The organism is Rhizobium laguerreae (genome assembly GCF_019778565.1).
Classification (GTDB): Bacteria; Pseudomonadota; Alphaproteobacteria; order Rhizobiales; family Rhizobiaceae; genus Rhizobium; species Rhizobium laguerreae.
This window is the reverse complement of sequence record NZ_JAAXQT010000004.1, coordinates 230685-287107: the sequence shown is the minus strand read 5'-3', so window position 1 is coordinate 287107 and position 56423 is coordinate 230685. Positions and strand designations below refer to the sequence as shown.

Sequence of the window (56423 nt, the reverse complement as noted above, 5' to 3'; positions counted from 1 at the left end):
GCCGTAGATCCAGAGGATCGCGTCCAGTTCGCGCCGGTGGAAGGTCACCGGAAGCGGGTCCTTGCTTTGTTTGTATTCCCTGAGATCGACGACGACTGAGGAACTATTGTCGACGGATCGGCTTTCGCCGTGTCGCAAATCCGGCTGATCTGTCATCAGTCTCCCGAGGCCTCCGCTTGTGACAGGAGGGTGACAGTTTGCCCGAGCCACCGCAAATTGCAAGAGTGCCAGCCGTCACATTCAGCCGCACGACAACACCGCACGTCTCTCGCCCAAGGACGCTGTAGCACTTTGAGTCAGTGCTTCATGCCTTCCGAAAGCTGAGTTCGATTTTCAGAAAGCATGATGCGCAGGACAGGTCAACGCTTTCTCCGCAGCGCCGCATTTCAGTCAAAACAGCGCCTCATTTGCAGGAGATTTATGAATTCCGGTTTGGCGCCAGCGCGCCAAAGGGCCCGGCGGAGCGTATCGACCTTAACCCCAGCCCCGAATACGCTCGGCCGGGCCGCCCGGAACTTCGTCCGTAACCGGACGAAGTGTCAGATATTTTTACCAGCCATCACTACGGTCGCGCCAAGGATCGCAGCCGGATCGCCGTCTGCGGTCGCCGATTGCAGCAGTATGGCGCAGCCCTCGAGCTGCGGCCGCTGCAGGACGCTGGCAGGCAGCGTCAGACTGGTTGCCTTGCCGTCCCACATGCCGACGGTTTCGACATTGGTGACGCTGTGCAGATAAGAAATCTTCTTGCCGCTGTTCTCGCCTTTTTCGACGTCGATCGTCTTTTCCTTATCGAAATAGACCATCACGACATTGGCTTTGCCCTGTCCCGCGCCGATCTTGATCTCCAGCTCGTCGCCCCGCATCGCGGCGCTGATTGGAACGGTCAGCCCATTGCCCTCGCTGCTATAGGTATCGATCTTGCTGTTGATGCCATTCAGATCGGCGCCGGCCAAATGGTCGCGTCCGTTGACGATGGCTTGCGGCGTGTAGACGTTGCTGCGGCCCATCGTCTTGGCATAACCATACTGCCGCTCGGTATTTTCCTTGGAGCTCAACGTATCGGCCCAGCCGAGATAGTTCCAGTAATCGACATGATAGGCGAGCGCGATGACATCGCCCTGGTTCACCAGCTTGCGAAAAGCGGCATCAGCGGGAGGACAGGAGGAGCAGCCCTGCGACGTGAAGAGTTCGACGACACCTTTCGGCGTGCCGTCTTCGGCCTGCAGCGGGCCCGAGAGAACAACGCCGGCGATTAGCGGAATCAAAAAACGGGGGGACATTCACCTGCACCTCTTTTTCAGCGCCGACGGCATGTTTGAACCGGCGGCCCTGACATATGAACGTACGAATAATCCTTCCGGGTCCAAACGAAAAGTCACGAACGGGTGAGACGAAGCTCGACAGGAACTTGCGCAAAACAAATCATCGTGAGCCCGTCCAAATACTACCGTCGCACCAAAGAAAAGCCGCCGGAGATTGCTCTCCGGCGGCTATTATCAAACAAGTCTCTTAAAAATCAGGCAGCGAGATCGCGCAGAACCGTCTGCAGGATGCCGCCATTGTTGAGGTAGATCACCTCGTCGAGCGTATCGACGCGCGACAGCAGCGGAACCTCCTTCACGGCGCCGTCGCCATAGGTGATCCTGGCGATCTTCTTCTCGCGCGGCTTGATCTTTTCCAGGCCTTCGATGGTGACGAGTTCATCGCCCTTGAGGCCGAGGCTCTGCCAGGTCGTGCCCTCTTCGAAGACGAAGGGGATGATGCCCATGCCGACCAGGTTCGAACGATGGATGCGCTCGAAGGACTGAGCGATCACTGCCTTGACGCCGAGCAGGTTGGTGCCCTTGGCAGCCCAGTCGCGCGAGGAGCCGTTGCCGTATTCGACACCGGCGAAGATGACGAGCGGCACGCTTTCCTGCTTGTACTGCATCGCCGCGTCGTAGATCGAGGTCTCTTCCTTCGACGGGTAATGGATGGTGTAGCCACCTTCCTTGCCATTTGGGCCGAGCATGTGGTTGCGGATGCGGATATTGGCGAAGGTGCCGCGCATCATCACTTCATGGTTGCCGCGGCGCGTGCCGTACTGGTTGAAGTCGGCAACGGCGACGTCATGGCCGATGAGGTAGGCGCCGGCCGGCGAAGCCGCTTTGATCGAACCGGCCGGCGAGATGTGGTCGGTGGTGATCTTGTCACCGAACAGGCCAAGGACGCGGGCGCCCTTGATGTCGGAGACGCCGGTCCCCTTTTTGCCCATGCCGACGAAGTAGGGCGGGTTCTGCACATAGGTCGAATCATCGTCCCAGGCATAGGTCTGACCCGGCGGGACCTGGACGGCCTGCCAGTTGACGTCACCCTTGAAGACGTCGGCATATTTGCTTTCGTAGAGTTCGCGGGTCACATATTTCAGGATGAATTCCTGGACTTCCTTCGAAGTCGGCCAGATGTCCTTGAGATAAACAGGATTGCCGCTCTGGTCCTCGCCGATCGGCTCCTTGGTCAGATCCATCTGCACCGTACCGGCAAGCGCATAAGCGACGACGAGCGGCGGAGATGCGAGGTAGTTCGCCTGCACGTCGGGCGAGATGCGGCCTTCGAAGTTACGGTTGCCGGAGAGAACGCCGGAAACGATAAGGCCCTTGTCGTTGATCGTCTTCGAGATCGGCGCCGGCAGCGGGCCGGAATTGCCGATGCAGGTGGTGCAGCCGAAGCCGACGAGGTTGAAGCCAAGCTTGTCGAGATCGGCCTGCAGGCCCGACTTGGCGAGATATTCGCCGACGACTTGGCTTCCCGGTGCCAGCGAGGTCTTCACCCACGGCTTCGTCTTCAGGCCCTTGGCAACGGCGTTGCGGGCAAGAAGGCCGGCGGCGATCAGCACTGACGGGTTGGAAGTGTTGGTGCACGACGTGATGGCAGCGATCGCCACGTCGCCGTGGCCGAGATCGAAGTCGGTGCCTTCAACCGCATAGCGGTTATTCAACTGGCCGGGCTTCTTGTAGTCGGCATCCATGGAGCCGGCAAAACCGGTCGCGATGTTCTCAAGCGAAATGCGGCCTTCCGGACGCTTCGGGCCGGCCATCGACGGCACGACGTCGCTAAGATCGAGTTCCAGCGTATCGGTGAAGACGAGCTCGGAGCCGTCGCCTTCGCGCCACATCCCTTGCGCCTTCGAATAGGCTTCGACGAGGGCGATCCGGTCATGTGTGCGGCCGGACATGGTAAGGTAGTTGATGGTTTCGCCGTCGACCGGGAAGAAGCCGCAGGTGGCGCCATATTCCGGGCCCATGTTGCCGATCGTCGCGCGGTCGGCGAGCGGCATGTTGTCCATGCCCGGACCGAAAAATTCGACGAACTTCGAAACGACGCCCTTCTTGCGCAGCATCTGCACGACGGTGAGAACGAGGTCGGTCGCCGTGACGCCTTCCTTGAGCTTGCCGGTCAGCTTGAAGCCGATGACTTCGGGCAGCAGCATCGAGACCGGCTGGCCGAGCATCGCAGCTTCCGCTTCGATACCGCCCACACCCCAGCCGAGAACGCCGAGACCGTTGATCATCGTCGTGTGGCTGTCGGTGCCGACGCAGGTATCCGGATAGGCGATCGTCTCGCCGTCCTCTTCCTTGGTCCAGACGGTCTGGCCGAGATATTCGAGATTGACCTGATGACAGATACCGGTGCCGGGAGGCACGACGCGGAAATTCTTGAAGGCCTGCTGGCCCCACTTCAGGAAGCGGTAGCGCTCGCCGTTGCGCTGGTATTCGAGTTCCACATTCCTGGCGAAAGCCTGCGGCGTACCGAATTCGTCGACGATGACGGAGTGGTCGATGACGAGATCGACGGGAACGAGCGGGTTGATCTTCTCAGGATCGCCGCCGAGCGACACCATCGCGTCGCGCATCGCGGCAAGATCGACGACGGCCGGAACGCCGGTGAAGTCCTGCATCAGCACGCGCGCCGGGCGATAGGCGATTTCGTTTTCGACCGCACCCTTGTTGTTCAGCCATTCGGCAACGGCCAGGATGTGCTCCTTGGTGACCGACTGGCCGTCTTCGAAGCGCAGCAGGTTTTCGAGCAGCACCTTCATCGAATAGGGAAGCTTCGACACGCCGGCCAGACCGTTTGCCTCAGCCTTGGGCAGGCTGTAATAGACATAGTCCTTCCCGTTGACGGAAAGCGTGGAACGACAATTGAAACTGTCAAGAGATTTAGACACGAGATACCCCGTTTCTGATAGCCAACACAGTCGTGCGAACGCCTATGCACTTAATGCACATCAGGATGCGGGTACGGCCATTTCCGCTGTCCGCACGTGGAACAGACGCTCCAAGTTCGGCGCAAGGATGAAATTCACGCCGACCGCTGGCGTGGTTGCAGGTCTTATAGATAATTTCCTAAAAACTTGCCATACCCGAGCACAGTCAAAATCGGACATTTTTTGACCCCGCCGCTAGCCGAAACCAAGAAAGAGCCGACGCATGCATCTCACCGCCGAAAATCTGGCTGCAAGGCGCGGTGAAGATCTTCTTTTCGTTAACATTTCCTTTCACTTGGCGGCCGGCGAGGCGCTTGTCCTCACGGGGAAAAATGGATCGGGTAAGTCCACTTTATTGCGTGTCGTCGCCGGCCTCCTCAGGCCAGAAAAAGGCACTGTCATATTTCACGGCGAAGAGAGCCCGGAAGGCAGGCCCCCCGGGGAAGTCAGCCACTACCTCGGCCATCGAAATGCGATGAAGAATGAACTTACGGTTGCAGAAAACCTCGATTTCTGGCGCGCCTTTCTCGGCAATGCAGGCTCCGCCGCCGGCCTTTCCGTCGAGGACGCCACTGATGCCGTCGGTCTTTCCGGCATCACCCACCTTCCCTTCGGTTATCTCTCCGCCGGCCAGCAGCGCCGGATAGCCTTCGCCAAACTGCTCGTCGCCCACCGGCCGATCTGGATCCTCGACGAACCGACCGCAGCCCTCGATACCAGCGCCGACCGGCTGTTTGCCGATTTGATTGGAGCGCATCTGGAAAAGGGCGGCATCGTGCTGGCGGCGACGCATCAGCCGCTGGGGTTGAGGAATGCGCAGGAACTGAAGATGACGGGCTTTGCCGGCGTGGATGCGGGGGTGTGGGGGTGATGCTTTTCGACGTAGCTACCCCGTCCACCGCACATGCAGAAAGCCGCCCCGCATGACCGCCCTCTTCCTCCGTGACCTGAAGCTCTCGATTCTCGCTGGCGGCGGCGCGCTGATAGGCGTGCTGTTCTTCCTGACCATCGTCGCCGTCATTCCCTTCGGCGTCGGTCCCGATCTCAAACTGCTGTCGCGTATCGGCCCCGCCATCGTCTGGATCGGCGCCCTGCTCGCCGCCCTTCTCGGCCTCGACCGCCTGTTCCAGGCCGAGCGCGATGACGGATCGCTCGACCTGATGCTGATGCAGGAAACGCCGCTCGTTCTCACCGTGCTGGTCAAATGCTTCGCCCATTGGACGGCCACCAGCCTGCCGCTGGTCATCGCCTCGCCGCTGCTCGGCCTCTTCATGAATATGGACGAGACGGCGATCGGCGCGACCATGCTGACGCTGCTGGTCGGCTCGCCCGCCATCACCTTCATCGGCGCCGTGGGTGCCGCCGTTGCCGTGGCGCTGCCCCGCGGCGGCCTGCTGGTTTCGATCCTCGTGCTGCCGCTGACCATCCCGGTGCTGATCTTCGGCGTCAGCGCCACCTATGCCGCAGTCGAGAATCCTGCCCCCTTCCTGCCGCCCTTCCTGATCCTCATTGCGCTGACACTCTTCTTCGCGGTCATCGGCCCGGCAGCCGCCGCCCTGGCGCTGCGAAACACAGCGGATTGATGGGCCATTCGATTGCGGGAAAAGCCGGATCAAGGTAAGGAAGCGGACATGAGCGAAACGAGCCTTGCCATCAGCAAATTCAGTGATCTCGCCAATCCGACGCGGTTTCTGGCGCTGGCGGCGCGCGCCGTTCCGTGGCTGGCTGGCATCACCACCCTCTGTTTCGCGGTCGGCCTCTATCTGAGCTTCGCCACCGAAGGCGATTACCAGCAGGGCGAGACCGTGCGCATCATGTATGTCCATGTCCCCTCGGCCTGGCTTTCGATGATGTGCTATACGATTATGAGCCTCTCGGCGATCGGTACGCTGGTCTGGCGCCATCCGCTGGCCGATGTCTCCGCCAAGGCCGCAGCCCCGCTCGGCGCCGCCTTTACCCTGCTTGCACTCGTCACCGGCTCGCTCTGGGGCAAGCCGATGTGGGGCACCTGGTGGGTCTGGGATGCGCGGCTGACCTCCGTCTTCGTTCTCTTCCTGATGTATCTCGGGCTGATTGCGCTCGGCCGTGCCATCGACGATCCGTCGAAGGCCGCGCGCGTCAGCGCCGTGCTCATCCTCGTCGGCTTCGTCAACATCCCGATCATCAAATTCTCCGTCGAGTGGTGGAATACGCTGCACCAGTCGGCAAGCGTGCTGCGCCTCGACGGCCCGGCGATTGATCCGGAATTCCTGCGGCCGCTCCTCGTCATGGCGATCGCCTTCACCCTGCTCTTCTTCACGCTGCACATCATGGCGATGAGGAACGAGATCTGGCGCCGCCGCATTGCCGCCCAGCGCCGTCTTGCCGCTCGCATGGCGAGCCGGGAGGAATAGCCGTGACGCAAGCCTTCTACGTCTACGCCTCCTATGGCTTTGCAGCCCTGGTGACGATCGCCGTCACGGCCTGGACCTGGGTCGATGGCCGCGCCCGCCGCAGGGAACTCGCCGCCCTTGAGGCTGCCGGCATTCGCCGTCGTTCGGCGCGGCCCAAGGACAGTGTGGGGGATGGCGAATGAACGACACGCCGGAAAACACCGCCGCCAAGCCGCGCGGGCTGAGCCGTTACGCATTGGCGCTGCTGCCGCTCGTCGTCTTCGGCGGCATTGCGGCCACGGCCGCAAAGATGCTCTACGACCAGGATTTCCATGGCAAGAACATCGCCGAAATTCCCTCCGCCCTGATCGGCACCAAGGCGCCGGCGCTGAACCTGCCGCCGCTCGACGGCGCCAACCTGCCGGCGCTGACCGATGTCGCAATCAAGGGCAAGCTGACCCTCGTCAACGTCTTCGCCTCATGGTGCCTCCCCTGCCGGGACGAACATCCGCTATTGAAAGAACTGGCAAAAGACGGACGGCTGAACATCGTCGCCATCAATTACAAGGACCAGAACGACAATGCCCTGCGTTTCCTCGGCGAGCTCGGCAACCCCTTTCGGGCGATCGGCATCGATCCGAACGGCAAGGCAGCGATCGACTGGGGTGTCTACGGCATTCCGGAAAGCTACCTGGTCGGGCCTGACGGCACGATCCTCTACAAGCGCGTCGGCCCCTTCGACGATATCAGCCTGAAGGAAGGGCTTTTTCCAGCGATGGAAAAGGCGCTCGGCAAGCCGGTCTCTTAATGAGGCGTCTTATCAGGACAAAGAAGCCCTACACCCCACCCTGCCAGACCTTGATCGCCTCCACCGGCCAGATCAGCATCACGACATTCAGCGTCAGGTTGTCGCGGATTATGTAGCCGGTGAAAATCTCGAAGAAGATGGCGATCGCAACCGTGAGCGCCACCGGTGCGCGCCGCGCGAAGAAGAAGCCGACGCACATGAAGACGGTGTCCATCGCCGAATTCAGAATGCTGTCGCCGTAATAATCGAGCGCGATCGTCGCCGTGCGGTAGCGGTCGATGATGAGAGGTGAATTTTCAAGCAGCTCCCAGCCGGATTCGATGACGAGCGCCAGCAGCAGCCTTGCCGCCAACGGCTTGCCGCGCAGGATGAGATGCGCGAGGCCGTAAAACAGGAAGCCGTGGATAATGTGCGACGGCGTGTACCAATCCGACAGATGCTGCGAATTGCCGCTGGTATTGACCCCGCCCTCCCACAGTTTGACAGTGCCGCAGGCGCAGATCGGCACGCGGCCCATCATATATTCGGCGGCGATCTGAATGATCAGCACCGCAAGGCAGGCGACAAACCAGAAGTTCTGGTGTCTTACGCGAGATTCTACGTCGACAGCGCTCACTTCTCGCCTTCCGTTTCCAGGTTGACGCTATGTTTCAGCACCAGCGGCATCTGCGCCAGCGTGAAGATGATGGTGATCGGCATCGTGCCCCAGACCTTGAAAGCGACCCAGGTACCGTCGGAAAAATTGCGCCAGACGACTTCGTTCAGCACGGCGAGGAAGAGAAAGAAGATGCCCCAGCGGATGGTGAGCTTACGCCAGCCCTCGGCATCGAGCTGGAAGGCGGCGTTGAAGACATAGCCGAGCAGCGACTTGCCGAAGGCCAACCCGCCGAGCAGCGCCACCCCGAAGAGCGCGTTGACGATGGTCGGCTTCATCTTGATGAAGGTCTCGTTCTGCAACCAGATCGACAGCGAGCCGAAGATGACGACGACGATGCCTGATACAAAAGGCATGATCGGCAGATGGCCGAGCACGATCTTCGAAACGATCAGCGAGATGATCGTCGCCGCCATGAAGAGGCCGGTCGCGACGAACAGCGGTCCGCCCAATTCGGAAAGAGCGGGAAAAGTTTCCACCAGCCACTGGCCGCGCAGATTGGCGAAGAAGAAGATCATCAGCGGCCCGAGTTCCAGCGCCAGTTTCAGCAGCGGATGATGCCGGTCGGCAGCAGACGGGGTGATATCGCTTTCGGTGCTCATGCGTTCTTCAAACCTGTTTTCCTGGAAACTGTTTCCGGCCGTGCCCTGCAGGCCTTCGGCGGCATATCTGTGGCATCATTGCCCAAGTCCGGCAATGGCATGGGCAAAATCCTCGGCCTCGAACGGCTCCAGATCCTCGACACCCTCGCCGACGCCGATGAAATAGACCGGCAGCTTGTGTTTGGCGGAGATGGCGACGAGAATGCCGCCGCGCGCCGTGCCGTCGAGCTTGGTCATGATCAGCCCGTTGACGCCGGCGACGTTGCGGAAGATCTCGACCTGGCTGAGCGCGTTCTGCCCCGTCGTGGCATCGAGCGTCTGCAGCACGGTATGCGGCGCGTCGGGATCGAGTTTTCCGAGCACGCGCACGATCTTCTCGAGCTCGGCCATCAGCTCTGCCTTGTTCTGCAGGCGGCCGGCGGTATCGACGATCAGCACGTCGCATTTTTTTGCCTTTGCCTGTTCGAAGGCATCATAGGCAAGGCCGGCGGCATCGGCGCCGAGCTTGGTGCCGATGAATTCGGATTTCGTCCGGTCGGCCCAGATTTTCAGCTGCTCGATCGCCGCCGCCCGGAAAGTATCGCCGGCGGCCAGCATCACCTTCAGCCCGGCGCCGGAAAGCTTTGCCGCAAGCTTGCCGATCGTCGTCGTCTTTCCCGTTCCGTTGACGCCGACGACGAGGATGACATGCGGCTTGTGCGAGAGGTCGAGCTGCAGCGGCTTGGCGACCGGCTTCAGCACCTTGGCGATTTCCGACGCCATGATCCGGGTGACATCCTCGCCGGTGACATCCTTGCCATAGCGCTCAGAAGCAAGCGTGTCGGTGACGCGCATGGCGGTCTCGACACCGAGATCGGCCTGGATCAGCAGGTCCTCGAGATCCTGCAGCGTCTCGTCATCGAGCTTGCGCTTGGTGAAGAGCGCGGTGATCTGGCCGGTCAGCTGCGAAGAGGTGCGTGCAAGGCCATTACGCAGGCGCTGGAACCAGCTGAGTTTTGGCTGCAGGACAACGGGCTCCGGCTCGACCACCTTCGGGCCGGTGGCGAAGCCTTTGGGGAGGACGGGAGATTGAGGTTTCGGTTCTGCCGCGGGGCTACCCCCCTCTGCCCTGCCGGGCATCTCCCCCACAGGTGGGGAGATTGGCTGGGAGGACGATTCCAGCCCTACATTATCCTCAGCTGGAATCTCTTCCGGCTCAGTCGGAATCTCTTCCGTAAGCTTTTCAATGACGTCTTCGAGGTCATCCGGCTGTTCCGGCGCATCGGTCTCCAAATGATCTCCCCCCTTGTGGGGGAGATGTCCCGGAGGGACAGAGGGGGGTATTCCCGCAACGATATCGACAGGCGCCTGGATTTCGGCCTGCACCTCCACTGCCGCCTCGGCTTCCAGCAATGAGAGCGGCACGACACCCAGATCGCTCAATTGGTCGGCGGCGGGCAGGATTGCGGATTCGACATCATCGTCAGCAACCGCTGCTTCGACCCCGCCCTCGTCAATATCGGCAGCCGGCCCACCGGCCGTATCCATTTCCTCGGCCAGCACCGGATCGTCAGCAACCGGCAGATCTTCGTCACGCGAACGCGGCTCCAGCTCCCTTTCCACGGCCGCAGGCACAGGTTCTTCAGCCGGCTTGCCGAAGGTGAAGACCTTTTTGATGAAACTGAGCGCCATGGGGATTCCGTGAAAGTCAGGCCGCGGCTGCGGCCGTCAATTGCATGTCGAGATGTTTGCCATTGTGGCCGGTGATCGTGACCGGCACAAGTTCGCCTGGACGAAGGCCGGGGGCAGCGACCAGCGTGAAGTTCTCCGTATGCGCCAGGCCGTTGTTTTCAACAAGCAGCCATTGCCGGGTTCCGATCATCCGATCGAGATGGGACTGATACAGCATATGTCCAGCGGCGCGTAGCCTTGCGGCGCGATCCTTGACCAGCGACCGGTCGAGCTGCGGCATGCGGGCGGCCGGTGTGCCGGGACGCGGACTGTAGGGGAAGACATGCAGATGGGCGATGCCAGCCTCTTCGGCCAGCTTCACGGCATTGTCGAACATGTCTTCGGTTTCGGTGGGAAAGCCGGCAATCATATCGGCGCCGAAGCTTATCTCGGGGCGGAGGCGGCGCGCATCCTCGATGAAACGCAACGCATCGGCGCGTAAATGCCGGCGCTTCATGCGCTTCAGGATCATGTCGTCGCCATGCTGCAGCGACAGATGCAGATGCGGCATGAAACGTGGCTCGTCGGCGATGAGATCCATCAGGTGGGCGTCGGCCTCGATGCTGTCGATCGAGGAAAGCCTGAGCCGGCGGATATCGGGGATCTGCTTCAGCAGCGTCTTCGCCAAAAGCCCGAGCGTCGGGGCGCCCGGCAGATCGCCGCCATAACTGGTGGCATCGACGCCGGTCAGCACGATCTCGCAATAACCGCCGTCGACGAGATTGCGGGCCTGATCGACGACGGCTCCCATCGGTACGGAGCGGGAATTGCCGCGGCCATAGGGAATGATGCAGAAAGTGCAGCGATGGTCGCAGCCATTCTGCACCTGGATGAAGGCGCGCACATGGCCGTCGATATGCCTGACCATCTGCGGCGCCGTCGCCTTGACGCTCATGATGTCGTTGACCCGGAGCTTCTCTTCGGCCGAAACGCCGAAATCCGGCAGGCCGCGATAGGAGGCGCTCGTCAGCTTCTCCTCGTTGCCGAGCACGGCATCGACCTCCGCCATCGCGGCGAAGGTCTGCTTTTCCGTCTGCGCGGCGCAGCCGGTGACGATGATGCGGGCATGCGGATTGTCGCGCCGTGCCCGGCGGATCGCCTGGCGGGCCTGGCGCACGGCCTCGCCGGTCACGGCACAGGTGTTGACCAGGATGGCGTTGTTGAGCCCGGCCTTCTCAGCCTGCGCCTTCATCACTTCGGATTCATATGTGTTGAGGCGGCAGCCGAAGGTAATGACCTCGATGCCGCTCACTGCGCCTCCGCCTCTCGGATACCATCGCGCGCCCAGAGACCGGTCGAAGGATCGAGCCTGCCCGACCATTCCCATTCGGCCGGGCCGGTCATGATCACATGATCGTCGTGCTCGCGCCATTCGATGGAAAGCGTGGCCGGCGGCTTGGCGCTTGCCACATTGATCGTCACCTTGCGGCCGGTGCGGCCGGTGCGCGCAGCACTGACGGCAGCAGAACAGGCAGCCGAGCCGCAGGCAAGCGTCAGCCCCGCGCCGCGCTCCCAGGTGCGCGTCGTCACCGATGTCGGCGACGTCACCTGCGCCAGCGTGATATTGGCGCGCTCGGGAAACATCGGATGGTTTTCGAGCAGCGGTCCGAAGCGGGCGAGATCATAGGACATCACGTCCCTGTCCACCCAGAAGATCGCATGCGGATTGCCCATCGACATCACTGAGGGCGAATGCAGCACCGGCTTGTCGATCGGGCCGATCTGCAACTCGATGCGGCTGGTGTCGTGGAATTCTTCCGCCAGCGGGATCCTGTCCCAATCGAACACCGGCCGGCCCATATCGACCGAGATCGTCCCGTCCTCGTGCTCGACGGCGTTGAGGATGCCGGCGACCGTCTGGAAGGTAAAGACCTTCCTGCCGGTCTCGGCGGCAAGCGCCTGCACGACGCAGCGTGTGCCGTTGCCGCAGGCCTGCGCCTTCGAGCCATCGGAATTCAGGATATCGATGAAGGCATCGGTGCCGTCGGCCTTCGGATCATGGATCGCCATGATCTGATCGAACTCAGTCTGCGGATCGGCATTGAGCGCGACCGCCGCCGCCGGCGTCACCTTGTCCGGCCGACCGCGCATGTCGACGACCAGGATCTTGTTGCCAAGCCCGTTCATCCTCGCAAATTCGACCGTTGCGCTCATGGGTACCATTCCGTCTGTCTTTCCGGTGTATATGGCGGAAATGCGAAGGAATTACCAGTGGGTGAGTGCCGGGCAGGCGTTGCGGCACGCTGACCTTCGAGGCAGCGGTTCGGCTTTTACCGCTGCGCACCGTCGGGATCGAAGGATGCAGCGTGGGCTTCGACAATCGCTGCGGTGATGACCTTTCTCAGCTCGTAGACCAGCGAACGGGACCGCTTGCGATCAAGATCCTGTGCCGCCTTCGCCAGATTCAGGCCTTCGTTCAGGACAATATGATGGGCCCGCGCCAGCGCCCAGCTCTCAATATCAGCATTTAGCATTCGATATCTCCGCCGATTCATTCGGCATCAAGGATATTCACGAATCATTTTACAGGACGCACTTAAGTAGAAAGTAGAATCATAAGCACAATAATTTGCAACTGGCGTTGACAGCGAATTCGGCCGCCGGAGTGGCAATATTTATCGGCAAAACCTGAAACGCTGGCGGATTGCGCAAGCCAATACATCACTTTGTTTGAGTATGTACTTTTGCTGCAACCGTTAGATGAAACACTGCCGACCTCTCGTCAAACGCTTCTGAGAAGTCGGTCATGCGGTCATTTGTCCGCATTGCCTTGACTTTCGCGCGGCTTTCCTGTTTATCGCGCCCAATCCGCGACGAGCCACATGACTCCGAGCCGCCGACCGGGACTTAGAGATCCCGGAGGTCAACACCCGACAGCGCGATGCGCCCTCGGGTGCTTTTTGGCTTTGCGTCTTGTTTTCGTCAAGGAAAAGCACGACGTTTCCGGGCATATCCCAACCTGCCCGAAACGTATCAAGGAAGAGCCGATGTTTGAAAACCTCCAGGACCGTCTTGGATCCATTCTGAATGGACTGACAGGCCGTGGCGCGCTTTCGGAAGCCGATGTTTCCGCAGCGCTGCGCGAGGTTCGCCGTGCGTTGCTGGAGGCCGATGTCGCGCTCGACGTCGTGCGTTCCTTCACCGACCGCGTGCGTGAAAAGGCCGTCGGCGCCGAGATCCTGAAGTCGATCAAGCCCGGCCAGATGGTCGTCAAGATCGTGCATGACGAACTGATCGAGATGCTGGGCGGCGAAGGGGTCGGCATCGATCTGCATGCACCGGCCCCCGTCGTCGTCATGATGGTCGGCCTGCAGGGCTCCGGCAAGACGACGACGTCGGCGAAGATCGCCCATCGCCTGTCGACGCGCGAGAAGAAGAAGGTGCTGATGGCGTCGCTCGACACGCGCCGTCCGGCAGCCCAGGAGCAGCTTCGCCAGCTCGGCGCGCAGGCCAATATCGACACGCTGCCGATCATATCAGGCCAGTCGCCGACCGATATCGCTGCCCGCGCCGTGCAGGCGGCCAAGCTCGGCGGCCATGACGTCGTCATCCTCGATACCGCCGGCCGCACGCATATCGACGAGCCCTTGATGGTCGAGATGGCCGACATCAAGAAGCGGTCGAACCCGCATGAAATCCTGCTGGTCGCCGACAGCCTCACCGGCCAGGACGCCGTCAACCTCGCCCGCAGTTTTGACGAACGCGTCGGCATCACCGGTCTGGTGCTGACCCGCATGGACGGCGATGGCCGCGGCGGTGCAGCCCTTTCGATGCGGGCGGTCACTGGCAAGCCGATCAAACTGATCGGCGTCGGCGAGAAGATGAGCGAGCTGGAGGAATTCCATCCTCGCCGCATCGCCGACCGCATCCTCGGCATGGGCGACATCGTCTCGCTCGTCGAGCGCGCGTCCGAAAACATCGACGCCGAGAAGGCGGCGGCCATGGCCGCCAAGATGGCCAAGGGCAAGTTCGACCTCGACGACCTGGCCGACCAGCTGCGCCAGATGCAGAAGATGGGCGGCATGGGCGGTATCATGGGCATGATGCCCGGCATGGCCGGCATGAAGGACAAGATGGCCGCAGCCGGCCTCGACGATAAGCTTTTCGGTCGCCAGATCGCCATCATCCAGTCGATGACCAAGGCCGAGCGCACCAATCCCGACCTGCTCAAGCATTCGCGCAAGAAGCGCATCGCCGCCGGCTCCGGCACCGATGCCGCCGCTATCAACAAGCTTCTGAAGATGCACCGCCAGATGGCGGACATGATGAAGATGATGGGCGGCAAAGGCAAAGGCGGCATGATGAAGCAGATGATGGGCGGCCTTGCCGGCAAGATGGGGCTCGGCGGCGGCATGGGCGGCATGGGTGGCGGCATGCCCGATCTCTCGAATATCGATCCCCGGCAGCTCGAGGCCTTGCAGAAGCAGGCGGAAGCGGCGGGGCTTGGAAAACCGGGTGGGGGTATGCCCGGTCTCGGCGGTCTGCCGGGTGGTTTGTCGGGCCTCGGCGGCGCCAAGCTGCCGGGCCTTGGCGGTGGTTTCCCGGGTTTGCCCGGATTGCCCAAGAAGAAGTGAAAGGATCGCTTGCCCCATGATTGATCCAAACGTCAAAACCCAGCTTGCGAGCTATCGTCAGTCGATCGACAATATCGATGCCGCTCTCGTGCACATGCTTGCCGAACGCTTCCGCTGCACCAAAGAGGTCGGCGTGCTGAAGGCCAAATACAATTTGCCGCCGGCCGACCCGGCGCGCGAGGAATACCAGATCGAACGCCTTCGCCAGCTGGCGAAAGCTGCCAATCTGGACCCGGATTTCGCCGAGAAGTTCCTGAACTTCGTCATCAAGGAAGTCATCCGGCATCATGAGCAGATCGCTGCGGATCACGCTGAACAGAGCACTGCAGCCCGATAACCGTACCGCTCGAGAAAGCGGTCAAGAAAAGCCCAAGGAGTAAAGAACATGGCACTGAAAATTCGTCTCGCCCGCGGTGGTTCCAAGAAGCGCCCGTACTACCACGTCGTTCTCGCCGATGCGCGCAGCCCGCGTGACGGCCGCTTCCTCGAAAACCTCGGTTCCTGGAACCCGATGCTTGCCAAGGATGATGAGAAGCGCGTTCAGCTGAACGCCGAGCGCATCAAGCACTGGATCGAACACGGCGCCCAGCCGACCGACCGCGTTCTGCGCTTCCTCGACGAGGCAGGCGTTGCCAAGCGCGAAGCCAAGAACAACCCGGTCAAGGCAAAGCCCGGCAAGCGCGCCCAGGAACGCACCGCCGAAAAGGCTCAGAAGGTCGCCGACGCTGCTGCTGCCGCCGACGCCGCGGAATAATCGCGACACTCCTTCGAGCGGGCGGCATGGCGACATGCCGCCCGTTTTCGTTTCCAATCGCACGCACTTCGTTTATGAGAAACCTGTCTTTCGGCTTCACATGAAGGAACCCATGACCAAGCTTGAAAACCCCGTTCTGATGGCGACGATCGGTGGCGCGCAAGGCCTCCGGGGCGAGGTGCGCGCCAAGGCCTATACGGCCGATCCCGGCGCGCTTGGCGACTACGGCCATCTGCACAGCATGGACGGCCGCAGCTTCGAAGTCCTCGAAATCCGCGAGATGAAGAATGTGGTCGTCGTCCGTTTCCGCGGCGTCAACGACCGCAATGCCGCCGAGGCCCTGAACGGGCTTGAACTCTATATCGAGCGGGACAATCTGCCGGACGAGGAGCTGGAGGACGACGAGTTCTACTATGCCGATCTCGAAGGGCTCGAAGCGCGCGACGACAAGGGTGTCAGCTATGGCACAGTCACCGGGGTCTTCGATTTCGGCGCCGGCGACCTGCTGGAACTCAAAGGTCCGGGCAAGCGCCCGGTGCTGATCCCCTTCTCCGAAGCCTCGGTGCTGGAGATCGACCTCGAGGCCGGCACGCTGCTGATCGATCCGCTGGCGGCGGGTCTGGTCGACGATCCCGAAGAGCTTTCGAAATTCACTCCCGACAAGCCGAAAAAGAAGAAGTAATGGCTTTCCGGGCGAGCGTGCTGACACTTTATCCGGAAATGTTTCCGGGGCATCTGGGCTTCTCGCTCGCCGGCAAGGCGATGGAGCGGGGACAATGGTCGCTGGACACGGTGCAGATTCGCGACTTCGCCACCGACAGACACCGCACCGTCGACGACACCCCGGCAGGCGGCGGCGCCGGCATGGTGCTGAAACCAGACATTCTCGCCCGCGCGATCGACAGCGCCTCAGAAAACGATACCCGCCCGCGGCTGCTGATGAGCCCGCGCGGACGGCCGCTGACGCAGGAGCGTGTGCGCGTGCTCGCGGCGGGCGACGGCGTCATCATCGTCTGCGGCCGCTTCGAGGGCGTCGACCAGCGGGTGATCGAGGCGCGCGGACTGGAAGAGGTCTCGATCGGCGACTACGTGCTGTCAGGCGGCGAGCCGGCGGCGCTGATCGTGCTCGATGCCATCATCCGCATCCTGCCTGGTGTCATGGGCAACGATCTTTCCGGCCTGCACGAAAGCTTTGAAGGCGGACTGCTGGAACATCCGCATTATACCCGGCCGCAGGAATGGGAAGGCCGGGAAATCCCCGCGATCCTCGCCTCGGGCAACCACGGCGCGATCGAGAAATGGCGGCATCAGGAAGCGGTGCGGCTGACGCAGGAGCGGCGGCCGGATCTGCTGGAAAAGGCCAAAAGCAAGAAAAACGGCTGATTTCGCAGCCCTTTTCACAAAAATGCCGTCCAAGGGATGACAAGCCCTGGCCTTTCGTGTATTGGCGCACGCGGAAATGGGGTTTATCCCCGTCTGCCAGCAAACAAAGAATGGCGAATCCGCTCCCGCCCTTGATGGGCAAAGTCCTGAGGCCAGTTCCGAAGGATCAGTGTCGAGCGCTCTGGCTGTTTCAGAAGAACCAAAGGTTAAGACGATGAACATCATTCAGCAGCTTGAGGCCGAACAGGCCGCCAAGATCGAAGCCAAGCGCACGCTTCCCGAATTTTCCCCCGGCGACACTGTCCGCGTCAACGTCAAGGTCACGGAAGGCACCCGTACCCGCGTTCAGGCCTATGAAGGCGTCTGCATCGCCCGCTCGGGCGGCGGCCTGCAGGAAAACTTCACCGTCCGCAAGATCTCCTACGGTGAAGGCGTCGAGCGCGTATTCCCGGTCTACTCGCCGATGATCGAAAGCGTCGACGTCGTTCGCCGCGGTAAGGTCCGTCGCGCCAAGCTCTATTACCTGCGCGACCGTCGCGGCAAGTCTGCCCGTATCGTTGAAGACACCGGCGTTCGCGCCCGCAAGCTCAACGACGCCGAGCGCGCCGCCATTGCCGAGGAAAAGGCACGCATCGAAGCTGAAAAGGTGGCAGCAGCTCAGGCGCTCGCCGCCGAGAGGGCAGCAGCAGAAGCTGCGGAAGCCAAGGCTGCCGCTGAAAAGGCCGCCGCAGAAGCAGCCGCCGCTGCAGCGGAACCGGCAGCAGAATAAGATCTGCGCCACGCAAAATTCTTTGCTTGGAAAGGCGGCCTTCGGGTCGCCTTTTCTATTTTTTGCTTCGGTGCGCAGCCGGCGGCCTTGCCTCAGGCCTATCTTCCGTGACAGTTTTTGCCGTTCAATTTGGGGAACCGTTCAATGTTGTTTCGCCGTACCGTTCTTGCGAGCTTCGCCGCCCTTGCTCTTGCACCCCTCGCCGCATTAGCCGCCGAACTGCCCGATCTCGGCGGCAAGAGCGTCGTCGTCGTCACCGAGAATGCCTATCCGCCGCTGCAATTCGTCGATCCGAAGTCCGGCAAGGCGATCGGCTGGGAATATGATGCGATGAACGAGATCGCCAAGCGGCTGAATTTCAAGGTCGAATACCAGAACACCAGCTGGGACGCGATGATCCAGGCGGTGTCCGACGGCCAGTACAACATCGGCATGACCGGCATCACCATCAAGGAAGACCGCAAGCAGAAGGTGGATTTCTCCGATCCCTATATGCGCTCGCAGCAGTTCATGCTGGTGCGCGGCGACGAGACGCGCTTCACCGATGCCAAGTCCTTCGGCGAATTCAAGGATGGCCTGGTCGGCGCACAGCCCGGCACCACGCCCTTCTACACCGCCGTCTATGAAGTGCTTGATGGCAACGAGCAGAACCCCCGCATCAAACTCTTCGAAACCTTCGGCGCCACCGTCCAGGCCCTGAAGGCCGGCGACGTCGACGTCGTGCTGACCGACGGCACCGCCGGCAAGGGTTATGTCGATGCCTCGAACGGCGCCTTGAAGCTGATCGGCGAACCGCTCGGCACCGAGGATTTCGGCTTCATCTTCCCGAAGGGCTCCGACCTCGTCGCCCCGGTCAATGCCGCCATCGCCGCACTCAAGGCCGACGGCACACTGGATGGGCTGAACAAGAAGTGGTTCCTCGACTACAAGATGGGCGAATGACGCCGAAAAACGACTAATGGCCCTGCGACCATCTCGCGACAGATACGTCAAGGACGACTATCCCTGGTGGCTGGTCGCCCTCGTCACGATCGGCATCGTGCTTGCCGCCGTCATCGTCGCCAACGATATCTATGCCCAGGTCTTCCGCACCGTCGTCAACGGTGTCTGCGTCACCGTCTTCGTCACGCTGGTCGCCTTCGTGCTCGCCACCGTACTCGGCCTCGGCATCTGCCTGCTCGGCATGGCCGACAGCCAGGTGTTGCGTCAGATCGCGAGATTCTACATCGAGATCATCCGCGGCATCCCTATCCTCGTGCTGCTGTTCTACGTCGCCTTCGTCGGCGCGCCGGCCCTGGTCGCAGCCTACAACTTCCTGATTTCACCGCTGGTGACATCAGGCATGGCCGAACCCATCCTGGTGCGCGACCTCTCGCTGATGTGGCGAGCGATCATCGCGCTGACGGTCGGTTATTCCTCCTTCATCGCCGAAATCTTCCGGGCCGGCTTCCAGTCGGTCGATCTCGGCCAGATCGAGGCGGCCAAGGCGCTTGGCCTGTCGCGCTACCGGCGCTTTCGCTCCGTCGTCTTCCCGCAGGCGATCCGGGTGATCTTCCCGCCGCTCTCCAACGATTTCGTCTCGATGGTGAAGGACAGCTCGCTCGTCTCCGTGCTCGGCGTCGCCGACATCACCCAGATGGGCAAGGTCTATGCCGCCGGTTCCTTCCGCTTCTTCGAGACCTATTCGATCGTCACCTATATCTATCTGATCCTGACGATCGGCCTGTCGCTGGCGCTGCGGCGGACGGAGAAATGGATGAAGTCGCGGTGACGGCACCAATAGCCGCACCACTGAGGGGTCGCAGAGCGTCTGCTGATGATTCAAATTGAAGCTGCCGCGAAAAATCGCTATATGCAGGGCCATGGAATCCAAGTTCAGATGCATTGGTGCGCATATTTTCGTGCTGCAGGACCATTATCGCCTGCCGGCGCGGTTTTTTGCGTGCGTGTCTGGTGCGCTCAACAGCCGACTTCGTTGATCGAATGACGGCCGGCGGAGCCTGATCCGCCATTTCTCGATTTTCCAAAGCTTCCAAAAAACGGACTTAACGCCATGAGCGCACCGCGTACCCTCTACGACAAGATCTGGGACGATCATCTGGTCGACGAACAGCCGGACGGCACCTGTCTTCTCTACATCGACCGCCACCTGGTCCACGAAGTCACTTCGCCGCAGGCTTTCGAAGGCCTGCGCATGACCGGCCGCAAGGTTCGCGCGCCGGAAAAGACGCTCGCGGTCGTCGACCATAACGTTCCGACCTCGCCCGACCGCCATCTCGGCATCAAGAACGAGGAAAGCCGCATCCAGGTGGAAGCGCTGGCGACCAATGCCGCCGAATTCGGTGTCGAATATTATTCGGCAAGCGACAAGCGCCAGGGCATTGTCCACATCGTCGGTCCGGAACAGGGCTTCACCCTGCCCGGCATGACCATCGTCTGCGGCGACAGCCACACCTCGACGCATGGCGCCTTCGGCGCGCTGGCGCACGGCATCGGCACCTCCGAGGTCGAGCATGTGCTGGCGACCCAGACGCTGATCCAGAAGAAGGCGAAGAACATGCTGGTGCGGGTCGACGGCGTGCTTCCGCCGCATGTTACCGCCAAGGACATCATCCTTGCCATCATCGGCGAGATCGGCACAGCCGGCGGCACCGGCCACGTCATCGAATTTGCCGGCGAAGCGATCCGCGCGCTGTCGATGGAAGGCCGTATGACCATCTGCAACATGACGATCGAAGGCGGCGCGCGCGCCGGCCTGATCGCCCCTGACGAAAAGACCTTCGAATATATCAAGGGCAAGCCGCGCGCACCGAAGGGCGAGGCGCTCGAACAGGCGATCGCCTACTGGAAGACGCTGCAGACCGACGAGGGCGCTCATTACGACCGCGTCGTCGTGCTCGACGCCGCCAGCCTGCCGCCGATCGTTTCCTGGGGCTCCTCGCCCGAGGATGTCATCTCCGTCCAGGGCATCGTTCCGAACCCGGACGACATTCCGGACGAAACCAAGCGCACCTCCAAGTGGCGCGCGCTTGACTATATGGGCCTGAAGCCGGGCACGAAGATGACCGACATCACGCTCGACCGCGTCTTCATCGGCTCCTGCACCAACGGCCGCATCGAGGATCTGCGCGAAGTCGCCAAGGTCGTTGAGGGCAAGACGGTTGCCCCGACCGTCGACGCGATGATCGTGCCGGGCTCCGGCCTCGTCAAGGAACAGGCGGAAGCCGAAGGCCTCGACAAGATCTTCAAGGCCGCCGGTTTCGACTGGCGCGAGCCGGGCTGCTCCATGTGTCTTGCCATGAACGACGACCGTCTGAAGCCGGGCGAACGCTGCGCTTCGACCTCGAACCGCAACTTCGAAGGCCGTCAGGGCTTCAAGGGCCGCACGCACCTCGTCTCGCCGGCAATGGCCGCCGCAGCCGCGATCGCCGGTCACTTCGTCGATATCCGCGAGTGGAACTGATCCGTCAAAACGGATAACAATCAAAAGCCCACCGATGCCGCTGCGCATCGGTGGGCTTCACATTTTATGCCGCCCGCCTCGATCGCCTTATAAAACGGCTACCGCATGCGGTCTTTTGCGGGACGACCCTTGCCTGGCGATAATCGAGACGACGATCAGAAGGTTGCCGTCATCGGATCCGGCCCCATGCGGGCACCGGCGCTGTCGAGCTTGGCGATCGCGGCCATATCGTCGGCGTCGAGCTTGAAGTCGAACACCTGGAAATTCTCCTCGATCCGCGACGGCGTCACCGATTTCGGGATGACGACGAGGCCGCTGTCGATGTGCCAGCGAATGATGACCTGAGCCGGCGTCTTCTGATGTTTTTTGGCGATCTCGCCTATCACCGCGTTCGAGATGAACTTGCCCTGGCCGAGCGGGCTCCAGGATTCGGTGGCGATACCAAGCTTCTTGTGAACCTCCTGCGCCGCCTTCTGTTGGAAATCGGGATGCAGCTCGATCTGGTTGATGACGGGAACGACACCGGTTTCGCCGATGATGCGTTCGAGATGTTCAGGATTGAAGTTCGACACGCCGATCGAGCGGGCGCGGCCCTCTTCCCGGATGCGGGCGAAAGCCTTCCAGGTCTCCGTATAGAGGCCGCGATGCGGCGACGGCCAGTGAATGAGGTAGAGGTCGACATATTCGGAACCGAGCTTCTTCAGGCTGCCGTCGAAGGCCCGCAGCGCATTGTCGTAGCCCTGGTCGTCGTTCCTGAGCTTGGTGGTGACGAAGATATCCTTGCGGTCGAGGCCGGAAGAGCGGATGCCTTCGCCGACGCCCTCTTCGTTGTCGTAGCCGGAAGCCGTATCGATATGACGATAGCCGGCGGCGATTGCCGTGCGCACGGTGGGAGCGGCAATATCCTGCGGCGTCTGCCAGACGCCGAGGCCGACTTGCGGAATGGAATGTCCGTCATGGAAAGTGATGATGGGTTGAGCGGTCACAATATATCTCCGGGAGTTTGAAGAATTGGACGAGGCATGAATTGCGCCCGCGCTTGCGGACGTCCCAGAACGCATTTCAGCCGGAGCGTTCGGTCACCGCAAGCATATAGGCGACCGCATCCGGAAAACAATCAGACGACGCAGACAATCGTTCCCTTTCGAAGGTGAGGCAGCAGTCGGCGCATGTCGCGCAGGCTCACCGCCACGCAGCCCGCCGTCGGCTCGTAGCCCGGCCTGATGAGATGGAAGAAGATCGCCGAGCCGCGATTGCGCGCACGCGAGGAGATGTTCCAGTCCATCACCAGGCAGATGTCGTAGAGCCCGTCGCTGCGCCGCATCTCCTCGTGACTTACGCCGGACGGCGCCCGGACGAGGCGGTTATAGCTGGCGCTGCCGGACTGATCGCACCAGAGCATGTCGGGGCGGATGCGGCGGATGGAAAGTGGAGTGACGAGCCGGCCGTTCCGCTCGCCGCGCCGGAAGCCGGATATCAGCTTCATCGAGGCGATCGGCGTGGCGCCGTCGCCCTCGCGTTTCATCACGGTGCGGCCGGAGCGGCCGATCGCAGCAGGCACGGTGATGGCGCCGAGCCGGACGATCGCCCGGCTCCTGCGCCCCGGCGCAGGACGCACCACCATCGTCGATGGCGTTATACCCCGCCTCTGCCTTGCTTTTTCCATTTTTCTCGCATGTCGTGCCTTGTCTGGGGCTTCGATTGAAATCATATCGAAACCGACCCGGCAACAGCCCGCTGCCCGATCCTTGCCAAACCAGGAATTTGGCGTAGGACTAGGGAACTTAACACGAGGACGCAAACGGCATGACCGCACGCACCATTCTTCTGGTGGATGACGACGATGACCTTCGGCAGACGCTGACGGAGCAATTGTCGCTGTATGAGGAATTCACGGTTCTGCAGGAAGCCAACGCCGGCAAAGGTGTCGCTACCGCCCGCGCAACGCCGATCGACCTGCTGATCATGGATGTCGGCCTGCCCGATATGGACGGCCGCGAGGCAGTGAAGCTGCTGCGCAAGGGCGGTTTCAAGGCGCCGATCATCATGCTGACCGGCCACGATACCGATTCGGACACGATCCTCGGCCTCGAAGCCGGCGCCAACGACTATGTCACTAAGCCCTTCCGCTTCGCCGTGCTGCTCGCGCGCATCCGCGTGCAGCTGCGCCAGCATGAGCAGAGCGAGGACGCGACCTTCACCGTCGGACCCTACCTCTTCAAGCCGAGCCAGAAGCTTTTGACCACCGATAACGGCCAGAAGATCCGGCTGACGGAAAAGGAAGCGGCGATCATCCGCTATCTCTACCGCGCCGAACAGAAGGTCGTCACCCGCGACGTACTGCTCGAAGAGGTCTGGGGCTATAATTCCGGGGTGACGACGCATACGCTGGAAACCCACGTCTATCGCCTGCGCCAGAAGATCGAGCGCGATCCCTCCAATGCCGAAATCCTCGTCACGGAAAACGGCGGCTACAAGATCATACCCTAGAGCAGTTCCGTTTTCCTCCGAATCGCGGGAATGCTCTATCTCTTTGTTTTCACTCAATTTCGGACGCAGAACCGCGACGCGGTTTTGCTGGAATTGCTCTAAGGCGAAAAGCCCGCATGGCGCTGACCGACGACATCCACATGCTCGCGCAGCTTCCTCTGTTCAAGGACATGAGCGAGGATCAGCTGCGGTTGATCGCCTTCGGCGCCGACCGGCGCATGATCGCTGCCGGCCAGATGCTGTTTCGCCAGGGCTCGCCCGCCGAGAGCGCCTATGTCATCCTCAGCGGCAGCCTGGAGCTGAGCGCGACGAGCAGTGACGGCATGCAGAGGACAGAGGGAATCGCCGGCCCCGGTACCCTGGTTTCCGAGCTGGCGCTGGTGACGCTGGTGGAGCGCAAGTTCACCGCGGTAGCGCGCGAGGATACCAGCATCATCCGCATCACCCGCGCCCTCTTCCACCGGCTGATCGAAGAATATCCGGACGCAGCCCGGCTGATCGAGAACCGCATTCGCGACAATCTCGCCGAGCTTGCGGCAAAGGCCGCAAGCCAGTTCTACCGCTTCAGCTGATCCCGGTTAGAGCAGTTCTCGCTTTGCGAAAAGCTGAACCGCATCGCTCTAGAAATCGAAATGCGCCGTGACCGGTACGTGGTCGGAGGGACGATCCCAACCGCGCGCCTCCTTCAGGATTTCTATCCGCTTTAGATGCGGCCCGAGATCCGACGACGACCAGATATGGTCGAGACGGCGGCCGCGATCGGCGGCCTCCCAATCCTTGGCACGGTAGCTCCACCAGGTGTAGAGCTTCTCGTTTTCAGGCACATGCTGGCGCATAAGATCGAGCCAGGCGCCGCGCTTCATCACCTCGAGCAGCCCCTCGGTTTCGACGGGCGTATGGCTGACGATCTTCAGAAGCTGCTTGTGCGACCAGACATCATGCTCCAGCGGCGCGATGTTGAGGTCACCTACGAGGATGGCTGAGGTGTTGGCCTCGCCATTGGCTTTCAGCAGCTTCATCTCCTCGATGAAATCGAGCTTGTGGCCGAATTTCGGATTGATCGTGCGATCCGGCTCGTCGCCGCCGGCCGGGACGTAGAAATTGTGCAGCCGAACGCGACGATTGCCGTGCTCGAAGATCGCCGAGATATGGCGCGCATCGCCGACGCCGCAATAATCCTGCCGGTGATCCTCGGTCAACGGAATGCGCGAGGCGATCGCCACGCCATGATAGCCCTTCTGGCCATGGATGATGATGTGATTGTAGCCCATCGCCCTGAGCGGGGCCGCCGGAAACAGGTCGTTCGTCACCTTGGTTTCCTGCAGGCAGAGGATATCGGGCCTGTGCTTGAGAACGAGCTGCTCGACGATGGGCATGCGCAGCCGCACCGAATTGATGTTCCAGGTGGTGATCGAAATACCCATGCCCATACCCCTTCACGCTTTCATGAAAGGGCTTTAAAACAAAGGCGGACGCGAGGGAACCGGCCGCTTGTAAAAGGAGCGGCCGATCAACCGAAAAGGTCTCAATCGCGCGATTGCGGCGTGCCTGGAATGGTCTCATAGGGAACGCGGAAGACGCGATCCTCGAACTGCATGCCGGTTTTGACATTGAAGATCATCACCGAGGTGTCCTTGCCCTGATTGTCGGTGATCGTCCACTGCCGCAGATCGTAGGTCTTCGGGTCGAACATCATGGTAATGGTCGAGTTTCCGAACACCGTATTGTTGCCGAGTGCGATCGTCGTCAGGTCAGACTCTTCCTTCACGCCCTTCACCATGCCGGCCGACAGATCGATACGCTGCGCCAGAAGCAGGCTGAGCGGGGTCTTGGAGAGCGGATAGAGATCCCAGGTCTTCAGCTTCATATTGCCGATGGCGACGTTCTTGCCGTCGGCGATCACCCGCATCGGCGACGGATCGTCATAGTTGAAGCGCAGTTTGCCGGGGCGCTGGATGAAGAACTTGCCGCCGGTCTGTTCGCCGCGCGGGCCGAACTGCACGAATTCGCCCTGCATCGTCGTAACGCCGGAAAAATGATCGGCGATCGCCTGCGCCGTGCCGGAGGCGGGAGCTGCCGCCTGCGCATAAGCGCCAAGGGGAATGGCGCTCGCTATCGCAGCGACGGCAAAGGCGCCGAGAAGGTCGCGGCGCGTTACCGTCAGGCCGGAGAGGAACGTATCGGAGTGACTCATCTAAATCTCCTTTATGCGATCTGCATGCTGCCGAAAGGCGGCGTCTTCAAGGCGTTGCGATCGGCCTGCGAGAGGTAACGGCTTCGATGCTATCAGGTTTCCGCAAAAGCGGCTGTATTGGAAATATATGCCTGTTATGTCAGCGGTCGAGGATGTCGCCTTCGGTCGGAACCAAAATTTCGCGTTTGCCGGCGTGGTTGGCTGGTCCGATGATACCCTCCTTCTCCATGCGCTCGACGAGCGAGGCGGCACGGTTGTAGCCGATGCCAAGTCGGCGCTGCACGTAGGAGGTCGACGCCTTGCCGTCGCGCAGCACGATGGCGACCGCCTGATCGTAGGGATCTTCCGATTCGGAAAGATTGGACGTGCCGGCCGGACCGCCTCCGCCACCGCCGTAATCGCCGTCCTCATCGTCATCGGCGGTAATCGCGTCGAGATATTGCGGCGAGCCCTGGGTCTTCAGGTAGGAGACGATCTCTTCCACCTCGACATCAGAAACGAACGGGCCGTGCACGCGCTGGATACGCCCGCCACCCGCCATGTAGAGCATGTCGCCCATGCCGAGCAGCTGTTCGGCACCCTGTTCGCCGAGAATGGTGCGGCTGTCGATCTTCGAAGTCACCTGGAAGGAGATGCGCGTCGGGAAGTTTGCCTTGATCGTGCCGGTGATGACGTCGACCGACGGACGCTGTGTCGCCATGATCACGTGGATGCCGGCGGCACGCGCCATCTGCGCCAGACGCTGGACGGCGCCTTCGATGTCTTTGCCGGCGACCATCATCAGGTCGGCCATCTCGTCGATGATCACGACGATATAGGGCATCGGCCGCAGATCGAATTCTTCGGTCTCGTACATCGCCTCGCCGGTATGGCGGTCGAATCCGGTCTGCACCGTGCGCGAGATCGCCTCGCCCTTCGACAGCGCCTGCTCGACGCGGGTGTTGAAGCCATCGATGTTGCGCACACCGATCTTCGACATCTTCTTGTAGCGCTCTTCCATCTCGCGCACGGTCCATTTGAGCGCGACGACGGCCTTCTTCGGATCGGTGACGACAGGCGAAAGCAGGTGCGGGATGCCGTCATAGACGGAGAGTTCCAGCATCTTCGGGTCGATCATGATCAGCCGGCACTGTTCCGGCGTCATGCGGTAGAGCAGCGACAGGATCATCGTGTTGATGGCGACCGACTTGCCGGAACCGGTGGTGCCGGCGACGAGCAGATGCGGCATCTTGGCGAGATCGGCGATCACGGCTTCGCCGCCGATCGTTTTGCCGAGCGCCATGGCGAGCTTCGCCTTGCTGCCTTCGAAATCTCGGGAGGCGATGAGTTCACGCAGATAGACGGTCTCGCGCGTCTGGTTCGGCAATTCGATGCCGATCGCGTTGCGGCCGGGCACGACGGCCACGCGGGCGGCAATCGCGCTCATCGAGCGGGCGATATCGTCGGCAAGGCCGATGACGCGTGACGACTTGATGCCAGGCGCCGGCTCCAGTTCGTAGAGCGTGACGACGGGACCGGGACGGACATGGATGATCTCGCCCTTGACGCCGAAATCCTCAAGCACGCCTTCGAGCATGCGGGCGTTCTGTTCCAGCGCATCGGCCGAAAGCGTGGAGTCGCGCACGACATTCTTCGGTTCGGCGAGCAGATGCATCGAGGGAAGCTGGAAACCCTCGGGACGGATGAACAAGCCCTGCGCCTCTCGCTCGATGCGGGCGCTGGGCTTCGGACGTGCGACGACGGGGACGACGCGCGGTTCCGGCTTGCCGGCCGCCTTTGCCGGTGCTCGGATCATCCAGTCGTCGTCATCGTCGTCGGGCAGGATATCGGCCGGGCGCGGCGGCATGTCGTTATCGAAGGGCAGGTCGTCGTCATTGTCATCGTCGTCATCGACAGACAGCGACGGTGCGGAGACGATGCGCCGGGGCGAAGCCATCCTTGCTCCCATCGATGGTTCCATCGACGGCTCCATGCGCTCGCCGCGGACGGTCGGCGCCTTGGCGCGCACCGGTTCGTTCAGCGTGCCGAACTCGTCATCGTTGAAATCATAAGGTGATTCGTAATCGCCCTGGCGCCGCTTGCGCGGCCCCATGCCGAACAGCCGACGCAGCCGGCCCTGGCTCATGTACCAGGCATGCGTCACGGCACCGCTGAGAGCGACCCAGCGGGACTCGTCTTCCTCCTCGTCCTCGTCTCCGACGACGCGGGCCTTGCTGCGCGTATCGACGTAGTCTTCCTCGATCTCCTCGTCGGCGTCGCTGCGGCCGACAAGGCCTGATGCAAACAGCATCAGCCAGGCGGTCGGTGCGGCGAAGATGCAGCCGACGACCATGGCGAAGGTGCCCGTCGGATAGGCGCCGACGAAGAGTGCGGGAAAACGCAGGATCATGTCGCCGATGACACCGCCGATGCCGTTCGGGATCGGCCAGGTGAGCGGCGGCGGAAAGCAGCCGAGGACGGCGCAGGAAAGCACCGAACCGCCGAACCAGGCGCCGGCACGGGCAGGAATACGGCTGAAGCGGCGGCCCGAGATCAGCGTCAGCGCCCAGGCGACGATCGGCAGCATCGAAACGACGCTGGCAAGCCCGAGGAACTGCATGACGATATCGGCAAAGGCAGCACCGCTGTAGCCGAGAATATTCGTCGGCAGGTTGGCGGTCGCGTAGGAATAGCTCGGATCCGCAACATTCCATGTCGCCAGCGCCGCGACGCAGAACGCCAGTAGCAGAAAGATCGCAAAGCCGATGAGCGCCTGGATCTGCCGCAGCATGAATGCCGAGAAGGAGAACCGATCCGGACGGCCATCCATTGCCGGCGACGTGCTTCTTGCCATGTGTCTAACCCGTCCAATGCCTGAGGACACGCGAATCGCTGAAGCTTCGCCGTGCCAAAATGCGTCCGTTCTACCTAATCAGAGCCGGGTTAAAGCGATGTTAACCATGCATGGCTGGACGACAATTCCGGACAGGGAAATGAAAAAGGCCCGAACCTTGAAAGGTCCGGGCGAAATGCGGTCTATGGTTAGATAGGCCGCGACGGGCCATGAAGCGGCGCCCTTTTGCCGGGCGCCGCAAACCCTGTGATCATGAAGAGTGGTAGGCGGCTTCGCCGTGGGTCGAAAGGTCGAGACCTTCGCGTTCGGCTTCGACGGTGACACGCAGACCGATGACGATGTCGACGATCTTGTAGAGGATCGCCGAGCCGATGCCCGACCACAGCAGCGTCGTCAGCACGCCCTTGGCCTGGTTCCAGACCTGGGTCGCCGTGCCGGCATAGGAGGCTGCGAAATCGGCTGTGGAATAATCGACGATGCCAGCACCGCCGAGCGCCGGGTTGACGAGGATACCGGTGCCGAGAGCGCCGATGATGCCGCCGACGCAATGGACGCCGAAGACATCGAGGCTGTCGTCGTAGTTGAACTTGTTCTTCACGACGTCGACGAAGAAGTAGCAGGCCGGCGAAACGAGGAGGCCGAGAACGATCGAGCCCATCGGGCCGGCAAAGCCTGCCGCCGGGGTGATGGCGACGAGACCGGCAACCGCGCCGGAAGCGCCACCGAGCATGGAAGCCTTGCCGCGGGTGAGGGTTTCGACGATGCACCAGGACACAGCGGCGGCCGCCGCTGCGACGAAGGTGTTGATCATAGCGAGAGAAGCGTAGGCATTGGCTTCGAGGTTGGAGCCGGCATTAAAGCCGAACCAGCCGACCCAGAGCAGCGAGGCGCCGACCATGGTCAGCGTCATCGAATGCGGAGCCATGATTTCCTTTTTATAGCCCGTGCGCTTGCCGAGCATGATGGCGCCGACGAGGCCCGCGATACCGGCATTGATGTGAACGACCGTGCCGCCGGCAAAGTCGATTGCGCCGTAGGAGAAGATCAGACCGGCCGGCGAGGTGTAGGAGCTCGGACCGCCCCAGAACCAGACCATGTGCGCCATCGGGAAATAGATGAAAGTGACCCAGAGCACGACGAAGAGCATGACGGCCGAGAACTTGATGCGCTCGGCGAATGCGCCGACGATCAGGCCGGGCGTGATGCAGGCAAACGTCATCTGGAACACGATGAAGGTATATTCCGGAATGGCGACGCCCTTCGAGAAGGTTTCTACGAGCGACGAGGTGTTGACGCCGGCGAGGAAGGCCTTGGAGAAGCCGCCGACGAAGCTGTTCAGCGAACCGCCGTCGGTGAAGGCGAGCGAATAGCCGTAGGTCACCCAGATCAGCGCCACGACGGCCGTGATCATGAAGACCTGCATCAGCACCGAGAGCATGTTCTTGGCGCGCACGAGACCGCCGTAGAAAAGCGCAAGGCCGGGGATGGTCATCAGCAGGACGAGCGCCGAGGAGACGAGCATCCAGGTATTATCACCCTTATCCATCGTGAGAGCAGGAGCAGCAGCGGCAGTGGCGGCTGGCGCAGCCTCCTGCGCGAAAGCGACGGCCGGCGCCAGAAGGGCGGCCGAAGCTGCGCAAATCCGCGCAAAGGTGGAAGAAAACTTCGAAATTGACATTGGAAAAAGCTCCTTGATCTGCCGTTCTTACAGCGCTTCTGAATCGGTTTCGCCCGTACGGATGCGCACGGCATGGTCGATCGAATAGACGAAGATCTTGCCGTCACCGATCTGACCGGTCTTGGCCGCTGCCGCGATGGCCTCGACCGCCCTGTCGACGAGTTCCGATGCAACCGCGATTTCGATCTTGAGCTTCGGCAGGAAGCTGACTGCATATTCGGTGCCGCGATAGATTTCGGTGTGCCCCTTCTGGCGCCCGTAGCCCTTCACCTCGGTTACGGTCAGCCCCTGAATACCGATCGCCGTAAGGGCTTCGCGGACCTCATCGAGCTTGAACGGCTTGATAATGGCCATCACAATTTTCATCTGGTTTCCCATCCTTCGTTATCCTCGGCGCGGAGCCGACTCTCCTTGCCGCTGACATTCCTGAACAGCGACCGGCCAATACACATTCAAGGGACGTGCCAGATTCGAAGCAAGAGGTAAACTATTGAAAAGTAAAGGTTATAATAAAGAGTGCCAATAAACAGGCAAATGATTGGCCAATAAGCGCACAAATAACGCGCAAATTTATAAAGTTGCACATTATTTATTCATTTGCCTTTTTCCGAATCAGGCCTTCCTGCGCGACCGATGCAATCAGGCTACCGGATCGTGTAAATAGGCTACCCCGGGTTAATCCTCTGGCGCCTGAAGCCGACGGACTGTCCTGCGTATAAAGCAGCCAGTCGTCGAGCTTGCAGGGCTTGTGGAACCACATCGAGTGATCGAGGCTCGCCACCTGCAGGCTCTGGTCGAAGATGGACGTTCCGTGCGCATAGAGCGACGTATCGAGCAGCGTCATGTCCGAAAGATAGGCAAGCACCGCCGCCTGATAGAGCCGGTCGTCGGGAACCGGGCCGGTGGCGCGCACCCAGACGTCTTGTTTGGGATCGAGCTTCCTGTCGGAAAAATAATGCGTCAGCGAGACGGGGCGGATCTCGATCGGCCGCTCACGCTGCCAGTATTTTCGGATCGCTTCCGGCGCGTGCGCCAGATACTGTTCCTTGATCTGCTGCTCGCCGAGCAGCGCCTCCGGCATCTCGACCTCGGGCATCGCGATCTGGTGCTCGAAGCCCGGCTCCTCCACCTGGAAGGAGGCCGACAGCGCGAAGATCGCCTTGCCGTGCTGAATGGCGACGACGCGCCGCGTGTTGAAGCTCGATCCGTCGCGGATGCGCTCTGCCTGGTAGATGATCGGCACCGAGGGATCGCCGGGACGCATGAAATAAGCATGCAGCGAATGGACGAAACGCTCGCCCTCGATGGTGCGCTGCGCCGCCATCAACGCCTGGCCGATCACCTGGCCGCCGAAGACCCGCTGCCAGCCGACCTTGGGGCTGCGGCCGCGGAAGATATCGACCTCGATCGGCTCGAGGTCGAGCGTCGAAAGCAGCGTCTCCATCGCCGAAGGCCCTGATGTCTCGCCCGTCATTTCTATGTCTCCCAGCGGTAGGAAGTGAAGTTGCGATGATCTATATAGGTCACATCTGAGGCATAAGGTACGGGAGCGGCGCGATGCTTGATATGCTGGTTGTGGGCGGGGGTTATGTCGGCCTTTCCGCCGCTGTCGCGGTCAAGCAGGCAGCACCCCATCTGAATGTCGCCGTCGTCGAGGCGGCCCCCGAACATGTCTGGAAAAACGATACGCGCGCTTCCGCCATCATCGCCGCGGCAGCGAAGATGCTCGAAGTCTTCGGCATCTGGAAGGAGATCGAGCCGGAGGCCCAGCCGATCACCAAGATGATCGTCACCGACTCCAAGACCTCCGATCCGGTGCGTCCGGTATTTCTGACCTTCGACGGCGAAGTGGCCGACGGCCGGCCGTTCGCCCACATGATCCCGAATGTCGCGATGGTCGCCGCCCTGCGCGGTGCCTGCGACCGGCTCGGCATCGACATCCGCCACGGGCTTGGCGCTACGGAGCTGAAGACCCACGACACCCATGCCACCGTCACGCTCTCGGACGGCAGCGCGCTGGAAACCCGGCTGCTGGTTGCCTGCGACGGCGTGCGCTCGACGCTGCGTGATCTTGCCGGCATCAGGACCGTCACCTGGGACTACGGCCAGTCCGGCATCGTTGCAACCGTCGAACATGAGCGGCCGCATGACGGCTGCGCCGAGGAACATTTTCTGCCGGCCGGCCCCTTCGCCATCCTGCCGCTCAAGAACAACCGCTCCTCGCTCGTCTGGACGGAGCGCACGCCGGATGCCAATCGGCTGGTCGCCGCCGACGACCTGATCTTCGAGGAAGAGCTCGAACGCCGCTTCGGCCACAAGCTTGGGAGCCTGAAAGTGATCGGCGACAAGCGCGCCTTCCCGCTCGGCCTGACGCTCGCCCGCGCCTTCGTCGCGCCGCGTTTCGCGCTGGCCGGCGACGCTGCCCACGGCATCCACCCGATTTCGGGTCAGGGCCTCAATCTCGGCTTCAAGGATGTGGCGGCACTTGCCGAAACCATCGTGGAGGCCGACCGCCTCGGCCTCGATATCGGCTCGATCAACATTCTCGAGCGCTACCAGACCTGGCGGCGCTTCGACACGTTCCGCATGGGGGTGACGACCGACGTGCTGAACCGGCTCTTCTCCAACGACGCGACGCCGATCCGCATCGCCCGCGACGTCGGCCTCGGCATCGTCGACCGGCTGCCGCGCCTCAAATCCTTCTTCATCGGCCAGGCGGCCGGAACGACGGCAAAGGACAATCCGCGGCTGCTTGCCGGCCAGACGATTTAACCTTTTACGCAATACGCGGCAAAACCGCCTCGCGCTTCGCCGGGGAAACCCGCTTCCTGGAATTGCTTTAGTCGTCGAGGCGGCGGGCTTCGGACACCAGCATGATTGGAATGCCGTCGCGGATCGGATAGGCAAGCCGCGCCTTTTCCGAGACGAGTTCGTTGTGCTCGCGATCATAGGAAAGCCGCCCCTTGGAGAGCGGGCAGACCAGCAGATCGAGCAGCTTTGGATCGACGCGGCTGAGTTTTTCGTCCATGGCTGAAGTCTACTGCAGAACCGTGTCGGAGTCACCGAAGACGCGCGCCAGCACGATTTCGGTAATGGCGATCAGCGTCTCGGCCCGCGTCTTCAGGTCCGGCGCCTCCAGCAGCGCCTGTTTTTCCGCCGGCCCGAAGGGCGACATCATCGCCAGCGAATTGACGAGCGTCAGATTGCTCGCCCGCTCGACGCTCTCCCAGTCTGCCTCCAGCTTGTTGGCATCGAGATAGGCCTTGAAGGCCGTCAGAAGCGCTGCGCGGTCGACCGCCTCCTCCTCGTTCTCGGCCGAGAGGTCGGCGATAAAAGGGGCGATGCGGAAGGTGCGGAAGGGATCGCTGGTCGCTTTCTCCTCCAGCAGCCGGAAGCGGCAGACGCCGGTCAGCGATACGATATAGCGCCCGTCGCCGGTCTCGGCAAAGGAGGTGATGCGGCCGAGGCAACCGACAGCAGCAAGGTTGGCCTCGCCGCCCTTGTCCTCGTGTTCGCCGAGCGCCGGCTGCACCATGCCGATCAGCCGGTTTCCGGTCAGTGCTGCATCCAGCATCGCCAGATAGCGCGGCTCGAAAATGTTGAGGGGAAGCTGCCCGGCCGGCAGGAGGAGGGCGCCGGTCAGGGGGAAGACAGCGATCACATCAGGCAGATCGCCCGGCTTCAGGTATCTGGCATTCCCGACTTGCATGAAACCGTCCCGCATTCTTGTAACGGGCATGCCCGTCTTGACGAGAATGTGGTGCCCTCGTCCGAAAACGCAAGGGCAGATGCTCGAAACTTACAGCGCCGCGCGTCTTTTTAGACGCGCGGCGCTGTAACGCTTTGAATCGCTGCATAATTTCATCCCTAAATCGATTCCGATTTAAGGAATTATGCAGTGGCGAATACCCGAAAATCGGAATCGATTTTCGGAAAAGATCATGCACGGATTCAATGCGATAGACCGTCCGTGGCGTGTCTTGTCGGACGCGCCGCGCCTAGGAGAACAGCATCGCCGAAAGCTTGCGGCGCGCTGCAACCGTCGCCGGATCCTTGAAGCCCCAGACCTCGAAGAACTGCAGCAGCTGGCGGCGGGCGCCGTCATCGTCGAAGGCACGGTCCTTGCGCATGATCAGCAGCAGATGGTCGGCCGCCTCGTCGCGCCGGCCTTCGACATTGCGGATCTTGGCGAGCTTGATCCGCGTCTCGTGGTCATCGGGATTGGCTGCCAGTTGACGCTCGAGCGCAACGGGATCGCCGAGTTTGCGGGCTTCCTCGATCTGCTCGAGCTTCATCAGCACCGCCTGGATGCCGGCGTCTTTCGCCAGCTCTTCCGGCAATTCCGTCAGTATTTCGCGCGCCCGCTGATGCTGGTTGGCGGCGATCATGCATTCGGCCATGCCGGCAAGCGCCTTGGCATTCTCGGGGTCGGCCTGCATCACGGCGCCGTAGAGCTGAGCGGCCTCGTTGATATTGCCGGCGGCAAGCAGTTCCGCCGCTTCCGCAAGCACGGCTTCGATTTCCGCCGCCTCGTCGGCGCCGGCCGGACCGGCGATGCGGTCGATGAACTGCTGGATCTGGCTTTCCGGCACCGCGCCCATGAAACCGTCGGCAGGACGGCCGTTGACGAAGGCGATGACGGCGGGGATCGACTGGATGCCGAGCTGACCGGCGATCGACGGATGGTCGTCGATGTTCATCTTGACCAGCCGGACACGGCCCTTGGCTTCGTTGACCACCTTTTCCAATACCGGCGTCAGCTGCTTGCACGGACCGCACCAGGGCGCCCAGAAATCGACCAGCACCGGCTGGCTGCGCGATGCCTCGATGACATCCTTGGAAAAATTCGCGGTCGTCGTCTCCGTGATGTAGCTGCCGGCCGCAGCCGCGGGCTGTGGTGCCGCGCCGAAGCTTGTGCTCGCCGTCATCTGGTTTCCGAAGGAACCGTTATAGGGGTTGTCGCTGCCGCTCATAGGTATCTCCCGCCGCGCCGATCCTGCCGGCGTCTTTGCTAAAGCATGTCGCGCAAAACTGTGGTGCGGTTTTGCGATAAAGGCATGCGCAAAACCAGAGACTAAAGCGCCGCAAGCGAATCTAAAAGATCGCGACGCGCTTTAGCGCTAAAATCGTATGTCAGGACGTCACTTTCAAGACAAGCGGCTTATGTCCGGTCGCTTCCATGAAACGGATGAGATCGCTGCCCGCAATCGAGGTCGTCGCATCATTGGATAACGGATGGCAGTTGACGATCTCCTCGCGCATCAGCTCGGCATCGAGCACGAAGGTGACATTCTCGGCAGTATCGTTGATCGCGCCGAACGCCGTCACCGAACCCGGAGCGACGCCGAGATACTCCATCAGCTTCTCCGGCCTGCCGAAGGAGACCCGGCCGGAGCCGCCGATGGCATTATGCACCTGCTTGAGGTCGACGGCAGCATTTTCCTCCACGGTCAGCAGAAAATACCTGTCCTTCTTGTCTTTGACGAACAGGTTCTTGGTGTGGCCGCCGGGGATCTCGTCGCGCAGGGCGACCGATTCCGCCACGGTGAAGACCGGCGCATGATCGACCGTTTTATGGGCGATGCCGAGCCCGTCGAGAAAGGCAAACAATTCTTCTCTTGTCTTCGGGGCATTTTCGGACATGGGGCAATCCATTGGGCAGGAAGGGAAAAAGCGAGGCGTCCTGATTAAGTCGGTCCACATCGTTTGGCAATCTTTGCGACCGACGCTTTGCCCCGCATTTGCGGCCTTTCCGCCGGGCGTCTGCAAACACCAGAATTTTTCTTCGCCTCTCCGTCATTTCCCTGTTGCATTTGAAAACCCGTTAGGCCATATAGCGCCGGTCGCCGCGAGGCGGCGCCCACGGTCCAACAACTACCCCGGACCGATGCGGATTGAGCGGGTGTAGCTCAGGGGTAGAGCACAACCTTGCCAAGGTTGGGGTCGAGGGTTCGAATCCCTTCGCCCGCTCCAGTTTTCCAATGTCCATTCCCGACACATAGGTAACGGAACGTACCTAAGACATAGGTGACAACCTCGTGCCGAACGGGTGGCCTCCTTCTTCAACGTCAGATGCATGCGCTCGTGGCGGCCGTTCTGCTGCGGATGGCTTGATGCGTTCGATACCTGCCGAGCCTCAGCCATCAGACCGACAGCTTCGACAGGTTCGACAGGTTGTAGAGCCCGTTGGGGCTGGCAAAGGGCAGGCCTTTTAAGCCAGGGTCATGCCGCCATCGACATGAAGCTCGATCCCGTTGACAAAGCTTCCTGCATCGGAGGCGAGGAAGAGTGCGGCGCGCGCCAACTCTTCCGGTCGGCCGAGACGGCCGGCGGGGATCAGGGAAGCCATGTAATCTTCGAATGCCGGCCGCTCGGCCTCCGATACGCCCAGCTTGGCGAGAATTTCCGTCTCGACCGGTCCCGGGCTCAGGATGTTGACACGGATCCGCCGCGACTTGAATTCGATCGCCCAGTTTTTCGCAAAGGCGGCGGTTGCTGCTTTTGAACCGGCATAGACGGTATGATCCGGGAGGATCTTCGTGGCCGCGAGCGAGCTCGTAACGATGATGTTTCCGCCGTCGCGGATCAGAGGGGCGATCGTCTGCACGCCGAAGAACACGCCGCGCGTATTGATTGCGAAATGCCGGTCATAGTCTGCCGGAGTCACCTCGGCGGAGGTGGTGAGATTGATGATCCCAGCATTGGCCATGTAGATGTCGAGCCCGCCGAAGCGGCTCTTCACGGTGTCCGCCAGCCTGCGATGATCTTCCAGGTCGGCGGCATCACCCACGAAGCCGATGGCCGACGGACCGATTTCTTGGACGGCGCGGTCGACAGCATCCTGCCGGCGCCCGGAAATGATGACCTGCGCTCCTTCTTCCGCGAACAGCCGAGCGGTCGCCTTGCCGATGCCGCTATTGCCGCCGGTGATGACGGCGACCTTGTCTTTGAGGTGTTGCATTGTTTATCTCCTTTCAACGAGAAATTAGATAAACGCTGCCACCCTTCGTCATTAGATCATGGGCGGGCACATGATCTGTGCCGCGGAGGTGCAAATGCCGAATCTGCTCAACGAGATGCCCGGATTGATGGCTTTTGTGCGGACGGTAGAGGCCGGATCATTCAGCGCCGCGGCCCGCGATCTGGCGACGACACCGTCAGCGGTGTCGAAGAGCGTGGCGCGGCTGGAAAAGAAGATTGGCGCCCGGCTGTTCCTGCGCTCCACGCGCGCCCTGACGCTTACCCAGGACGGGCAACTTTTCTTCGACCGCGTTGCGCCGCTGTTGCGGCACCTGGATGCAAGTGAAGAGGCGATCAGGTCCGACGTTGCGCCCTCGGGTCGCTTGCGCATCAGCATGCCCAGCGAAATGGCGCCTCTACTGCTGCCGCGCCTCTTCGGAAGCTTTGCAGCAGACTATCCGAACCTGCATCTCGAAGTCGGACTTACGGATCGGTTCGTCGATCTGATCCGGGAGGACTACGACGTTGTGCTGCGCGTTGGGAATCCCGCACCGGGAGACCTCATGGTTCGTCACCTGGCCGACCTGCCGATGACGATCGTCGGGTCTCCGACCTTTCTGAAGACCTGGGGCAATCCTGCAACTGCCGAAGCGCTGGCGGCTCTGCCCTTTGCCCGCTATGCACTGGGTGGCATCACGCAGCCTCTGCGCCTGCCGGACGGGACGAGCTTCATTCCCTTCGGGCGCGTCGATTGCGACTCAGGGGCCGCACTCATTCAGGCTGCGCTGAGTGGGCTGGGAGCAGCCTATCTTCTGCGATGCCTGGTCGGGAAAGACCTGGCAGACGGCACGCTTGTTACACTCGCTGCGGGATTTGGGTTCCCGAGCGCTCCCTTCAATGCACTGCACGCCTTTGGCCGCACCGTGCCGTTGCGCGTGAAACTGGTCTGCAATTTCATCGCCCGGGAAGCAAAAGCCCTCGAAGCCATCTGAGCACCTGATGTTGGGGTTGGTCAGAATCCAGGTCCGCCGGTCTCGCGCATCGTCGGGGGTAAGGTCTCCCATGCCCCGATCAGCTCACCGACGGAGCGGACCTCCATCTTGCGCATGACATTGGCACGGCGCAGCGCGTCACCACCTCGCGTAGGATCTCGGGCTCGCGATGCGTCAGCGTCCCTAAACGTTCAAGATTGCGCTTGACGATGACCGCCTCCGTGCGCCGGGGCCATCCACAGCGATACCGGCTATCACCGCATCGAGCAGCGCCTGGTCTGACACCGGCTTGGTGTGGAGATCCACAGCGCCCGCCTTCATCGTTTTGGCAGCGTTCCGCCACTTGGGAAAAGGCGGCGAGCTTCAATCAACGGCCGGCGAACCTGTCGAGCGCTTGGCTGACTTCATCGGTCAGCCAGACCCCCACCATAATCTATATAGCACTTCGGAATCCCGAAATTGGTTGGGGTGTTGAAATCATTGGATGTTTCCCCACGGCGACACCGCCCAAAACGCGACGAATTTCGGAATCCCGAAGCGGGGGAATTTCGGGATCCCGAAGTGGGATTTTTTCTTTATGCCGATACTGACGCGTTTTCCGGCAGCAATCGGCGCGGCATCCGACGGAAGAAACCGAACCGGTCGGAGGCTCACCGACTACGGCACCTTCAACCTCGACGCCGGCTTAGAAGATCAGGATTGTAATTTATTTTGTTGATTGGTTCGTTTGTAAACTTATTGTCGAGGCAAAAAGGACGCTTCTTCGGATCGGATCCCGAATGTTCACTTTATCGCAGCACAAACTCCGTCGACCGACACCGATCCGCACCCGCGTGTCGATGCCGGCGCTGGAGCCGGGTTGCCAGCATCGCCCATAACTTCCTGACTGCTCCCAACATCATTTGAGGTTTCCCATGCGCATCGCCGTCGGTGGCATTCATACCGAGTGCAGTACATACAATCCCGTCCTGAACGAGGAGAAGGATTTTCGAGTATTACGCGGCGAAGCGCTGCTGGCAGCGCCCTATTTCGCCTTCCTCAAGGATTATGATGCGGAATTCCTGCCGACGATCCATGCCCGCGCCATTGCCGGTGGCCCGGTTTCACGTGCCACTTACGAGGCCTTCAAGGGCGAGTTCCTCGAGCGGCTGAAGCCGATGCTGCCGCTTGACGGTCTCTACCTCGCCATGCACGGCGCCGTGTATGTCGAGGGCATGGAGGATGCCGAGGGCGACTGGATCAGCGCGGCCCGCGCGCTGGTCGGCGAGGATTGCACGGTCTCGGCAAGTTACGACCTGCACGGCAACGTCACCCAGCGCATCATCGATGCGCTCGACATCTATTCCACCTATCGCACCGCGCCGCATATCGATGTCGAAGAGACGATGCGCCGCTCCGTCTCCATGCTGGTAAAGAGTCTGAAAACCGGCGAGAGGCCGACCCTTCTCTGGGCGCCGATCCCCGTCGTGCTGCCCGGCGAGCGCACCAGCACCGTCGATGAGCCGGCAAAGAGCCTCTATGACATGCTGCCCGGGATCGATGCGCTTGATGGCGTTTGGGATGCGTCGCTGATGGTCGGCTATGTCTGGGCCGACGAACCGCGCGCCACCGCCGCCGCCATCATGACCGGCACCGACCGCGCCGTGCTGGAGCGTGAGGCCAAACGTCTCGCGAGGGCTTATTGGGATGCGCGCGAAGACTTTGTTTTCGGCTGCGAGACCGGCTCGCTCGAGGAATGCGTCGAAAGGGCAGTCGCAAGCCCGACCGCCCCTGTTGTGCTTGCCGAATCCGGCGACAATCCGACCGGTGGCGGTGTCGGGGACCGGGCCGATGTGCTGGCCGAACTGATCGCCAGGGCGGCCACCGGCGTCGTCTTTGCCGGCATCGCCGACAAGGCGGCGACCGAGGCCTGTTACGCCGCAGGCATCGGCGCCGAGTTGGAGCTCAGCGTCGGCGCCTCGCTCGATACCGAAGGCAGCAAACCGGTTGTCGCCCGTTTCACGGTCAAGTTGCTGCATGAAACTTCTGATCCGACCGACCGCCAGGCGGTCGTTTCGACCGGCGGCATCGATCTGGTGCTTTCCGCCAAGCGCCGGCCCTATCACAATATCGTCGATTTCACCCGGCTAGGTCTCGACCCGAACCAGGCGAAGATCATCGTCGTCAAATCGGGCTATCTCTCGCCGGAACTGGCGCCGATTGCCAATCCGAACTTGATGGCGCTATCAACAGGTGTCGTCGACCAGTTCGTCGAGCGCCTGCCGCGGCTGCGCAAGCAGCATCCGACCTATCCCTTCGACAAGGATTTCGCCTTCGAGCCGCAGGTCTTTCTCTCCGCGCGCTCGACGCCGGCCTGAGGTTCACCTGAACCAATTGCGTTTTTCTGGATGATCGTGTCGATCGTGCCGCCGCCGTGTCGGCGCGATCGACCGGTTCCCCGTATCGCGGCAACGCCAGGGATTGAGCAAAAAACAGGCAGATTTCCATTTGCACAAAAAAGCGCTTGACGGTCGTCGCGTTTTGGTTTGCACTGAACCAATAGAAAATTGGTACGGACCATTTAAGCCAATGCCGATGGATGAGACGCGGGGCAATTCGAATTATGCGCTGGAGAGGCTGAGGGCTCTCCTGCGGTCCGACGGTCTCGACGCCGACGGCAAGCTGCCGACCGAGCGCACCCTTTCGGAAATGCTTGGCGTCGGCCGCCGTGCCGTGCGTCGCGCCCTCGAAGTGCTGGAGGCAGAAGGCCGCGTCTGGCGCCGCCAAGGCTCCGGCACCTATGCCGGCCCGCGCCCCGACGGCTGGAGCGATCATGTCGGCTCGATCGTTGCCGGCACCGATCTGATGGAAGTCATGGAAGTGCGCCTGCGCATCGAGCCGCAGCTCGCCCAGCTTGCCGCCATGCGCGCCAAGGCCGCCGATATCGAGCGCATGTACGATCTGGTGAAGAAGATCTACGAAAGCACCGATGCCGACGGGCGCGAACTCTGGGACGGCGCCCTGCACCGCCAGATTGCCCAATGCGCCGGCAACGGTTTCTTCCTCACCATCTTCGACGTCATCAACCGGGTGCGCCAGGACGAGGCCTGGCAGACGATCCGCGAGCGCGCTCGCAGCGCCAGCCGGACGCGGCCCGTCACCTTTAACCAGCACACGGCGATCGTCGATGCGATCGCCGCCCGCGATCCGGCTAGGGCGGGCGAAGCGATGCGCCAGCATCTGCTGACGCTGCAGGAAAGCCTCATCCGTATCACCTCGCTCGACCACAGCGAAATGGAGGTCGACAAGACCCTCGCCTGAGCCGGGAAGTGAACCGGGAGAAAAAATACGACGGGCCATAACCGCCGGAATGGAAGCAAAAACCAAACAAAAATAGACAGAGGAGAATGGAATGAAGATCGCCAAATTGCTGACCACCGCCGTTGCCGGCGCACTGTTTGCCCTTCCTGCCTTCGCCGTCGATCTGAAGATCGGCCTGCAGGACGATGCCGACGTGCTCGATCCCGCGCAGTCGCGCACCTTCGTCGGCCGCATCGTCTATACCGCGATGTGCGACAAGCTGGTCGACGTCTCACCGGATCTGAAGATCGTGCCGCAGCTTGCCACCGAATGGAGCTGGTCGGCCGATGGCAAAGAGCTCATCATGAAGCTTCGCCAAGGCGTCAAGTTCCATGACGAGACCCCCTTCAACGCCGAAGCCGTCGTCGCCACCATCGAGCGCAACATCACCCTGCCGGAATCACGTCGCAAGAGCGAGCTAGCCTCGGTCGCAAAGGTCGAGGCGGCAAGCGAATACGAGGTCAAGTTCACCCTCAAGGCGCCTGATGTCACCCTTCTTGCCCAGCTTTCCGACCGCGCCGGCATGATCGTCTCGCCGAAGGCCGCCAAGGAACTCGGCGCCAAGTTCGGCGATCACCCGGTCTGCGCCGGTCCGTTCAAGTTTGTCGAGCGCGTCCAGCAGGACCGCATCGTGCTCGAAAAGTTCCAGGACTACTGGAACAAGGACAAGATCTTCATCGACAAGCTCACCTATCTGCCGATCCCGGATACGACGGTGCGCCTCGCCAATCTGCGGTCCGGCGATCTCGACATGATCGAGCGCCTCGCCGCGACCGACGCGGAAGCCGTGAAGTCCGATTCGAGCCTGGTCTATGCCGATGCCGTCGGCACCGGCTACATGGCGCTCTACACCAATATCGGCAATGGTGCGCGGGCCGACAATCCTTTCGGCAAGGACAAGCGCCTGCGCCAGGCCTTCTCGCTGGCGATCGACCGCGATGCCGTCAACCAGATCGTCTACGAAGGCACGGCGGTTTCCGGCAACCAGCCCTTTCCCCCGAGCAGCCCGTGGTTCGACAAGGATATTGCCGTCCCCGCCCGCGATCTCGACAAGGCCAAGGCGCTGATCAAGGAAGCTGGCTTCGACCGCGTGCCGATCGAACTGCAGATCCCGAACAATCCTGTTGCCATGCAGATGATGCAGATCATCCAGTCGATGGTCGGCGAAGCCGGCTTCGACGTCAGCCTGAAATCGACGGAATTCGCCACGCTGCTGAGCGAGCAGACGGCCGGCAACTATCAGCTCAGCCGTTCCGACTGGTCCGGCCGCGTCGATCCCGATGGCAACATCCATCAGTTCATCACCTGCAAGGGCGGCATCAACGACACGAAATACTGCAACGCCGAGGTGGACAAGCTGCTGAACGAAGCCCGGGCGTCGACCGACGAGGCCGTGCGCAAGCAGAAATACGATGCCGCCGCCGTCATCCTGAACGATGATCTGCCGATCATCTATCTCGGCCATCAGTCCTGGATCTGGGCGCTGCACAAAAACATCACCGGCTTCGTTCCGTCGCCGGATGGCATGATCCGCCTCGTCGGCGTCAAGAAAGCCGGCTGATCAGAAGCCGTTCATGCGGCGGAAATCCTCCGCCGCATGATCCCAGTCGTGTCAGGATCGCCCATGTACACCTACATCGCCAAACGGCTCTTGGTCGCCATACCGACGCTTTTGATCATTTCGGTCTTCGTCTTCTCGCTGCAGAAGCTGCTGCCCGGCGACCCGATCCTCGCCATGGCCGGCGAGGAACGCGACCCGCAGGTTCTCGAATTCCTGCGCGAGAAATATCGGCTGAACGATCCTGTGCCCTATCAATATGTCCGCTGGCTGGGTGCGGCACTGCAGGGCGACCTCGGCATCTCGCTGCGCACCAACCAGCCGGTTCTGCAGCTCATCGGCGAAAAGCTGCCGGTCACCATCCAGCTTGCCATCATGTCGATGATCTTCGCCTTTGTCATCGGCGTGCCGATGGGCATCCTGGCGGCCGTCAAGAAGAACACGATGATCGACTATCTCGCCAACATCATCGCGCTGACCGGCCTGTCGATCCCGAATTTCTGGCTCGGCATCATGCTGATCCTGCTGGTTTCGGTCAATCTCGGCTGGCTGCCGGCATCCGGCTATGAACCCTTCTTCAGCAACCCGCTGCGTTCGCTGGAAACCATGCTGATGCCCTCCTTCGTGCTCGGCAATGCGCTGGCGGCGACGCTGATGCGGCATACCCGCTCGGCAATGCTCAGCGTGCTGAGCGCCGATTACATCCGCACCGCCCGCGCCAAGGGACTGCCGGAAAGCACTGTCGTGCTCGAACACAGCTTCCGCAACGCGATGCTGCCGATCGTGACGCTGACCGCGCTGCTCTTCGGCGAATTGCTCGCCGGCGCCGTGCTGACCGAGCAGATCTTCACCATTCCGGGTTTCGGAAAGCTCATCGTCGACGCCGTCTTCAACCGCGACTACGCTGTCGTTCAGGGTGTGGTGATCTGCACGGCGATCGGCTTCATCTTGATGAACCTCGTGGCCGACATTCTCTACGTCCTGCTCAATCCGCGCATGAGGGCTGCCCTATGACCGCGATCGGAGAAACCGGCATTCCCTCCGCGATCGACCGTACGCCGAGCCGCGCCTGGCGCAAGCTGAAGGCCAACAAGGGCGCCCTCGTCGGCCTGGCGATCATCGCCTTCTTTGCGATCCTCGCCGTTGCCGCCCCCATTCTTCCGATTCCCGATCCGAACGCCACAAGCTGGTCGGCAATCCGCAAGGCGCCCTCCGCCGCCCATTGGCTCGGCACCGACGACATCGGCCGCGACATTCTTTCCCGGATGATCTGGGGTGCGCAGGCCTCGCTGATGGCCGGCGTCTTCTCGGTCGCCATTGCCGTTGTCATCGGCGTACCTTTCGGCCTCGTCTCCGGTTATTTCGGCGGCTGGATCGACATGGTGATCTCCCGCATCACCGAAGCCTTTCTGGCCATGCCTTTCCTCATCACCGCCATCGCGCTTGCCGCCTTTCTCGGTCCGAGCCTGACCAATGCGATGATTGCGATCGGCCTTTCGGCCATGCCGGTCTTCGTGCGGCTGACGCGTGGCCAGGTGCTTTCGGTCAAAACCGAGGAATATGTCGAGAGCGCCCGCTCGATCGGCCTCCGGTCCTCGAGCATCATCACCCGCTATATCCTGCCGAATGTTTTTGCGCCGATCCTCGTGCAGGCGACGTTGACCATCGCAACGGCGATCATCGCCGAAGCGAGCCTCTCCTTTCTTGGCCTCGGACAGCAGCCGCCGGCGCCGAGCTGGGGCTCGATGCTGAACGTCGCCAAGAATTTCCTCTCCCAGGCGCCATGGATGGCGATGTGGCCGGGTGCTGCGATCTTCTTCGTCGTCATCGGTTTCAATCTCTTAGGCGACGGCCTGCGCGATGCACTCGATCCGCGCGAAGCATGATTTCTTGAAAGGACATTCGATATGACCGCATTCACGACCCGCCCCGAGATCCTCGGCACATTCGGCGTCGTCACCTCCACGCACTGGATCGCCTCGGCTGTCGGCATGAGCATTCTCGAAAAGGGCGGCAACGCTTTCGATGCGGCAGTGGCGACGGGTTTCGTGCTGCAGGTCGTCGAGCCGCATCTTTGCGGCCCGGGCGGCGATATGCCGGCGGTGATCTATTCGAAGAAGAAGGACAAGGTCGAGGTCATCTGCGCGCAGGGCCCCGCCCCGGCCGGTGCGACGATCGAACACTATACGGCGGAAGGCCTGAGCCTGATCCCTGGCGACGGGCTGCTTGCGACTGTCATCCCCGGCTCCTTCGATGGCTGGATGCTGATGCTGCGCGACTATGGCTCGATGAGCGTGCGCGATGTGCTGGAACCGGCGATCTATTACGCCGAGCACGGTCATCCGATGCTGCCGCGCGTCTCCGCCACCATCAAGGGGCTCGCCGCCTTCTTCGAGAAGGAATGGCCGACCTCCCATGAGACCTGGCTGCCAGGCGGCAGTGCCCCCGAAGCGCATGCGAATTTCAGGAATCCGGTGCTTGCCGAAACATGGAAGCGCGTCATTGCCGAGGCGGAAGCGAAAAGCGGCCGGGAAGCGCAGGTGCAGGCGGCCCGCGACGCCTTCTATCGCGGCTTCGTTGCCGAGAAGATCGACGACTATCTGAAGACCGCAGAGGTGATGGATGCAAGCGGCAACCGCCACAAGGGCGTTTTGACTGCTACCGACATGGCGAACTGGTCGGCAACGATCGAGGAGCCGCTGACCTATGATTATCATGGCTGGACCATCGCCAAGATCGGCCCCTGGGGCCAGGGTCCGGTCTTCCTGCAGACCCTGTCGATCCTCAAAGGCTTCGATCTCGCCGCGATGGATCCCGCCGGCGCCGATTTCGTCCATACCGTCGTCGAAGCGATGAAGCTCGCCTTCGCCGACCGCGAAGTCTATTATGGTGATCCTGATTTTTCGGAGGTTCCCATCGCGCATCTGCTGTCGGAGACCTATGCCGCCGAGCGCCGCAAGCTGGTCGGTCCGGACGCCTCCTTCGATCTTCGCCCCGGCATCGTGCCTGGCTTCGAAGCGCAGCATGATCTGACGATGAAGATGCTCGGCGCGGATTCCAAGACCGGCGCCGTCTACGAGCCGACCATGGCGCATCTTTCCGAAAAGCGCGGCGACACCGTGCATATCGACGTGATCGACCGCGACGGCAACATGGTCTCCGTCACGCCATCAGGCGGCTGGCTGCAATCCTCCCCGACCGTGCCCGGCCTCGGCTTCTGCCTCAATTCCCGCGCCCAGATGTTCTGGCTGAAATCAGGCCTGCCGACGTCGCTTGCGCCCGGCAAGCGGCCGCGCACGACGTTGACGCCGTCGCTCGGCCTCTATGAGGGCCGACCGACGCTCGCCTTCGGCACGCCTGGCGGCGATCAGCAGGAGCAGTGGCAGCTTTCCTTCTTCCTGCGGTATGCGCACCACAAGCTGAACCTGCAGGCGGCGATCGACCAGCCGCTGTTCCACACTTCGCATTTTCCGGGCTCCTTCTATCCGCGCACCCGAGAGCCCGGCAGCCTGATGGCGGAAGCGAATTTCGGCCCTGAAGTCCTCGATGCCCTGCGCCGCAAGGGCCACACGCTGACGGTCGCCGATGTCTGGACGATCGGCCGGCTGACCGCCGCGAGACGCGATGCCGATGGACTGCTGCGCGCCGCAGCCACCCCGCGCCTGATGCAGGCCTATGCGATCGGGAGATAGGCATGACCTGGTCCATCGTCGCCCGTGATCCCTTGACCGGCCATCTCGGCATCGCCGTCGCGAGCCGCTTCTTTGCCGTCGGCGCCCTTGTGCCGCATATTCGCGGCGGCATCGGCGCCGTTGCTACCCAGGCCTTCGTCAACCCGCTTTACGGCGTCGACGGCCTGTCGCTGCTTGCCGCCGGCAAGGCGCCGGAGGAGATCATCGCCGAGCTCATCGCGCGTGACGCCGGCTGCAATCAGCGGCAGCTGCACCTCATCGATGCGAAGGGGCGCAACGCCGCCTTCACCGGTCCGGCATGCATCGACTGGGCGGGGCATCTGATCGACGAAAACGTCTCGGTCGCCGGCAACATGCTCGCAGGTCCTGACGTCGTCACTGAGACGCTTGCCACCTACAACAAGGCGATGGACAAGCCGCTGGCCGAACGCCTGCTCGTGGCGATGCAGGCAGGCGAAGATGCCGGCGGCGATAAGCGCGGCAGGCAGTCCGCCGCCCTCGCCATCCATCGCGACCAGGATTATCCGTGGCTCAGCCTCCGCGCCGACGATCATCCTGATCCGCTGGCCGAACTTGTCCGCCTGCATGCGGTGGCGGGTGAACGTTACCTGCATGTCGCCGAGACGATGGCGACACGGCAAAATCCGACCGGCAGGACGGACAGGCGCGAGATCGATGAAAAGATCGCGGCGCTGGAAGCGGCCCGCATCGCTGAAGGCAGGCCATCCGCCTCCTTTGCCACGCCTTTGAAGATGTGAACCAGATAAAACCAAGGCAACGATATGAGTGATGTTTCTTCAGCCTCCGCCTCCCCGGTTCTCTCGGTCAGGAACCTGACGACCTCTTTCCTTGTCGATGGCGACTGGAAGCCGGTGGTGCGCGATGTCTCCTTCGACGTCATGTCAGGCGAGACGGTGGCGATCGTCGGCGAAAGCGGCTCGGGCAAGAGCGTCACCTCCCTTTCGATCATGCGATTGCTCGCCAAGGGATCGAGCCGCATCGATGGCGCCATCACCTTGAACGGCAAGGATGTTCTCGCTCTTTCGGAAAAGGAGATGCGCCGGGTGCGCGGCAACGACGCCGCCATGATCTTCCAGGAGCCGATGACATCCCTCAACCCGATCTTCACCATCGGCCGCCAGATCTCCGAAGCGCTCACCTGCCACGGCGATATCGGCAAGGCCGAGGCGCGGGCCGAGACGATCAGGTTGCTGGAAAAGGTCCGCATCCCGAACGCCGCCTCGCGCTTCGATGAATATCCGCACCAGTTCTCAGGCGGCATGCGCCAGCGCGTGATGATCGCCATGGCGCTCGCCAGCCGGCCGAAATTGCTGATCGCCGATGAGCCGACGACGGCGCTCGACGTGACGATCCAGGGCCAGATCCTCGACCTGATCAAGATGCTGCAGGAAGAAGAGGGCATGTCCGTGCTCTTTATCACACACGACATGGGCGTCGTCGCCGAAATCGCCGACCGCACCATCGTCATGTATCGCGGCGAGGCGGTGGAGACGGGTACGACCGACGACATCTTCCATCGCGGCGGGCACCCCTATACCCGCGCTCTGCTCTCGGCCGTGCCGCGCCTCGGCTCGATGGCCGACCGGAAATGGCCGCTGCGTTTCCCGGTCGTCGATACCACGACCGGCGAACGCCGCGAGCCGATCGAGGTGGCCGATACCGTCGACCGCCGCCGGACGCCGATCCTCGAAGTCAAGAACCTCGTTACCCGTTTCGACATCCGCGGCGGACTGCTCGGCCGCAAGACCGGCGCGATCCATGCGGTCGAGGACGTCTCCTTCGATCTCTTCCAGGGCGAGACTCTGTCGCTCGTCGGCGAATCCGGTTGCGGCAAGTCGACCACCGGCCGCTCGATCACCCGCCTCGTCCAGCCGAACGGCGGCAGCGTCAGCCTCGACGGCTATGACGTGCTGAGCCTTGACGCGGCCAGTCTCAGACGGATGCGCCGCAGCATCCAGATGATTTTTCAGGATCCCTTCGCCAGCCTCAACCCGCGCATGACCGTTGGCGCCGCCGTCGCCGAACCGATTACGGAGCATGGCCTCGGCACCGGCGCCCAGGCCCGCGACAAGGCGGCCGATCTTCTCGAACGCGTCGGGCTGAAAGCCGATATGATGAAACGCTATCCGCATGAATTCTCCGGCGGTCAGCGGCAGCGCATCTGCATAGCCCGCGCGCTCGCACTCGATCCGAAGGTGATCGTCGCCGACGAAAGCGTTTCAGCCCTCGATGTCTCGATCAAGGCGCAGGTCTGCAATCTGCTGATGGACCTGCAGCAAAGCCTCAACCTCGCCTTCCTGTTCATTTCCCACGATATGGCGGTGGTCGAGCGCGTCAGCCACCGCGTCGCGGTGATGTATCTCGGCGAAATCGTCGAGATTGGTCCGCGCGCGGAACTGTTCAGCAACCCGCAGCACGCTTACACGAAGAAGCTGATGGCAGCCGTGCCTGTTCCCGATCCCTCACGGCGCGGCATCAAGCGCAACCTCGGAACCGACGAGCTCAAGAGCCCTGTCCGCCCGGTTGGGTACGTCGCGCCGCCGCGCCGATATCGGGAAGTGTCGGCAGGTCATCTGGTGCGGCTCGATGAAGCCGCCTGAACGTGAAAACCCACTCTCCAAAGCATCAGGAAAACAAGCATTGCGGGAAAATAACCCGTGCCGGTGGCGCGCAGGCCGTCTTTTTTGCTGCACCGCTTATATGACTTCTGCTAGATATTATTTTACCGATAATTATTAACGACCGATTCCACCCTTTTGTGTTCTCTTATCCTTGCGAATCAAAAAGGTTTGATTTGCCCGGGGACGGCCACCATGTTGAAGCATGGGGCGATGCAACAGTTGGGTAGGAGCCTATGCTGCAACGGATTGAAGACATTGATGCAGCGCTCGTCGACAGGCTGCAGCATTCGGCGTTCAACTACTTCCTGAAATATACCAATCCCGAAAACGGCCTTGTGGCGGATACCTCGATCGGCGGGGTCCCGTGCAGCATCGCAGCCGTCGGCTTTGCGCTTTCCTCCTATCCTGTTGGTGTCGAGCGTTTATGGATCAGCCGCGAGGAGGCAGCCGAACGCACGGTCAATACGCTGCGGTTCTTCGCCGAGGCGCGTCAGGGCGACGAACGCCACGCGACCGGCCATCGCGGCTTCTTCTACCATTTCTTGCACATGGATACCGGCCATCGCGCCTGGAACAGCGAGCTTTCGACCATCGACACGGCGCTGCTCGTCGCCGGCATCCTGACGGCTGCGCAATATTTCAATCGTGAAGACGACGAGACGGAAACCGAAATCCGTGAACTCGCCACCTTCATCTACGAGCGCGTCGACTGGCGCTGGGCGCTGAACAAGGGCGACACGATTGCCATGGGTTGGAAGCCCTCTTCCGGCTTCCTGCGCTGGCGCTATCACGGCTTCGACGAGGCGATCATCCTCTATACGTTGGCGCTTGCCTCACCGACACATCCCATTCCGCAGTCGTGCTACGACGCCTTTACGTCAAGCTATTCCTGGATGCTGCACGGCAAGCAGTCCTATCTCTATGCCGGACCACTCTTCATACACCTCTTCTCGCATGCCTGGATCGATTTCCGCACCATTCAGGACAAGCCGATGGCGGAGCGGAACTGGGACTATTTCCGCAACACGCAGGTGATGATCAACGTCCAGCGTGACTATGCCGAGCGCAATCCCGGCCAGTTCGTCGGCTATAACAGAAATATCTGGGGTTTCTCCGCCTGTGACGGCCCGCCGCCGACACGGCGCATGCGCGGCGGCCGCCAGCCGAAGGTTCTGGGTTACGCTGCCCGCGGCGCCCCGCTCGGCCCCGATGACGGCACGATCGCACCCTGGGCAGCCCTTGCGTGCCTGCCTTACGATCGGCAGGCGGCTCTCGACGGCACCAAGGCGCTTCTGACGACCTATCCGAACCTGCTCTTGGAAGGCGGCTTTCCCGGCGGCTTCAACCCGACGGTCAAGACCAAGCGGCCGGAAGGCTGGGTGGACGACCGCACCGTCGGCATCGACCAGGGGCTTGTCGTCATGACCATCGAGAACGACCGTTCGGATTTCATCTGGAAGCTGATGCGGCAATCGCCGGTCATCCGCCTCGGCCTCGAACGGGCCGGCTTTACCGGCGGCTGGCTCGAAGGCATCGAGCCGGAAGAAGTGGTGCGCAAGTTCGGCTAAGTCTTATCAGTTCTCGAAGACATGCGCCTTGCCGGCGATGTCGAGGCGAACGAGATCGCCTCGCGCCGGAAGAGCGACGCTCGAGGTCTTGATCAGGATCGGCGGCAGCGCCACGCCGTCAAGCGAAACCGCAACGGTGCAGACCGCGCCGCCGAATTCCACCTCGACGACACGTCCGCCGTGGTTGCTATCGCTTTCATCGGCAACGACGCGGATCTGCTCGGGCCGCAGCATGATCTCCGCCTTGCCCTGACGGCTGCCTTCGACGGCGACGCGGCCGAGGGCGCAGTCTGCGAGGCCGTTCCGGATGATGGCGGGAAGCAGCACGGCATCGCCGAGAAACAGTGCCGTCTCGCGATCGCGCGGATGCAGATACAATGACTGCGGCGACCCGGCCTGGATCAGCCGTCCTTCTCTCAGAACCGCCACCTGATCGGCAAAGGTCAGCGCCTCTTCCTGGTCATGGGTGACGAGGATGGTGGTGATGCCGGCCGCCTGCAGCACGCGCGCAACCGCCTTGCGCATATTTTCCCGCAGACCGGTATCGAGTGCCGAGAAAGGTTCGTCGAGCAGCATCAGCCGCGGCTTGCGGCCGAGCGCGCGGGCAAGCGCCACGCGCTGCTGCTGGCCGCCGGAAAGCTGATGCGGGCGCCGCGTCAGCATTCCGCGGTCGAGTTCGACCATATCGAGCAGCTCGAGCACGCGCTTCTCGCGATCCGCTGCCCTTCGTTCGAAGCCGAAGCCGATATTTTCGGCAACGCTTAAGTGCGGAAACAACGCGCCGTCCTGCGAGACGATGCCGATGCCGCGTTTATGCGCCGGTACTGTCGCCGGACCGTCGGCGAGCACCTCGCCATCCAGCGTCACCCTGCCGACATCGGGTTGCTCGAAGCCGGCAATAATGCGCAGCAGCGTCGTCTTGCCCGAACCGGACGGGCCGACGACCGCCGTGCGGCTGCCCGCCGCGACGTCGAGCGAAATATCCTTCAACGCCTGGACGGGGCCATAGCGCTTGCTGATGTTCTCGATCGTAAGCAGCGTCATTGGCCGGCGGTCCGTTTCGATTGGGTATAGAGCATCAGGGTGAGCGGCAGCGACAGCACGACCATCATGAAGGCGTAGGGCGCGGCCGAGACATAATCGATCTCGCTGGTCAGCGACCAGAATTTCGTCGCCAGCGTATCGACGCCATTGGGCGACAGCATCAGTGTCGCCGTGAGTTCATTGGTGATGCCGAGCGCGGCCAGCGCGACGCTGGCGGCCGCTCCGGGTGCTGCAAGCCGCATGGTGATCTGCCGCACCGCCTGGCCCGGGGTGCGGCCGAGACCCATCGCGGCGCGCTCCAGTTCCACCGGGGCCTGGGCGATGCTGGCGCGCAGTCCGACCATGGCGCGCGGCAGGAAAAGCATCACATAGGCAACGAGCAGCGTTCCGAAGGTCTGATAGAGCGGCAGCACCAGACGCACGGTAATCGTCACCAGCGCCAGCGCCACGACGACGCCCGGCAGCGAGCCGACATAATAATGGCAGGCTTCGAGCACGCGCTGGAAGCGGCCGGGCGCACGCACGGAAAGCCAGGCCATCGGTGCTGCGGCAATCGTCGCCAGCACGCCGCCGACAACGGCAAGCACGATCGTCTGCAGGAAGGCGCTGCCGACTTCGATGCGCCAGATATCGATGCCGCCGAGATAGAGCCAGCGGCCAAGCGTCACCAGCGGCACGCCGAGCGTCAGCACCGCCAGGATGGCGGGCAGCAACACGGCCGGCACCACGAACCAACCCAGCCGACGGCGATCCGCCGGACGTGGCGACCCGGAGCCGACGCGGGCATAACGTTCATTGCCGCGCACCAACACCTCGAAGCCGAGCAAAAAAAGACAGCAGGCGACGAGCACGCCGCCGAGCATGTTGGAGGCCGGGCTGTTGTAGGAAGACTGGAACTGATCGACGATCGCCGTCGCGAACGTGTCGAACCGGATCATGACGAACAGGCCGTATTCCGAAAGCAGATGCAGCGCAATCAGCAGCGAGCCGCCGCAGATGGCAAGCCTGAGCTGCGGCAGCACGGCGCGGAAGAAGACCTGCCAGGGATTAAGACCAAGCGAGGCAGCGGCATCCTCGATGGCCGGATCGAGACGGCGCAATGCTGCGACGACCGGCAGGTAGAGGAACGGATAATAGGCGATGACCGAGACGAAGACGCCGCTCTGCAGGCCGCGCATGCCGGGAACGAGGCTGACCCAGGCATAGCTGTGCACGAAGGCAGGTACGGCGAGCGGGGCGATCGCCAGCCAGGCCCAGAGCCGCGCGAAAGGAATGTCCGTCCGCTCCGTCAGCCAGGCAAGCGTCACGGCAAGCGCGATCGACAGCGGGATGGTGATCGATTCCAGGAGAACCGTATTGACGAGAAGTTCGCCGACGCGTGGCCGGAAGACCAGGGCCTTCACCGTTTCCCAGCCGACATCGTAGGTGACCCAGCCGATGAAGCCGAGCGGCACGAGACTGAAGATCGCGACGGCGGTTGCAAGCAGGATCACCGAAGCGTGCGGCATGCGTCCGCGCGGCAAAACCATTCGCGCGGCCCTCGGCGCGACCGGCGCCTCGTTGCCGGATGCGAGCAATCTGTTGTCCTGCAGCAAGGCCAATGCCTTTACACGCTGAAAAAGGAAGGCAACCGCCTTTGAAAGGCGGTTGCCGGATATCGTCATGCCCTAAGGTTTTCTTGAGCCAAAAGCAATAGTTTTGGCCGGAGGAAGCCTGCGGCAGAAAGGTTAGATCAAGCCGGCGGCCGTCATCAGCTCGACGACCTTCTTGCTGTCGAGGGTCGACGCTTCGACCTTCGGCGCGTTGAGATCGGCAAGCGGAGTGAGCTTGTCGTTGGAGGGCGCATCCTTGCCGATGGCATATTCATAGGAATCGCCGTCCTTGAGGACTGCCTGGCCAGCCTTGCTAGTCAGCAACTTCAGGAAAGCCTGGGCTTCCTTCATGTGCTGCGTGGACTTCAGAATGCCGCCGCCCGAAACGCTGACGAAAGCGCCCGGATCCTGGTTCTTGAAGTAGTGCAGGCCGACATTCTTGCTGTTCTCGCCTGTTTTGGCCTGATCGCCGAACCAATAATAGTGGTAGATGATCGCGCCTTCGACTTCGCCTGAATTGACGGCCTTCATGGCGACGCTGTTGCCCTTGTAGGGCGTGGCGTTTTCCTTGAAAGCCTTCAGCCAGTCGGCCGTCGACTGTTCGCCCTTGAGCTGCAGCAGGGCGGCGACGATGGCTTGGAAGTCGGCACCGGCAGGTGCTGCGCCCCAGCGGCCCTTCCAGGCGGGATCTGCGAGGTCGAGCATCGACTTCGGCAGCTTGTCTTCGGTGAGTTTCGTCTTGTCATAGGCAAAGACGGTGGTGCGGGCGGCAATGCCCGTCCACATGCCGTCAGCCGGGCGATACTGATCCGGAACCTGATCCAGCGTTTCCTTTTCGATGGGGGCGAAGAGGCCCGCGCCATCGACCAGCGTCATTGCCGGCGAATTCTCGGTCAGGAAGATATCCGCGGGAGAGGCGTCGCCTTCCTGAATGATCTGGTTGGCGAATTGCATGTCGCTGCCCTGACGCATGGTGACCTTGATGCCGGTCTCCTTGGTGAAAGCAGCGATCCATTCGCGGCCGAGGCTTTCGTGCTGGGCATTGTACACAACGAGACCTTCATCCTGCGCATTGGCGCTGCCTGCGAGCGCGGTGGCGGAGAGAAGCGAAGCGGCAAGCACGAGGGAAAAACGGTTAAGAGCAATGTTCATGATGGCCTCCATGGCGATGTCGCCCGAGCTCTCCAAGGGCGATGAGAGCGTATATTTTCCTGACTGCCTATTTCAAGTTTGGCTTAGCCGGAAAAGCCATCACAATATCTTGACTAAATATTTCATATTACAGGGGAATAAATCGCGATTGATCAAAAAGGCGACGCTCCGCGAGCGCCGCCCTCTTTTGCAGCCTTTTGCCGCCGGCTTATTCGACGTCGAACTTGACGCCCTGCGCAAGCGGCAGCGTCCTGCCGTAATTGATGGTGTTGGTAGAGCGGCGCATATAGGCCTTCCAGGCATCCGAGCCGGATTCGCGGCCGCCGCCGGTCTCCTTCTCGCCGCCAAAGGCGCCACCAATCTCGGCGCCTGATGGCCCGAGATTGACGTTGGCGATGCCGCAATCCGAACCGCGGGCGGAGACGAAGGTTTCGGCCTCGCGCATGTCGTTGGTGAAGATCGATGACGACAGCCCTTGCGGCACGGCATTGTGCAGCGCCAGAACGTCGTCGAAGTCACTGTATTTCATCACATAAAGGATCGGCGCGAAGGTCTCGTGCTCGACGGGGCCGGTCTGATCCGGCATTTCGACAAGCGCCGGACGAACGTAGAAGGCGTCAACCGAGCCATTGTCGACGCGCTCGCCGCCGGTCACAATGCCGCCAGCCGATTTCGCCTCGCCAAGCGCTGCCTGCATCTTCTCGAAAGCCTGGCCGTCGATCAGCGGTCCCACAAGCGTACCGCTTTCCAACGGATTGCCGATGGTGACGGAGCCATAGGCCTTCTGCAGGCGCGGCACCAGCTGGTCGTAGACGCTGTCATGCACGAAGAGACGGCGCAGCGTCGTGCAGCGCTGGCCGGCCGTACCCATGGCGGAGAAGGCGACGCCGCGCAGCGTCAGGTCGAGATCGGCGCTCGGGCAGACGATCGCCGCATTGTTGCCGCCGAGTTCGAGAATGGCGCGGGCGAAACGCTGCGACAGGCGCGGACCGACGGCGCGGCCCATGGCCGTCGAGCCCGTGGCGGAGACGAGTGGGATCTTCGGATGATCGACCAGCACTTCGCCGACCTCGCGGCCACCGATGATCAGCGTCGACAGATTGGCCGGTGCGCTACCGCCCTCGGCGACGAAACGCTTCAGCGCCTTTTCGAACAGCGCCTGCACGGCAAGCGCCGTCAACGGCGTCTTTTCCGAGGGCTTCCAGACGGTGGAATTGCCGCAGACCATCGCGAGCGCCGCATTCCACGACCAGACGGCAACCGGAAAGTTGAAGGCGGAGATGATGCCGATCACGCCGAGCGGATGCCAGCTTTCCATCATCCGGTGCTCGGAGCGCTCGGTGGCGATCGTCA

At 61.9% G+C, this 56423-nt stretch carries 54 protein-coding genes, 1 tRNA gene and 1 pseudogene (2 of these 56 cut by a window edge); 29 read left to right on the top strand and 27 right to left on the bottom strand.

Annotated features, from left to right (window positions below; translation table 11 throughout):
* The 3 genes from HFO71_RS15350 to acnA form a co-directional block, all read right to left on the bottom strand.
* Nucleotides 1-156 carry the 5' end (the start) of a DUF2794 domain-containing protein gene (locus HFO71_RS15350; RefSeq protein WP_020052035.1) on the bottom strand. 246 nt of this gene lie to the left of the window's left edge, so 156 of the gene's 402 nt are visible here — the first part of the coding sequence; the start codon lies at nucleotides 154-156; its stop codon lies off the left edge, out of view.
* A gap of 383 nt (nucleotides 157-539) precedes the next feature.
* Complete coding sequence (locus tag HFO71_RS15345) at nucleotides 540-1280, bottom strand: DUF1223 domain-containing protein (protein WP_077977878.1); 741 nt, start codon at nucleotides 1278-1280, stop codon at nucleotides 540-542.
* Between the two features lie 236 nt (nucleotides 1281-1516).
* The gene (gene acnA, locus HFO71_RS15340) at nucleotides 1517-4207 is read right to left on the bottom strand and encodes an aconitate hydratase AcnA (protein ID WP_131640838.1); all 2691 of its coding nucleotides are present in this window, start codon (nucleotides 4205-4207) and stop codon (nucleotides 1517-1519) included.
* 262 nt (nucleotides 4208-4469) lie between these two features.
* Between acnA and ccmA the strand changes: the two genes are divergently transcribed.
* From ccmA to HFO71_RS15315, 5 genes are read left to right on the top strand one after another with little or no spacing between them, the layout of a single operon-like run.
* Entirely contained in the window at nucleotides 4470-5117 is a 648-nt protein-coding gene (gene ccmA / locus HFO71_RS15335) for a heme ABC exporter ATP-binding protein CcmA (RefSeq protein WP_077977880.1), read from the top strand.
* A 52-nt stretch (nucleotides 5118-5169) separates the two neighbouring features.
* A complete protein-coding gene (ccmB, locus tag HFO71_RS15330) occupies nucleotides 5170-5829 on the top strand; it encodes a heme exporter protein CcmB (protein ID WP_077977881.1) in 660 nt (219 codons plus the stop codon).
* A gap of 48 nt (nucleotides 5830-5877) precedes the next feature.
* Entirely contained in the window at nucleotides 5878-6639 is a 762-nt protein-coding gene (locus HFO71_RS15325; RefSeq protein WP_077977882.1) for a heme ABC transporter permease, read from the top strand.
* Between the two features lie 2 nt (nucleotides 6640-6641).
* Nucleotides 6642-6821 carry a heme exporter protein CcmD gene (gene ccmD, locus HFO71_RS15320; protein ID WP_131640839.1) on the top strand — a complete coding sequence of 60 codons (180 nt, stop codon included), beginning with the start codon at nucleotides 6642-6644 and terminating at the stop codon, nucleotides 6819-6821.
* Nucleotides 6818-7426 carry a DsbE family thiol:disulfide interchange protein gene (locus HFO71_RS15315; RefSeq protein WP_077977884.1) on the top strand — a complete coding sequence of 203 codons (609 nt, stop codon included), beginning with the start codon at nucleotides 6818-6820 and terminating at the stop codon, nucleotides 7424-7426. Before ccmD ends, HFO71_RS15315 begins: the two co-directional genes overlap by 4 nt.
* A gap of 28 nt (nucleotides 7427-7454) precedes the next feature.
* On the opposite strand, the gene HFO71_RS15310 is transcribed toward HFO71_RS15315, so the two are convergent.
* From HFO71_RS15310 to HFO71_RS15285, 6 genes are all read right to left on the bottom strand, one after another.
* The gene (locus tag HFO71_RS15310) at nucleotides 7455-8042 is read right to left on the bottom strand and encodes a DUF2585 domain-containing protein (RefSeq protein ID WP_077977885.1); all 588 of its coding nucleotides are present in this window, start codon (nucleotides 8040-8042) and stop codon (nucleotides 7455-7457) included.
* Nucleotides 8039-8683: a septation protein A gene (locus HFO71_RS15305; RefSeq protein WP_003543660.1), complete on the bottom strand. Its 645-nt coding sequence runs from the start codon at nucleotides 8681-8683 to the stop codon at nucleotides 8039-8041. The genes HFO71_RS15310 and HFO71_RS15305 overlap by 4 nt, the downstream gene beginning before the upstream one ends.
* A gap of 75 nt (nucleotides 8684-8758) precedes the next feature.
* On the bottom strand, nucleotides 8759-10354 hold the full coding sequence (gene ftsY, locus HFO71_RS15300; protein WP_077977886.1) for a signal recognition particle-docking protein FtsY: 1596 nt from the start codon (nucleotides 10352-10354) through the stop codon (nucleotides 8759-8761).
* 16 nt (nucleotides 10355-10370) lie between these two features.
* Nucleotides 10371-11645, bottom strand: a complete 1275-nt coding sequence (mtaB, locus tag HFO71_RS15295) for a tRNA (N(6)-L-threonylcarbamoyladenosine(37)-C(2))-methylthiotransferase MtaB (RefSeq protein WP_077977887.1) — start codon at nucleotides 11643-11645, stop codon at nucleotides 10371-10373.
* Nucleotides 11642-12547 carry a diaminopimelate epimerase gene (gene dapF, locus HFO71_RS15290; protein ID WP_131640841.1) on the bottom strand — a complete coding sequence of 302 codons (906 nt, stop codon included), beginning with the start codon at nucleotides 12545-12547 and terminating at the stop codon, nucleotides 11642-11644. Before dapF ends, mtaB begins: the two co-directional genes overlap by 4 nt.
* 116 nt (nucleotides 12548-12663) lie before the next feature.
* The gene (locus HFO71_RS15285) at nucleotides 12664-12888 is read right to left on the bottom strand and encodes a hypothetical protein (protein WP_017962453.1); all 225 of its coding nucleotides are present in this window, start codon (nucleotides 12886-12888) and stop codon (nucleotides 12664-12666) included.
* A 492-nt stretch (nucleotides 12889-13380) separates the two neighbouring features.
* Here HFO71_RS15285 and ffh point away from each other — a divergent pair, with 492 nt between their 5' ends.
* From ffh to leuC, 9 genes are all read left to right on the top strand, one after another.
* A complete protein-coding gene (ffh, locus tag HFO71_RS15280; protein WP_065281561.1) occupies nucleotides 13381-14967 on the top strand; it encodes a signal recognition particle protein in 1587 nt (528 codons plus the stop codon).
* A gap of 16 nt (nucleotides 14968-14983) precedes the next feature.
* Nucleotides 14984-15304, top strand: coding sequence for a chorismate mutase (locus tag HFO71_RS15275; RefSeq protein WP_077977889.1), 321 nt, complete (start codon nucleotides 14984-14986; stop codon nucleotides 15302-15304).
* 48 nt (nucleotides 15305-15352) lie between these two features.
* Nucleotides 15353-15721 (top strand): 30S ribosomal protein S16, encoded by a 369-nt coding sequence (gene rpsP, locus HFO71_RS15270; protein ID WP_077977890.1) that lies wholly within the window; start codon nucleotides 15353-15355, stop codon nucleotides 15719-15721.
* A gap of 112 nt (nucleotides 15722-15833) precedes the next feature.
* Nucleotides 15834-16403 carry a ribosome maturation factor RimM gene (rimM, locus tag HFO71_RS15265; RefSeq protein WP_029767597.1) on the top strand — a complete coding sequence of 190 codons (570 nt, stop codon included), beginning with the start codon at nucleotides 15834-15836 and terminating at the stop codon, nucleotides 16401-16403.
* A complete protein-coding gene (trmD, locus tag HFO71_RS15260; RefSeq protein WP_131640842.1) occupies nucleotides 16403-17104 on the top strand; it encodes a tRNA (guanosine(37)-N1)-methyltransferase TrmD in 702 nt (233 codons plus the stop codon). The genes rimM and trmD overlap by 1 nt, the downstream gene beginning before the upstream one ends.
* A gap of 214 nt (nucleotides 17105-17318) precedes the next feature.
* A complete protein-coding gene (gene rplS / locus HFO71_RS15255; protein WP_077977892.1) occupies nucleotides 17319-17873 on the top strand; it encodes a 50S ribosomal protein L19 in 555 nt (184 codons plus the stop codon).
* 144 nt (nucleotides 17874-18017) lie between these two features.
* Nucleotides 18018-18815 (top strand): basic amino acid ABC transporter substrate-binding protein, encoded by a 798-nt coding sequence (locus tag HFO71_RS15250; RefSeq protein ID WP_077977893.1) that lies wholly within the window; start codon nucleotides 18018-18020, stop codon nucleotides 18813-18815.
* 16 nt (nucleotides 18816-18831) lie between these two features.
* On the top strand, nucleotides 18832-19644 hold the full coding sequence (locus HFO71_RS15245) for an amino acid ABC transporter permease (protein ID WP_131640843.1): 813 nt from the start codon (nucleotides 18832-18834) through the stop codon (nucleotides 19642-19644).
* 282 nt (nucleotides 19645-19926) lie between these two features.
* Entirely contained in the window at nucleotides 19927-21336 is a 1410-nt protein-coding gene (leuC, locus tag HFO71_RS15240; RefSeq protein WP_025396357.1) for a 3-isopropylmalate dehydratase large subunit, read from the top strand.
* A 155-nt stretch (nucleotides 21337-21491) separates the two neighbouring features.
* On the opposite strand, the gene HFO71_RS15235 is transcribed toward leuC, so the two are convergent.
* On the bottom strand, nucleotides 21492-22322 hold the full coding sequence (locus tag HFO71_RS15235) for an aldo/keto reductase (protein WP_077977895.1): 831 nt from the start codon (nucleotides 22320-22322) through the stop codon (nucleotides 21492-21494).
* Between the two features lie 131 nt (nucleotides 22323-22453).
* Nucleotides 22454-22975 (bottom strand): L,D-transpeptidase family protein, encoded by a 522-nt coding sequence (locus tag HFO71_RS15230; RefSeq protein ID WP_077978077.1) that lies wholly within the window; start codon nucleotides 22973-22975, stop codon nucleotides 22454-22456.
* A gap of 167 nt (nucleotides 22976-23142) precedes the next feature.
* On the opposite strand from HFO71_RS15230, the gene HFO71_RS15225 reads away from it, so the two are divergent.
* Nucleotides 23143-23826 carry a response regulator transcription factor gene (locus HFO71_RS15225; protein WP_017995455.1) on the top strand — a complete coding sequence of 228 codons (684 nt, stop codon included), beginning with the start codon at nucleotides 23143-23145 and terminating at the stop codon, nucleotides 23824-23826.
* A gap of 116 nt (nucleotides 23827-23942) precedes the next feature.
* Nucleotides 23943-24398, top strand: a complete 456-nt coding sequence (locus tag HFO71_RS15220; RefSeq protein WP_017962463.1) for a cyclic nucleotide-binding domain-containing protein — start codon at nucleotides 23943-23945, stop codon at nucleotides 24396-24398.
* 48 nt (nucleotides 24399-24446) lie between these two features.
* Here the strand turns inward: HFO71_RS15220 and HFO71_RS15215 are convergent, their stop codons facing one another.
* The 6 genes from HFO71_RS15215 to tesB form a co-directional block, all read right to left on the bottom strand.
* Nucleotides 24447-25250 carry an exodeoxyribonuclease III gene (locus HFO71_RS15215; protein ID WP_131640844.1) on the bottom strand — a complete coding sequence of 268 codons (804 nt, stop codon included), beginning with the start codon at nucleotides 25248-25250 and terminating at the stop codon, nucleotides 24447-24449.
* Between the two features lie 101 nt (nucleotides 25251-25351).
* The gene (locus HFO71_RS15210) at nucleotides 25352-26020 is read right to left on the bottom strand and encodes an outer membrane lipoprotein carrier protein LolA (RefSeq protein ID WP_077977896.1); all 669 of its coding nucleotides are present in this window, start codon (nucleotides 26018-26020) and stop codon (nucleotides 25352-25354) included.
* Between the two features lie 139 nt (nucleotides 26021-26159).
* On the bottom strand, nucleotides 26160-28853 hold the full coding sequence (locus tag HFO71_RS15205; protein WP_221988210.1) for a DNA translocase FtsK: 2694 nt from the start codon (nucleotides 28851-28853) through the stop codon (nucleotides 26160-26162).
* Between the two features lie 250 nt (nucleotides 28854-29103).
* The gene (locus tag HFO71_RS15200; RefSeq protein WP_131640845.1) at nucleotides 29104-30531 is read right to left on the bottom strand and encodes an ammonium transporter; all 1428 of its coding nucleotides are present in this window, start codon (nucleotides 30529-30531) and stop codon (nucleotides 29104-29106) included.
* Between the two features lie 27 nt (nucleotides 30532-30558).
* On the bottom strand, nucleotides 30559-30909 hold the full coding sequence (locus tag HFO71_RS15195; RefSeq protein WP_017962468.1) for a P-II family nitrogen regulator: 351 nt from the start codon (nucleotides 30907-30909) through the stop codon (nucleotides 30559-30561).
* A 211-nt stretch (nucleotides 30910-31120) separates the two neighbouring features.
* Nucleotides 31121-32005 carry an acyl-CoA thioesterase II gene (tesB, locus tag HFO71_RS15190; RefSeq protein WP_025396367.1) on the bottom strand — a complete coding sequence of 295 codons (885 nt, stop codon included), beginning with the start codon at nucleotides 32003-32005 and terminating at the stop codon, nucleotides 31121-31123.
* 83 nt (nucleotides 32006-32088) lie between these two features.
* On the opposite strand from tesB, the gene HFO71_RS15185 reads away from it, so the two are divergent.
* Nucleotides 32089-33303 (top strand): ubiquinone biosynthesis hydroxylase, encoded by a 1215-nt coding sequence (locus HFO71_RS15185; RefSeq protein WP_131640846.1) that lies wholly within the window; start codon nucleotides 32089-32091, stop codon nucleotides 33301-33303.
* A gap of 67 nt (nucleotides 33304-33370) precedes the next feature.
* Here the strand turns inward: HFO71_RS15185 and HFO71_RS15180 are convergent, their stop codons facing one another.
* The 4 genes from HFO71_RS15180 to HFO71_RS15165 form a co-directional block, all read right to left on the bottom strand.
* Nucleotides 33371-33559 carry a Trm112 family protein gene (locus tag HFO71_RS15180; protein WP_017962471.1) on the bottom strand — a complete coding sequence of 63 codons (189 nt, stop codon included), beginning with the start codon at nucleotides 33557-33559 and terminating at the stop codon, nucleotides 33371-33373.
* A 9-nt stretch (nucleotides 33560-33568) separates the two neighbouring features.
* Nucleotides 33569-34255 carry an LON peptidase substrate-binding domain-containing protein gene (locus HFO71_RS15175; protein WP_206102976.1) on the bottom strand — a complete coding sequence of 229 codons (687 nt, stop codon included), beginning with the start codon at nucleotides 34253-34255 and terminating at the stop codon, nucleotides 33569-33571.
* Nucleotides 34256-34529: 274 nt separating this feature from the next.
* Nucleotides 34530-35504 (bottom strand): thioredoxin, encoded by a 975-nt coding sequence (trxA, locus tag HFO71_RS15170; RefSeq protein ID WP_221977367.1) that lies wholly within the window; start codon nucleotides 35502-35504, stop codon nucleotides 34530-34532.
* Nucleotides 35505-35664: 160 nt separating this feature from the next.
* Nucleotides 35665-36174: a prolyl-tRNA synthetase associated domain-containing protein gene (locus HFO71_RS15165; protein ID WP_168258811.1), complete on the bottom strand. Its 510-nt coding sequence runs from the start codon at nucleotides 36172-36174 to the stop codon at nucleotides 35665-35667.
* Nucleotides 36175-36429: 255 nt separating this feature from the next.
* Here HFO71_RS15165 and HFO71_RS15160 point away from each other — a divergent pair.
* Nucleotides 36430-36504: transfer RNA gene (locus tag HFO71_RS15160), tRNA-Gly, on the top strand.
* 238 nt (nucleotides 36505-36742) lie between these two features.
* Here the strand turns inward: HFO71_RS15160 and HFO71_RS15155 are convergent.
* Entirely contained in the window at nucleotides 36743-37492 is a 750-nt protein-coding gene (locus tag HFO71_RS15155) for an SDR family NAD(P)-dependent oxidoreductase (protein WP_027666963.1), read from the bottom strand.
* Between the two features lie 58 nt (nucleotides 37493-37550).
* On the opposite strand from HFO71_RS15155, the gene HFO71_RS15150 reads away from it, so the two are divergent.
* Nucleotides 37551-38483, top strand: a complete 933-nt coding sequence (locus tag HFO71_RS15150) for a LysR family transcriptional regulator (protein ID WP_221977365.1) — start codon at nucleotides 37551-37553, stop codon at nucleotides 38481-38483.
* 20 nt (nucleotides 38484-38503) lie between these two features.
* On the opposite strand, the pseudogene HFO71_RS35840 reads toward HFO71_RS15150, so the two are convergent.
* Nucleotides 38504-38810, bottom strand: a pseudogene (locus tag HFO71_RS35840) (response regulator transcription factor); the annotation flags it as partial.
* A gap of 157 nt (nucleotides 38811-38967) precedes the next feature.
* Here HFO71_RS35840 and HFO71_RS15145 point away from each other — a divergent pair.
* The 10 genes from HFO71_RS15145 to HFO71_RS15100 all read left to right on the top strand — a co-directional run bounded on the left by HFO71_RS15145 (nucleotide 38968) and on the right by HFO71_RS15100 (nucleotide 51282).
* Nucleotides 38968-39201: a hypothetical protein gene (locus tag HFO71_RS15145; RefSeq protein WP_231284985.1), complete on the top strand. Its 234-nt coding sequence runs from the start codon at nucleotides 38968-38970 to the stop codon at nucleotides 39199-39201.
* Between the two features lie 196 nt (nucleotides 39202-39397).
* On the top strand, nucleotides 39398-40840 hold the full coding sequence (locus HFO71_RS15140) for a M81 family metallopeptidase (protein WP_131640851.1): 1443 nt from the start codon (nucleotides 39398-39400) through the stop codon (nucleotides 40838-40840).
* A 211-nt stretch (nucleotides 40841-41051) separates the two neighbouring features.
* Entirely contained in the window at nucleotides 41052-41783 is a 732-nt protein-coding gene (locus HFO71_RS15135; protein WP_131640852.1) for a FadR/GntR family transcriptional regulator, read from the top strand.
* Nucleotides 41784-41874: 91 nt separating this feature from the next.
* Nucleotides 41875-43383 (top strand): ABC transporter substrate-binding protein, encoded by a 1509-nt coding sequence (locus tag HFO71_RS15130; RefSeq protein ID WP_132611155.1) that lies wholly within the window; start codon nucleotides 41875-41877, stop codon nucleotides 43381-43383.
* Nucleotides 43384-43446: 63 nt separating this feature from the next.
* Complete coding sequence (locus HFO71_RS15125; RefSeq protein WP_131640854.1) at nucleotides 43447-44394, top strand: ABC transporter permease; 948 nt, start codon at nucleotides 43447-43449, stop codon at nucleotides 44392-44394.
* Nucleotides 44391-45266, top strand: a complete 876-nt coding sequence (locus HFO71_RS15120) for an ABC transporter permease (protein ID WP_221988209.1) — start codon at nucleotides 44391-44393, stop codon at nucleotides 45264-45266. Before HFO71_RS15125 ends, HFO71_RS15120 begins: the two co-directional genes overlap by 4 nt.
* A 21-nt stretch (nucleotides 45267-45287) precedes the next feature.
* Nucleotides 45288-47072 carry a gamma-glutamyltransferase family protein gene (locus tag HFO71_RS15115; RefSeq protein ID WP_131640855.1) on the top strand — a complete coding sequence of 595 codons (1785 nt, stop codon included), beginning with the start codon at nucleotides 45288-45290 and terminating at the stop codon, nucleotides 47070-47072.
* 2 nt (nucleotides 47073-47074) lie between these two features.
* The gene (locus HFO71_RS15110) at nucleotides 47075-47830 is read left to right on the top strand and encodes a DUF1028 domain-containing protein (RefSeq protein ID WP_077977910.1); all 756 of its coding nucleotides are present in this window, start codon (nucleotides 47075-47077) and stop codon (nucleotides 47828-47830) included.
* A 24-nt stretch (nucleotides 47831-47854) separates the two neighbouring features.
* On the top strand, nucleotides 47855-49693 hold the full coding sequence (locus HFO71_RS15105) for an ABC transporter ATP-binding protein (protein ID WP_221988208.1): 1839 nt from the start codon (nucleotides 47855-47857) through the stop codon (nucleotides 49691-49693).
* A 254-nt stretch (nucleotides 49694-49947) separates the two neighbouring features.
* Nucleotides 49948-51282: a glucoamylase family protein gene (locus HFO71_RS15100; protein ID WP_077977912.1), complete on the top strand. Its 1335-nt coding sequence runs from the start codon at nucleotides 49948-49950 to the stop codon at nucleotides 51280-51282.
* Between the two features lie 6 nt (nucleotides 51283-51288).
* Here the strand turns inward: HFO71_RS15100 and HFO71_RS15095 are convergent, their stop codons facing one another.
* From HFO71_RS15095 to amaB, 4 genes are all read right to left on the bottom strand, one after another.
* The gene (locus HFO71_RS15095; RefSeq protein ID WP_131640856.1) at nucleotides 51289-52326 is read right to left on the bottom strand and encodes an ABC transporter ATP-binding protein; all 1038 of its coding nucleotides are present in this window, start codon (nucleotides 52324-52326) and stop codon (nucleotides 51289-51291) included.
* Nucleotides 52323-53990, bottom strand: a complete 1668-nt coding sequence (locus HFO71_RS15090; RefSeq protein ID WP_077977914.1) for an ABC transporter permease — start codon at nucleotides 53988-53990, stop codon at nucleotides 52323-52325. Before HFO71_RS15090 ends, HFO71_RS15095 begins: the two co-directional genes overlap by 4 nt.
* Nucleotides 53991-54053: 63 nt before the next feature.
* Nucleotides 54054-55070 (bottom strand): iron ABC transporter substrate-binding protein, encoded by a 1017-nt coding sequence (locus tag HFO71_RS15085; RefSeq protein WP_221988207.1) that lies wholly within the window; start codon nucleotides 55068-55070, stop codon nucleotides 54054-54056.
* 208 nt (nucleotides 55071-55278) lie between these two features.
* On the bottom strand, nucleotides 55279-56423 hold the 3' portion of the coding sequence (amaB, locus tag HFO71_RS15080) for an L-piperidine-6-carboxylate dehydrogenase (protein ID WP_077977915.1). Its footprint extends 394 nt past the window's final position; 1145 of the gene's 1539 nt are visible here — the last part of the coding sequence; its start codon lies off the right edge, out of view; the stop codon is at nucleotides 55279-55281.

Bases quoted from the DNA above. Each gene is read 5' to 3' on its own strand.
- HFO71_RS15345 (WP_077977878.1), bottom strand. From the start codon at position 1,280: ATGTCCCCCCGTTTTTTGATTCCGCTAATCGCCGGCGTTGTTCTCTCG.
- ccmA (WP_077977880.1), top strand. From the start codon at position 4,470: ATGCATCTCACCGCCGAAAATCTGGCTGCAAGGCGCGGTGAAGATCTT.
- ccmB (WP_077977881.1), top strand. From the start codon at position 5,170: ATGACCGCCCTCTTCCTCCGTGACCTGAAGCTCTCGATTCTCGCTGGC.
- HFO71_RS15325 (WP_077977882.1), top strand. From the start codon at position 5,878: ATGAGCGAAACGAGCCTTGCCATCAGCAAATTCAGTGATCTCGCCAAT.
- HFO71_RS15315 (WP_077977884.1), top strand. From the start codon at position 6,818: ATGAACGACACGCCGGAAAACACCGCCGCCAAGCCGCGCGGGCTGAGC.
- HFO71_RS15305 (WP_003543660.1), bottom strand. From the start codon at position 8,683: ATGAGCACCGAAAGCGATATCACCCCGTCTGCTGCCGACCGGCATCAT.
- ftsY (WP_077977886.1), bottom strand. From the start codon at position 10,354: ATGGCGCTCAGTTTCATCAAAAAGGTCTTCACCTTCGGCAAGCCGGCT.
- dapF (WP_131640841.1), bottom strand. From the start codon at position 12,547: ATGAGCGCAACGGTCGAATTTGCGAGGATGAACGGGCTTGGCAACAAG.
- HFO71_RS15285 (WP_017962453.1), bottom strand. From the start codon at position 12,888: ATGAATCGGCGGAGATATCGAATGCTAAATGCTGATATTGAGAGCTGG.
- ffh (WP_065281561.1), top strand. From the start codon at position 13,381: ATGTTTGAAAACCTCCAGGACCGTCTTGGATCCATTCTGAATGGACTG.
- HFO71_RS15275 (WP_077977889.1), top strand. From the start codon at position 14,984: ATGATTGATCCAAACGTCAAAACCCAGCTTGCGAGCTATCGTCAGTCG.
- rpsP (WP_077977890.1), top strand. From the start codon at position 15,353: ATGGCACTGAAAATTCGTCTCGCCCGCGGTGGTTCCAAGAAGCGCCCG.
- rimM (WP_029767597.1), top strand. From the start codon at position 15,834: ATGACCAAGCTTGAAAACCCCGTTCTGATGGCGACGATCGGTGGCGCG.
- trmD (WP_131640842.1), top strand. From the start codon at position 16,403: ATGGCTTTCCGGGCGAGCGTGCTGACACTTTATCCGGAAATGTTTCCG.
- rplS (WP_077977892.1), top strand. From the start codon at position 17,319: ATGAACATCATTCAGCAGCTTGAGGCCGAACAGGCCGCCAAGATCGAA.
- HFO71_RS15250 (WP_077977893.1), top strand. From the start codon at position 18,018: ATGTTGTTTCGCCGTACCGTTCTTGCGAGCTTCGCCGCCCTTGCTCTT.
- HFO71_RS15245 (WP_131640843.1), top strand. From the start codon at position 18,832: ATGGCCCTGCGACCATCTCGCGACAGATACGTCAAGGACGACTATCCC.
- leuC (WP_025396357.1), top strand. From the start codon at position 19,927: ATGAGCGCACCGCGTACCCTCTACGACAAGATCTGGGACGATCATCTG.
- HFO71_RS15225 (WP_017995455.1), top strand. From the start codon at position 23,143: ATGACCGCACGCACCATTCTTCTGGTGGATGACGACGATGACCTTCGG.
- HFO71_RS15220 (WP_017962463.1), top strand. From the start codon at position 23,943: ATGGCGCTGACCGACGACATCCACATGCTCGCGCAGCTTCCTCTGTTC.
- HFO71_RS15215 (WP_131640844.1), bottom strand. From the start codon at position 25,250: ATGGGTATTTCGATCACCACCTGGAACATCAATTCGGTGCGGCTGCGC.
- HFO71_RS15210 (WP_077977896.1), bottom strand. From the start codon at position 26,020: ATGAGTCACTCCGATACGTTCCTCTCCGGCCTGACGGTAACGCGCCGC.
- HFO71_RS15205 (WP_221988210.1), bottom strand. From the start codon at position 28,853: ATGGCAAGAAGCACGTCGCCGGCAATGGATGGCCGTCCGGATCGGTTC.
- HFO71_RS15200 (WP_131640845.1), bottom strand. From the start codon at position 30,531: ATGTCAATTTCGAAGTTTTCTTCCACCTTTGCGCGGATTTGCGCAGCT.
- HFO71_RS15195 (WP_017962468.1), bottom strand. From the start codon at position 30,909: ATGGGAAACCAGATGAAAATTGTGATGGCCATTATCAAGCCGTTCAAG.
- tesB (WP_025396367.1), bottom strand. From the start codon at position 32,005: ATGACGGGCGAGACATCAGGGCCTTCGGCGATGGAGACGCTGCTTTCG.
- HFO71_RS15185 (WP_131640846.1), top strand. From the start codon at position 32,089: ATGCTTGATATGCTGGTTGTGGGCGGGGGTTATGTCGGCCTTTCCGCC.
- HFO71_RS15180 (WP_017962471.1), bottom strand. From the start codon at position 33,559: ATGGACGAAAAACTCAGCCGCGTCGATCCAAAGCTGCTCGATCTGCTG.
- HFO71_RS15175 (WP_206102976.1), bottom strand. From the start codon at position 34,255: ATGCGGGACGGTTTCATGCAAGTCGGGAATGCCAGATACCTGAAGCCG.
- trxA (WP_221977367.1), bottom strand. From the start codon at position 35,504: ATGAGCGGCAGCGACAACCCCTATAACGGTTCCTTCGGAAACCAGATG.
- HFO71_RS15165 (WP_168258811.1), bottom strand. From the start codon at position 36,174: ATGTCCGAAAATGCCCCGAAGACAAGAGAAGAATTGTTTGCCTTTCTC.
- HFO71_RS15155 (WP_027666963.1), bottom strand. From the start codon at position 37,492: ATGCAACACCTCAAAGACAAGGTCGCCGTCATCACCGGCGGCAATAGC.
- HFO71_RS15150 (WP_221977365.1), top strand. From the start codon at position 37,551: ATGGGCGGGCACATGATCTGTGCCGCGGAGGTGCAAATGCCGAATCTG.
- HFO71_RS15145 (WP_231284985.1), top strand. From the start codon at position 38,968: ATGTTTCCCCACGGCGACACCGCCCAAAACGCGACGAATTTCGGAATC.
- HFO71_RS15140 (WP_131640851.1), top strand. From the start codon at position 39,398: ATGCGCATCGCCGTCGGTGGCATTCATACCGAGTGCAGTACATACAAT.
- HFO71_RS15135 (WP_131640852.1), top strand. From the start codon at position 41,052: ATGCCGATGGATGAGACGCGGGGCAATTCGAATTATGCGCTGGAGAGG.
- HFO71_RS15130 (WP_132611155.1), top strand. From the start codon at position 41,875: ATGAAGATCGCCAAATTGCTGACCACCGCCGTTGCCGGCGCACTGTTT.
- HFO71_RS15125 (WP_131640854.1), top strand. From the start codon at position 43,447: ATGTACACCTACATCGCCAAACGGCTCTTGGTCGCCATACCGACGCTT.
- HFO71_RS15120 (WP_221988209.1), top strand. From the start codon at position 44,391: ATGACCGCGATCGGAGAAACCGGCATTCCCTCCGCGATCGACCGTACG.
- HFO71_RS15115 (WP_131640855.1), top strand. From the start codon at position 45,288: ATGACCGCATTCACGACCCGCCCCGAGATCCTCGGCACATTCGGCGTC.
- HFO71_RS15110 (WP_077977910.1), top strand. From the start codon at position 47,075: ATGACCTGGTCCATCGTCGCCCGTGATCCCTTGACCGGCCATCTCGGC.
- HFO71_RS15105 (WP_221988208.1), top strand. From the start codon at position 47,855: ATGAGTGATGTTTCTTCAGCCTCCGCCTCCCCGGTTCTCTCGGTCAGG.
- HFO71_RS15100 (WP_077977912.1), top strand. From the start codon at position 49,948: ATGCTGCAACGGATTGAAGACATTGATGCAGCGCTCGTCGACAGGCTG.
- HFO71_RS15095 (WP_131640856.1), bottom strand. From the start codon at position 52,326: ATGACGCTGCTTACGATCGAGAACATCAGCAAGCGCTATGGCCCCGTC.
- HFO71_RS15090 (WP_077977914.1), bottom strand. From the start codon at position 53,990: ATGACGATATCCGGCAACCGCCTTTCAAAGGCGGTTGCCTTCCTTTTT.
- HFO71_RS15085 (WP_221988207.1), bottom strand. From the start codon at position 55,070: ATGAACATTGCTCTTAACCGTTTTTCCCTCGTGCTTGCCGCTTCGCTT.